Origin of the sequence: Parabacteroides sp. Marseille-P3160 (assembly GCF_900162725.1) — a bacterium.
Classification (GTDB): domain Bacteria; phylum Bacteroidota; class Bacteroidia; order Bacteroidales; family Tannerellaceae; genus Marseille-P3160.
This window is the reverse complement of sequence record NZ_LT799418.1, coordinates 814,608-872,278: the sequence shown is the minus strand read 5'-3', so window position 1 is coordinate 872,278 and position 57,671 is coordinate 814,608. Positions and strand designations below refer to the sequence as shown.

General features: G+C 42.5%; 42 protein-coding genes (1 of these 42 only partly in view). 29 read left to right on the top strand and 13 right to left on the bottom strand.

The genetic code is table 11. The features are described from left to right. Positions 1 to 984, top strand: partial view of a tetratricopeptide repeat protein gene (locus BQ8014_RS03555; protein ID WP_080903160.1) — the 3' end only. The gene continues 2,016 nt to the left of window position 1, outside the view; 984 of the gene's 3,000 nt are visible here — the last part of the coding sequence; its start codon lies beyond the left edge, outside the window; its stop codon occupies positions 982 to 984. Positions 985 to 988: 4 nt separating this feature from the next. After that, on the top strand, positions 989 to 2,821 hold the full coding sequence (locus BQ8014_RS03550) for a TonB-dependent receptor (RefSeq protein ID WP_080903159.1): 1,833 nt from the start codon (positions 989 to 991) through the stop codon (positions 2,819 to 2,821). 208 nt (positions 2,822 to 3,029) lie between these two features. Here the strand turns inward: BQ8014_RS03550 and BQ8014_RS03545 are convergent, their stop codons facing one another. Beyond that, positions 3,030 to 3,293: a tetratricopeptide repeat protein gene (locus BQ8014_RS03545; protein ID WP_080903158.1), complete on the bottom strand. Its 264-nt coding sequence runs from the start codon at positions 3,291 to 3,293 to the stop codon at positions 3,030 to 3,032. Positions 3,294 to 3,464: 171 nt separating this feature from the next. Between BQ8014_RS03545 and topA the strand changes: the two genes are divergently transcribed. Then, positions 3,465 to 5,813 (top strand): type I DNA topoisomerase, encoded by a 2,349-nt coding sequence (topA, locus tag BQ8014_RS03540; protein ID WP_080903157.1) that lies wholly within the window; start codon positions 3,465 to 3,467, stop codon positions 5,811 to 5,813. 12 nt (positions 5,814 to 5,825) lie between these two features. Here topA and argS read toward each other — a convergent pair whose 3' ends face one another. Beyond that, complete coding sequence (argS, locus tag BQ8014_RS03535) at positions 5,826 to 7,619, bottom strand: arginine--tRNA ligase (RefSeq protein ID WP_080903156.1); 1,794 nt, start codon at positions 7,617 to 7,619, stop codon at positions 5,826 to 5,828. 174 nt (positions 7,620 to 7,793) lie between these two features. Here argS and BQ8014_RS03530 point away from each other — a divergent pair, with 174 nt between their 5' ends. Both BQ8014_RS03530 and BQ8014_RS03525 read left to right on the top strand, forming a co-directional pair. After that, on the top strand, positions 7,794 to 8,348 hold the full coding sequence (locus tag BQ8014_RS03530; protein WP_080905791.1) for an RNA polymerase sigma factor: 555 nt from the start codon (positions 7,794 to 7,796) through the stop codon (positions 8,346 to 8,348). Between the two features lie 3 nt (positions 8,349 to 8,351). Then, on the top strand, positions 8,352 to 8,699 hold the full coding sequence (locus tag BQ8014_RS03525; RefSeq protein ID WP_080903155.1) for a hypothetical protein: 348 nt from the start codon (positions 8,352 to 8,354) through the stop codon (positions 8,697 to 8,699). A 58-nt stretch (positions 8,700 to 8,757) separates the two neighbouring features. Here the strand turns inward: BQ8014_RS03525 and rpsA are convergent, their stop codons facing one another. After that, positions 8,758 to 10,554, bottom strand: a complete 1,797-nt coding sequence (gene rpsA, locus BQ8014_RS03520) for a 30S ribosomal protein S1 (protein WP_080903154.1) — start codon at positions 10,552 to 10,554, stop codon at positions 8,758 to 8,760. A gap of 444 nt (positions 10,555 to 10,998) precedes the next feature. On the opposite strand from rpsA, the gene fldA reads away from it, so the two are divergent. Next, entirely contained in the window at positions 10,999 to 11,502 is a 504-nt protein-coding gene (gene fldA / locus BQ8014_RS03515) for a flavodoxin FldA (protein ID WP_080903153.1), read from the top strand. A gap of 155 nt (positions 11,503 to 11,657) precedes the next feature. On the opposite strand, the gene BQ8014_RS03510 is transcribed toward fldA, so the two are convergent. Genes BQ8014_RS03510 through BQ8014_RS03490 form a run of 5 tightly spaced genes read right to left on the bottom strand, consistent with a single transcriptional unit; the run spans position 11,658 to position 20,001 of the window. Next, the gene (locus BQ8014_RS03510; protein WP_080903152.1) at positions 11,658 to 13,037 is read right to left on the bottom strand and encodes an FAD-dependent oxidoreductase; all 1,380 of its coding nucleotides are present in this window, start codon (positions 13,035 to 13,037) and stop codon (positions 11,658 to 11,660) included. 11 nt (positions 13,038 to 13,048) lie between these two features. Next, positions 13,049 to 13,747: a DUF4998 domain-containing protein gene (locus BQ8014_RS03505; protein ID WP_080903151.1), complete on the bottom strand. Its 699-nt coding sequence runs from the start codon at positions 13,745 to 13,747 to the stop codon at positions 13,049 to 13,051. 18 nt (positions 13,748 to 13,765) lie between these two features. Continuing rightward, positions 13,766 to 14,947 (bottom strand): DUF5000 domain-containing lipoprotein, encoded by a 1,182-nt coding sequence (locus tag BQ8014_RS03500; protein ID WP_080903150.1) that lies wholly within the window; start codon positions 14,945 to 14,947, stop codon positions 13,766 to 13,768. Positions 14,948 to 14,960: 13 nt separating this feature from the next. Beyond that, complete coding sequence (locus tag BQ8014_RS03495; RefSeq protein WP_080903149.1) at positions 14,961 to 16,892, bottom strand: RagB/SusD family nutrient uptake outer membrane protein; 1,932 nt, start codon at positions 16,890 to 16,892, stop codon at positions 14,961 to 14,963. Positions 16,893 to 16,905: 13 nt separating this feature from the next. Next, positions 16,906 to 20,001 carry a SusC/RagA family TonB-linked outer membrane protein gene (locus tag BQ8014_RS03490; protein ID WP_369808822.1) on the bottom strand — a complete coding sequence of 1,032 codons (3,096 nt, stop codon included), beginning with the start codon at positions 19,999 to 20,001 and terminating at the stop codon, positions 16,906 to 16,908. A 1,321-nt stretch (positions 20,002 to 21,322) separates the two neighbouring features. Between BQ8014_RS03490 and BQ8014_RS03485 the strand changes: the two genes are divergently transcribed. From BQ8014_RS03485 to pdxT, 7 genes are all read left to right on the top strand, one after another. After that, on the top strand, positions 21,323 to 22,105 hold the full coding sequence (locus tag BQ8014_RS03485; protein ID WP_160150024.1) for a 4Fe-4S binding protein: 783 nt from the start codon (positions 21,323 to 21,325) through the stop codon (positions 22,103 to 22,105). Then, positions 22,095 to 22,424, top strand: a complete 330-nt coding sequence (locus tag BQ8014_RS03480) for an alpha/beta hydrolase-fold protein (RefSeq protein ID WP_160150023.1) — start codon at positions 22,095 to 22,097, stop codon at positions 22,422 to 22,424. Before BQ8014_RS03485 ends, BQ8014_RS03480 begins: the two co-directional genes overlap by 11 nt. Before the next feature lie 199 nt (positions 22,425 to 22,623). Then, positions 22,624 to 23,208 carry a hypothetical protein gene (locus tag BQ8014_RS03470; protein ID WP_080903145.1) on the top strand — a complete coding sequence of 195 codons (585 nt, stop codon included), beginning with the start codon at positions 22,624 to 22,626 and terminating at the stop codon, positions 23,206 to 23,208. Then, the gene (locus tag BQ8014_RS03465) at positions 23,201 to 23,485 is read left to right on the top strand and encodes a winged helix-turn-helix domain-containing protein (RefSeq protein ID WP_080903144.1); all 285 of its coding nucleotides are present in this window, start codon (positions 23,201 to 23,203) and stop codon (positions 23,483 to 23,485) included. Before BQ8014_RS03470 ends, BQ8014_RS03465 begins: the two co-directional genes overlap by 8 nt. A gap of 375 nt (positions 23,486 to 23,860) precedes the next feature. Then, a complete protein-coding gene (locus BQ8014_RS03455) occupies positions 23,861 to 24,778 on the top strand; it encodes a TolB family protein (RefSeq protein WP_080903142.1) in 918 nt (305 codons plus the stop codon). 161 nt (positions 24,779 to 24,939) lie between these two features. Then, positions 24,940 to 25,836 carry a pyridoxal 5'-phosphate synthase lyase subunit PdxS gene (pdxS, locus tag BQ8014_RS03450; RefSeq protein WP_080903141.1) on the top strand — a complete coding sequence of 299 codons (897 nt, stop codon included), beginning with the start codon at positions 24,940 to 24,942 and terminating at the stop codon, positions 25,834 to 25,836. A 7-nt stretch (positions 25,837 to 25,843) separates the two neighbouring features. Then, complete coding sequence (pdxT, locus tag BQ8014_RS03445) at positions 25,844 to 26,416, top strand: pyridoxal 5'-phosphate synthase glutaminase subunit PdxT (RefSeq protein WP_080903140.1); 573 nt, start codon at positions 25,844 to 25,846, stop codon at positions 26,414 to 26,416. 34 nt (positions 26,417 to 26,450) lie between these two features. Here pdxT and BQ8014_RS03440 read toward each other — a convergent pair whose 3' ends face one another. Next, positions 26,451 to 27,734, bottom strand: a complete 1,284-nt coding sequence (locus tag BQ8014_RS03440) for an ATP-binding protein (protein ID WP_080903139.1) — start codon at positions 27,732 to 27,734, stop codon at positions 26,451 to 26,453. 175 nt (positions 27,735 to 27,909) lie between these two features. Between BQ8014_RS03440 and BQ8014_RS19320 the strand changes: the two genes are divergently transcribed. From BQ8014_RS19320 to BQ8014_RS03365, 16 genes are all read left to right on the top strand, one after another. Then, positions 27,910 to 28,086 carry a hypothetical protein gene (locus BQ8014_RS19320; RefSeq protein WP_160150022.1) on the top strand — a complete coding sequence of 59 codons (177 nt, stop codon included), beginning with the start codon at positions 27,910 to 27,912 and terminating at the stop codon, positions 28,084 to 28,086. Between the two features lie 189 nt (positions 28,087 to 28,275). Then, on the top strand, positions 28,276 to 28,809 hold the full coding sequence (locus BQ8014_RS03435) for an RNA polymerase sigma factor (protein ID WP_080903138.1): 534 nt from the start codon (positions 28,276 to 28,278) through the stop codon (positions 28,807 to 28,809). Between the two features lie 81 nt (positions 28,810 to 28,890). Then, entirely contained in the window at positions 28,891 to 30,015 is a 1,125-nt protein-coding gene (locus BQ8014_RS03430; protein WP_080903137.1) for a FecR family protein, read from the top strand. 181 nt (positions 30,016 to 30,196) lie between these two features. After that, a complete protein-coding gene (locus BQ8014_RS03425) occupies positions 30,197 to 33,748 on the top strand; it encodes a TonB-dependent receptor (protein ID WP_080905789.1) in 3,552 nt (1,183 codons plus the stop codon). A gap of 19 nt (positions 33,749 to 33,767) precedes the next feature. Beyond that, entirely contained in the window at positions 33,768 to 35,558 is a 1,791-nt protein-coding gene (locus BQ8014_RS03420) for a RagB/SusD family nutrient uptake outer membrane protein (RefSeq protein ID WP_080903136.1), read from the top strand. Positions 35,559 to 35,691: 133 nt separating this feature from the next. Further along, positions 35,692 to 36,732: a family 43 glycosylhydrolase gene (locus BQ8014_RS03415; RefSeq protein ID WP_080903135.1), complete on the top strand. Its 1,041-nt coding sequence runs from the start codon at positions 35,692 to 35,694 to the stop codon at positions 36,730 to 36,732. Positions 36,733 to 36,891: 159 nt separating this feature from the next. After that, entirely contained in the window at positions 36,892 to 37,968 is a 1,077-nt protein-coding gene (locus BQ8014_RS03410) for a metallophosphoesterase (protein ID WP_080903134.1), read from the top strand. 757 nt (positions 37,969 to 38,725) lie between these two features. After that, a complete protein-coding gene (locus BQ8014_RS03405) occupies positions 38,726 to 41,845 on the top strand; it encodes a glycosyl hydrolase (RefSeq protein ID WP_080903133.1) in 3,120 nt (1,039 codons plus the stop codon). A gap of 165 nt (positions 41,846 to 42,010) precedes the next feature. Continuing rightward, complete coding sequence (locus BQ8014_RS03400; protein WP_080903132.1) at positions 42,011 to 42,229, top strand: hypothetical protein; 219 nt, start codon at positions 42,011 to 42,013, stop codon at positions 42,227 to 42,229. 38 nt (positions 42,230 to 42,267) lie between these two features. Continuing rightward, the gene (locus BQ8014_RS03395; RefSeq protein WP_080903131.1) at positions 42,268 to 43,305 is read left to right on the top strand and encodes a glycoside hydrolase family 43 protein; all 1,038 of its coding nucleotides are present in this window, start codon (positions 42,268 to 42,270) and stop codon (positions 43,303 to 43,305) included. A gap of 42 nt (positions 43,306 to 43,347) precedes the next feature. After that, on the top strand, positions 43,348 to 45,438 hold the full coding sequence (locus BQ8014_RS03390; protein ID WP_080905788.1) for a beta-galactosidase: 2,091 nt from the start codon (positions 43,348 to 43,350) through the stop codon (positions 45,436 to 45,438). A gap of 228 nt (positions 45,439 to 45,666) precedes the next feature. Next, positions 45,667 to 46,884 carry an ATP-binding protein gene (locus BQ8014_RS03385; RefSeq protein ID WP_080903130.1) on the top strand — a complete coding sequence of 406 codons (1,218 nt, stop codon included), beginning with the start codon at positions 45,667 to 45,669 and terminating at the stop codon, positions 46,882 to 46,884. Positions 46,885 to 47,052: 168 nt separating this feature from the next. Further along, on the top strand, positions 47,053 to 47,481 hold the full coding sequence (locus BQ8014_RS03380) for a type II RES/Xre toxin-antitoxin system antitoxin (protein ID WP_080903129.1): 429 nt from the start codon (positions 47,053 to 47,055) through the stop codon (positions 47,479 to 47,481). Further along, the gene (locus tag BQ8014_RS03375; protein WP_080903128.1) at positions 47,478 to 47,936 is read left to right on the top strand and encodes an RES family NAD+ phosphorylase; all 459 of its coding nucleotides are present in this window, start codon (positions 47,478 to 47,480) and stop codon (positions 47,934 to 47,936) included. Before BQ8014_RS03380 ends, BQ8014_RS03375 begins: the two co-directional genes overlap by 4 nt. A gap of 19 nt (positions 47,937 to 47,955) precedes the next feature. Then, positions 47,956 to 49,164, top strand: a complete 1,209-nt coding sequence (locus tag BQ8014_RS03370; RefSeq protein WP_080903127.1) for an exonuclease SbcCD subunit D — start codon at positions 47,956 to 47,958, stop codon at positions 49,162 to 49,164. After that, positions 49,161 to 52,250, top strand: a complete 3,090-nt coding sequence (locus BQ8014_RS03365) for an AAA family ATPase (RefSeq protein ID WP_080903126.1) — start codon at positions 49,161 to 49,163, stop codon at positions 52,248 to 52,250. The genes BQ8014_RS03370 and BQ8014_RS03365 overlap by 4 nt, the downstream gene beginning before the upstream one ends. A 20-nt stretch (positions 52,251 to 52,270) precedes the next feature. Here the strand turns inward: BQ8014_RS03365 and BQ8014_RS03360 are convergent, their stop codons facing one another. The 4 genes from BQ8014_RS03360 to BQ8014_RS03345 all read right to left on the bottom strand — a co-directional run. Next, a complete protein-coding gene (locus tag BQ8014_RS03360) occupies positions 52,271 to 55,213 on the bottom strand; it encodes a DEAD/DEAH box helicase (protein ID WP_080903125.1) in 2,943 nt (980 codons plus the stop codon). Between the two features lie 76 nt (positions 55,214 to 55,289). After that, entirely contained in the window at positions 55,290 to 56,102 is an 813-nt protein-coding gene (locus tag BQ8014_RS03355; protein ID WP_080903124.1) for a MetQ/NlpA family lipoprotein, read from the bottom strand. A gap of 22 nt (positions 56,103 to 56,124) precedes the next feature. Beyond that, positions 56,125 to 56,778: a methionine ABC transporter permease MetI gene (gene metI, locus BQ8014_RS03350; RefSeq protein WP_080903123.1), complete on the bottom strand. Its 654-nt coding sequence runs from the start codon at positions 56,776 to 56,778 to the stop codon at positions 56,125 to 56,127. Then, positions 56,771 to 57,671, bottom strand: a 901-nt coding sequence (locus BQ8014_RS03345; RefSeq protein WP_080905787.1) for an ATP-binding cassette domain-containing protein, incomplete at its 5' end; no start/stop codon positions are given. The genes BQ8014_RS03345 and metI, both read right to left, overlap by 8 nt.

The window sequence follows — 57,671 nt, the reverse complement described above, 5'->3', positions numbered from 1 at the left end:
ATCGCAGCCTATAAGGAGGTCATTAAAAATTATCCGAACAGCGAAGAAGCCAAGACGGCAATACAGGATATGAAATCGGTTTATGTCGACCTGAACGATGTAGGCTCCTATGCCTCCTATGTCAATTCGTTGGGAGGAAGCGAGCAATTCGAAGTGAACGAGCAGGATTCACTTACGTATCTGGCTGCGGAAAGATTATTCACGCGCGGGGAAACCGAAGCGGCCCGCAAGAGCCTCGTCAACTACCTTCAATCCTTCCCAAAAGGCGCTTTTGTTTCGGATGCCAATTTCTACCTGGGAAGCGTTGCTTTTGCCCATAAGGAATACGCGGAAGCGAAAAAATACTTTACCAGCGTACTGGAAAGTGGGAATACCAAATATCGTGAGAACGCCCTGGCGCGCAAGGCGGAGATCGAATACCTAACCAAAGAATACGAGGCGGCGCTCGAAAGTTTCAAACGTTTGCAATCCATTGCCGAAGGCAAGGAAAACCGGGAAGCGGCCAAACTGGGAGCCATGCGGTGCGCCCAGTTCTTAGGGCGGCAGAATGATGCCCTTACCGCCGCCAATGAGTTGCTCAAGGAAACGAAACTCTCTCCCGAAGTACAAACAGAGGCGCGCTACATCCGGGCAAAGGCATATATAGGCCTAAAAGAAGAAAGCAAAGCGCTGGCCGACCTGAAGGAACTGGCGAAAGATACCCGTACCGTCCAAGGGGCGGAGTCGAAATACTTGCTGGCAAAGGTGTATTTCGACGGTAAGGAACTGGATAAGGCCGAAAAGGAACTGATGAACTTCATCGAAAACGGAACGCCTCACGCCTACTGGCTGGCCAGAGGGTTTATTCTCTTGGCGGATGTATACATCACCAAAGGGGACGATTTCCAGGCCCGCCAATACCTGACCAGCTTGCAAAAGAACTACAAGGGAAGCGATGATATTGCCGGAATGATTGAAGAGAGATTGGCTAAACTTAAGAAATAAGGAAATGAAAACGAATCATAAAATACAACTGTTGTGCCTGATTGCATTGTTTGGAGGTTATTCTTCCCTGCAGGCACAGGATAACCGGGGAAAAGAAAAGGGTAAAGACGAATCTGTCAGCCGGGAGATGACGCTGGAACGGGAGTACAACCCGACTGTCCAGGATGCGAACAAAGTGAATACCTTACCGGTCATCCACGAGCCGGTCGTCACCAAACGGACAATCGATTATTCCACTTATACCCTTCCGGCCGAGCCTCCTAAGGAATTCCAACTGCTCCCATCCGGAAGCATCATGACCCGGATCGAATCGAACAAACGCCGGGGATACCTCAATTTAGGAGCGGGGAATTATCTGAATATTAACGGCGATTTCGGCTATCATATCCTGAGCAGCGACATTGACAAACTTAATATCTTTTTCTCACACCGTTCCACTAATGGAAAGGTAGAGTATATCCAGAGCGATGAAAAGATCAAACAAAAGATCAATGATAATTTGGGAGGAATTAATTTCAATCATAAATTTGAGCAAGCGACTTTAAGTTTGGGAGTGAACTATGGTTATTCCGCCTTTAATTATTTCGGATACCCCTATACATTCCTTTTCACCCAAGATGTTCTTCCTCAATACGACCGTGAAACAAATCAGGTGAATCAGACCATCGGGGTGAATCTGGGCGTTCAATCGAACGAAGGAGCTGCATTAGGGTATTTAATCGGCGTGGATTATGCCAATTTCTCGCAGAAATACGGCTATTCAACCGAATACGATGGTGTGGGAGAAAATAAAATCACGACGAACCTGGGACTGAATGCCCTTTTCGGTGGCAATCAGCAAGTCGGGATTCTGGCTAAATTCGACTACTTCAATTTTAGTGATCCGAAGGATCCCTTATTAAATAACAGTTATAAATTAGGTGAGAATCATTTGGAAGGAACGCTATCGCCTTATTACCGCCTGGAAGGCGATATCTGGAATCTAAAACTGGGTGCCAACGCCATGTTCATCACCGGAGATAATGATAAGATATTCTTCTCCCCCAACATTGCTCTGGATGTGAAAGCGACGGATCAAACGGTGTTCTACCTGAAAGCAGACGGAAAAATTAACTCAAATACTCCTTATGAATTGTCGCGGATCAACCGATATGCCGACCCGTTTACGGTAGCAACCCCTTCCCGTACGTGGATTGACGGCTTGGTCGGATTCTGCAGTAATGTTGGTTCCGGCTTCTGGTTTGATGTGTTCGCTGGATATAAAGCAACGGACAACGATGCCTTTTTTATCCCAGTGCTGATTAACTTCGGTAATGTTGCTTCCGTGCAGCAATGGGATGCCAACGCACTGAAAGTCGGCGCTTCTTTTAAATATAACTATTCTCAAATGATCGAGTTTTCTCTGAAAGGGACTTATACCAAATGGAATGTAGAAGGGACCTATAGCTACAATCCGAACCCATTGTCTTCTGCTTTTCTTGAGCTGACGGAGTTTACCGATTTAAAAGCCTACGGACGTCCTGATTTCGAACTATCGACAGGAATTCAACTAACTCCTATCGAACCGTTGACATTCAATTTAGATTACTACCTCGGTACCGGACGTTATGCGTTGCTTGCTCCCAATCAGTTATTTGGTAGCATTCCCTATACGACTCCACAAAATGAGAAACTGGACAATATTCACGATGTGAACGTCACGGGAACATGGAAGTTCAACGACACCTTCGGCGTCTATGCCAAGATAAACAACCTTCTTTTCCAGAAATACGACCTAAATTACGGTTACCCCTCCCAGGGCCTGAACGCCATGGTCGGTTTCAATGTGAATTTCTGAAAACGATCTCTATAATAGGAGTATCCAAAAGGTACTCAGAAAGAAACACTCCCTCATGCGGATATCCATATGAGGGAGCGTTTCTTTAACAATAAAGCCATATCCGCCCACCTGTTCAACGGTTATCGCCTACGGTGCGATGCAGAAGGAAATAATCCGGGCCTTGCATACCGATTTGCGAAAAACCTCACTCTTATTACCGACGCCTTTAGTGGTTGAAACGGTTGGGATCGGAAAAATTCAGGATTTGAAGAAGCATGTCATGGGCATGCTGGGCCGGGCTGTCCGGATTCAGATCCATGGCGATCAGATAGTTGTTTAGGGCCCGCGGGAAATCTCCTTCTTTCCGGTAGGCATTCCCCCGCAGGTAATAGGCTTCATCAGCTTTCGGATCAACGGCGATCAGGCTGTCCAGGCGCTTGATCGCTTCGCCGGTCCGCCCGTCGTAAATCAATTGTTTTATCTCTTCCATCTTCTCGTTTTATTACATTCAAAGATAGGCAGAAATTGGGAAAAAAGCGCTTGGACAGGCTAAAAAACCGGAATAGAAAGCGAAAGAATTTGACGAAAAAAGTTTGAAATAAGTTATACCTTAGATTATTTATGTAAGTTTGCACTCGATTCAAAAAAAGAGTGAGTACGTATGCAAAAGAACCTGGTAATAGTAGAATCACCCGCCAAAGCAAAAACCATTGAGAAGTTTTTAGGCAAAGACTATCATGTGATGTCAAGTTACGGACATATCCGCGACTTGAAAACAAAAGACTTCAGTATAGATCTAAAAAACAACTATGCCCCCCAATATGAGGTGCCGGCGGATAAGAAAAAAGTCGTTTCTGAATTAAAGACGGCTGCCAAGGATTCATCACAAGTCTTGCTCGCTTCCGATGAGGACCGTGAGGGGGAAGCGATCGCCTGGCATTTGGCGGAGGTTTTGAAACTGAAGCCTGACTCTACCAAACGGATCGTTTTTCACGAAATTACCAAAACGGCTATATTGGATGCACTGGAGAATCCACGCGACATCGATATCAACTTGGTGAATGCTCAACAGGCGCGCCGCGTATTGGACCGGATCGTAGGCTTCGAGCTCTCTCCCATACTATGGCGCAAGGTTAAGCCGGCGCTCTCGGCCGGCCGCGTACAGTCGGTTGCAGTCCGGTTGATTGTCGAACGCGAACGCGAAATCAACGCCTTCGTCTCCGAACCTTCTTTCCGGGTAATAGCACAGTTCCTCCTGCCGGATGGTTCCACCTTACTGAAAGCAGAACTCAACCGCCGGCTGAAAGACAAGAAAGAGGCGTTGGCTTTTTTGGAATCATGCCAAAATGCCTCTTTTGTGATCGATGACATCACAAAGAAACCGATCCGAAAATCACCGGCTCCCCCATTTACAACGTCCACCTTGCAACAGGAGGCTGCTCGTAAACTGGGATTTTCTGTTTCCCAAACGATGATTGTCGCCCAGCATCTATACGAGTCTGGATATATCACTTACATGCGTACCGACTCATTCAACCTGAGTAATCTGGCGCTGGGAACAACCAAAGAGGAGATTCTGAAAAGTTACGGGGATAATTATTATAAATTCCGCCAGTATCATACGAAAAGCAAAGGAGCGCAAGAGGCGCACGAAGCGATTCGGCCGACTTATATGAGCCAGCCCAAAATAGAAGGGAATGCACAGGAGGTCAAACTGTACGACCTCATCTATAAACGTACGATCGCCTGCCAGATGGCGGATGCCGAACTGGAACGTACCACCATCTCCATCGGTTTCGGCGATGCAAAAGAGAGATTTGTCGCCGTCGGCGAGGTCGTTACCTTTGACGGGTTCCTGCATGTCTATATGGAAAGCCAGGATGACGAAAATGAGAATGAACAGGAAAACGGCCTGCTTCCACCGGTTAAGCTGAATGAAAAGCTGAGCCTTAAGGAAGTGGTGGCAACGGAACGCTTTACCCAGCGTCCACCTCGTTATACGGAAGCCAGCCTGGTACGCCAGCTCGAAGAATTAGGCATCGGACGTCCTTCCACTTATGCACCGACAATCCAGACAATCCAAAACAGGGAATATGTCGTACGGGAAGACCGGGAAGGAGTGGAACGCAGCTATGAAATCTTGACCCTTCAGAGTGGAAAGATCAAGGAAGCGATAAAAAAGGAGAAGGTCGGCGCAGAAAGGAATAAATTATTCCCTACGGACATAGGAATGGTGGTCAATGACTTCCTAATGGAATATTTCCCGGATGTCATGGATTACAACTTCACCGCCAGCGTAGAAAAAGACTTCGATGCCATCGCCGAAGGGAAGAAGGACTGGACAAAGGCGATCGATCAGTTTTATAAGGTATTCCATCCGATTGTGGAAGAGACAACGGCCTTAAAATCCGACCGGCGGGTAGGCGAACGCCTACTGGGAACGGATCCCATAAGCGGAGAACCGGTTTTTGTCAAAATCGGCCGGTATGGCCCGATTGCCCAGCTCGGAGAGGCGAATCCGGAGGATAAGGAAGCTAAAAAGCCGCAATTTGCCTCCCTGATGAAAGGCCAATCCATCGAAACGATTACATTGGAAGAAACGTTAAAATTATTCAAACTACCCCGCGTAGTGGGTGAATTCGAAGACACTGAGATGGTCGCCGGCGTAGGGCGCTTCGGTCCGTTTATCCGTCACGCCGGAAAGTTCATTTCCATACCGAAAACGCTTAGCCCGTTGGAAATTACACCAGAAGAAGCGATCGATCTGATCAAGGAAAAGCGGAAGAAAGAGGAACAACGCTTCATCAAAAAATTTGAGGGGGATACTGTCATCGAGATCCTGAACGGCCGCTATGGCCCCTACATCGCTTCCGAAGGGAAGAACTACCGGATTCCCAAGGGAACCCAACCGGAATCGTTGACCTTGGAAGACTGCAAAAAAATCATTTCGGAAGCAGCCTCCCAACCGGCCAAGAAAAGAACCTCGGCCCGCTCGAAAAAGAAATCGTAAAAGGCATTTCCATTACATCCTCTCGGGTACTGCGATGCCCAACAATGCCATGCCGGACTTGATGACCTTGGCCACGTTGGCGGACAAGGACAAGCGCAATTCTTTGACGGCGGCATTTTCTTCCTTAAGGATAGAATAGTCATGATAGAATTGGTTGAATTCCTTCACCAAATCATAGATATAGTTGGCAATATAGGCCGGGCTGTATTCGTCGCCCGCCTCCTTGACTGTCGTTGCATAGTCGGCAATAAGCTGTATTAATCCTTCTTCCTTTTCCGAGACGGGAGTATTCGCCGGCAAAGCGTCGGGAACCCGGATACCTTGCTCTTCTGCCTTACGGAGGACGGATCGGATCCGCGCATAGGTATATTGGATAAAGGAGGCGGTATTTCCGTTGAAATCTATGGATTCTTTCGGATTGAATGTCATATTCTTGCGGGCGTCTACCTTCAATATAAAGTACTTCAACGCTCCCAATCCGATCATTTCCACCGTACGGTCGGCTTCTTCCGGCGTCATCTCATCCAACTTGCCCAGTTCACTTGAAATTTCCCGTGCAGTAGCCACCATCTCATCCATCAGATCGTCCGCATCGACCACTGTACCTTCACGACTTTTCATCTTTCCTTCCGGTAATTCCACCATCCCGTAAGAGAAATGGACGAGCCCCTTGCCGAATGAAAAGCCCAATTTATCCAGAAGAATGGAGAGCACCTGGAAATGGTAATTCTGTTCGTTTCCGACGACATAAATCATCTTATCGATCGGATAATCATCGAAACGAAGTTTTGCCGTCCCGATATCCTGCGTCATATAGACGGAAGTCCCGTCACTGCGGAGTAATAATTTTTCGTCCAGCCCCTCTTTTGTCAAGTCAGCCCAGACGGAACCGTCTTCCCGACGGTAGAATACGCCTTTCTTCAGGCCTTCCAAGACGGCCTTCTTTCCCTCCAGATAAGTCTGGGATTCATAATAAATGCGATCGAAATTCACACCCAGACGCTTATAGGTTTCATCGAACCCAGCGTAAACCCAGCTGTTCATCTCCTTCCATAAAGAAACAACCTCCTCGTCTCCGGCTTCCCAACGGCGAAGCATCTCCCGCGCTTCCTGCATCAGGACGGATTGCGCTTCGGCAGCTTCCTTGGTCAGACCCTTTTCTTCCAATTCTTTCAGTTCCTTTTTGTAATACCGGTCGAAGAGGACATAGAAATCACCGACTAGATGATCACCCTTTTTACCCGTAGAGGCAGGCGTCGCACCATTGCCCCACTTCTTCCACGCCAGCATGGATTTGCAGATATGAATGCCCCGGTCATTGACTATATTCGTTTTGACTACCTTTTTCCCGCTCGCTTTCAGGATTTCCGACAAACTGTATCCCAACAGATTATTCCGGATATGGCCTAAATGAAGCGGCTTATTGGTGTTGGGAGATGAATATTCGACCATCACCAAGGGAGATTGTTCCGTCACCTCTACCCTTCCATAATCCGGTTGGGCATTGATCCCATTCAGTAATTCGATCCAGCAACTACCGGCAATCGTAAAATTAAGAAAGCCTTTAATCACATTGAAGGCCTCTACCGCAGGCTCTTCCCGTTGCAGGTATTCGCCGATTTCCTGTGCCGTCTGTTCCGGGGATTTCCTGGAGATGCGCAGCAAGGGAAAGACCACCAAGGTAAGGTGCCCTTTAAAATCTTTCTTTGTTTTCTGTAATGATATTTGTTCGTCTGCCACTTCGGTCCCGTACAGAGTCCCGATAGCCTTCTTTATTGCCTGTGCAAGTTGTTGCTCGATTGCCATATCTGATTCGCTCTAAATCCTTTCAATAAAATTCCCGGCAAAGGTAGGGGTTTTCATAGAAATAATCTAATTCCTCGAAAAGAAGATAGCGCCGCAAAAGATTATTCCTCTTCAAATTCGTATGTTTGTTTAGAAACTGTAACTTATCACATGGACTTGCGTCCATATATTGCGATGAATTTGTATACCGACAGTTACTACATACAAAGGATACAAGCGGGAGAGACAGACTGTTTTGCCTGTCTGCTCGATAAATACAGCCGCCAAGTGTATTCACTGGTCTATAGGATAGTGGAAAACCGGGAGGATGCAGAAGAATTGTCGCAAGATGTATTCATGAAAGCGTTCCGCTCGCTTTCTTCGTTCAAAGGAGAAAGCAGTTTCTCTACCTGGCTTTATAAGATTACATACAACACAGCCGTCTCGGCAACGAGAAAAAAGAAAACGGAGTGGCTGGCAATCGATGATTCCGCAATGGAAAATGTGCCGGAAGAATCAACCGACTCTTTTTTCGGGCAGGTAGATGAAAAAGAACAGTTAGACTATTTAAACAAGGCATTGGAGCAACTTCCGCCGGATGAGCGGGGCTTGATTACCCTGTTTTATATGAAAGAGAAATCAGTCGAAGAGATTGTTTCTATCACCGGATTATCAGCATCGAATGTGAAAACGAAGATGTACCGGATCCGTAAAAAATTATATGCATTGATGAAAGCGATGGAGGAATAAGGGATGAAAAGAAAAGAACAAGATCCACTGGAACGGTTATTCAAACAAATACCCGCAGCTCCCCTTCCGCCGGACTTCCGGGAGGTGATGATGGAGAAAATCCGGCGGGAAGCCCTGCGTATGCAAAAACGGAAGGAACGTTGGGGATTAATTGCAGTCATCCTGGCCTCTGTTTTCATGCTGACGCTGGCAACCCTCGGCTTTATCTACCTAAAAATTCCCCGAGTCGAAATCTCCCTGCCCCGCCCGGACTTACTCCCGTTTTATATCTACATCGGAGGACTGACCCTGGTTTTATTGGGTATGGATTATCTTCTTCGAAGGCATTATCAGCGAAAACAGCAGAAATAAAACAAAAAAGGCTGCTCCGGTGAAGGGGCAGCCTTTCTGATTCAGTATAAAAGACTAATTAATTGTTGTTACCGTCTAATTTTTCTTTCAATGCGGCAAGCTCTTCGATATCACCCAAGGTCGTCTTTTCGGCAGAGCCGGTGGTCAGAGCCGAGGTGGAAGTTTCTTCTTTCTTGACTGTCCGTTTAGAAGTTCTCTTTTCAGCCTCTTTGGCCTCCTTTTGCTCATCTTCGTGGATACGGCTATGGGAAAGAATGATCCGTTTTGCTTCCTTGTTGAATTCAATCACTTTGAATTGCAACTTTTCGTCCACTTGGGCTTGTGATCCGTCTTCTTTCACCAAATGTTTCGGAGTAGCAAAGCCTTCTACGCCATAGGGCAAAGAGATGACAGCACCCTTATCCATCATTTCGATGATCGTTCCTTCGTGAATCGATCCGACGGTAAAGATAGTTTCGAATACATCCCAGGGATTTTCTTCCAGTTGTTTGTGTCCTAAGCTCAAACGACGGTTTTCCTTGTCGATTTCCAGAACCTGTACATCGATATCGGCACCGATCTGGGTAAATTCGCTCGGATGTTTGATTTTCTTTGTCCAGGAAAGGTCGGAGATATGGATCAAACCGTCTACGCCTTCTTCGATTTCAACAAAGACTCCGAAGTTGGTGAAGTTGCGGACTTTTGCCGTATGCTTGGAACCGACAGGGAATCTCTCTTCGATATTTTCCCATGGATCCGGTTTCAATTGTTTGATACCTAATGACATTTTGCGTTCGTCACGGTCCAGGGTAAGGATAACGGCTTCCACCTCATCGCCTACCTTCATAAAGTCCTGTGCACTGCGCAAATGTTGTGTCCAACTCATTTCCGATACGTGGATCAGACCTTCTACACCCGGGGCAATTTCGATAAATGCACCGTAGTCAGCCATCACAACGACCTTGCCTTTCACCTTGTCACCTACTTTCAGGTTCGGATCCAAAGCATCCCAAGGATGGGGAGTCAATTGTTTCAAGCCAAGGGCGATCCGTTTCTTCTCATCGTCAAAATCAAGGATAACGACATTCACCTTTTCATCCAAATGAACGATTTCGTCCGGATGTGAAACACGTCCCCATGAAAGATCCGTGATATGGATCAAACCGTCTACACCTCCCAAATCGATGAAGACACCGTAAGAGGTAATGTTCTTGACTGTTCCTTCCAAAACCTGTCCTTTTTCCAGTTTGGAGATGATTTCTTTCTTCTGTTGTTCCAATTCGGCTTCAATCAATGCCTTATGCGAAACGACGACATTCTTGAACTCCTGGTTGATCTTCACGATCTTGAATTCCATCGTCTTGCCGACAAACACATCGTAATCGCGGATCGGTTTGACGTCGATCTGGGAACCCGGCAGGAATGCTTCGATTCCAAACACGTCGACGATCATACCGCCCTTCGTACGGCATTTGATATAACCTTTTACAATTTCGTCCTTTTCAAGCGCTTCGTTTACGCGATCCCAAGAACGGGTTGCACGCGCTTTCTTATGGGAGAGGATTAATTGTCCTTTTTTATCTTCCTGGCTTTCAATATAGACCTCGACCTGATCGCCAACTTTCAGGTCCGGATTGTAACGGAATTCAGACATCGGCACGACACCGTCTGATTTAAAACCGATATTTACTACTACCTCCCGTTTGTTCATAGCAGTAACGGTCCCTATAACGACTTCCTTATCCTTTACGGTATTCAGGGTTTCGTCATAAGTCTTTACCAAGTCTTCTGTGCTTACATCGCTGTAAGACTCACCTTTTTCAAAGGCGTCCCAATCGAAATTATCGACGGGAGCAATGTTTTTTAAATTTTCCATCCTTAAATTGTTAATACTCTGTTTTCTTTAACTAATAAATTAGACTTTATGTTGTTATCTCCCAAAAAGTGCGGCAAAGTTAATATTTTTTTCTTAAGTATCAACTAAATACCGGAGGATTTACAGCGATAGTCCGCTAAATATATTTTGGAGTTATCAGGGCGTATCAAAAGCCATCCGCTTTCAACTAAAAAAATGACAACTATGAATGAACACAGTCATAACTATGAATGACCACATTCATAACTATGATTGAATATATTCATAGTTATGAATTTATATAGGATGATTAACGCATAAAACTCTTTCTCTTTTGCGATCCATCTCATTTCATCAAGATAATCTATATCCCCATAAATAGGTATTTTACAGTTCCGTTTAAACAATTCCAACAAAATGACTATTTTTGAACAATAGAATAATGAATCTTTATAATAATAAATTATGGGAAAAATTGGTATTTTCTACGGCTCCTCCACTGGAAATACGGAGGAGGCGGCAAAACTTATTGGAGAAAAATTAGGTGTTCCTTCAGAGGATATACATGACATCTATAAATTGAAGGCCAGTCCGGCTGACTACGACGTATTATTACTCGGAAGCTCCTCCACCGGCTCGGGCGACTTGCAGGATGATTGGGAAACATTCCTGGAAACCCTGAAGGAAACCGACCTGAAAGGAAAAAAGATTGCCCTTTTCGGATTAGGCGACTCCTCGACTTTCAGCGACACTTTCCTTGGCGCCACAGGTAAAATCTATGATGCTTTGAAAGATTCGGGAGCAACCTTCATTGGGACAGGCGTTTCCACAGACGGTTATACGTTCGATGAATCCGAAGCGGTAGTAGACGGCGCCTTTGTAGGCCTCCCATTGGATGCAGATAATGAAAGCGATCTGACCGAAGGCCGGATCGATGCTTGGGTCGAAAAGTTGAAATCCGAACTATAAAATAAAATTTAAAGAGGAAAGGGCGCTTTTTAAGGCGCCCCTTTCTTTTTTCCGTATAGCAAATCTTGAATACTTCGCGATCTTCATCTCAATAGCAAGGATTGCTAAATTTGAAGTCCAAAACAATGCCACAAGCATATTTGCACAAAGGATGATTATAAAAAATATTGATTTTCTTCTTTTAGTCGCTTCCTCAAATATTGAATATCTATCTTATGTACATCATTCTTTGATTGAACAATTGCATGTTGAGCAGCCATACCTGCAGCTTCGCCTGTCACTAAACAAGGAGGCATAACCCTCAAGCTTCCAAAAGCTTCTTCATCCGTAGAGATACATCTTCCTGCAGTTAACACATTTTTCAATCCCTTTGGCGTTAAGCATCTATATGGAATTCCATGGGATTCTCCTTTTTTATAATGCGTAGATTTATGACCGGCTTTGTGTACATCAATATAATAACAATTACGCCCGATTTCATCATCAAAACTTTTCCTTTGTAACCAATCATCAACAGTAAAAATATAATCGCCTTCAATTCGACGACTGTCTCTAACGCCTAACAAGCTTCCGGTTTTGACAATAAAAGCTCCTCCAAAAGTTTTAGGTTGCAGATCTTTCATCGCATCAAGATATTGACCGGCAATTTGTCGACCTTTAATCATTGCCTCTGATACAGCCCAAGGATCCGTACTATCAACATTGACAAGATGTCCCGCATTGAATTGGACAACATCCGAACCAATCAAGTTATTACAAAAATGAGCATCAATCAAAGGATATTTACCGGATTTTACAGCCGAATGTATCGGACTATTTGCATTGCCTCCATGGAGTGTAGGCCCATTTATATAGTTATAGGTATCTACATTAGCAAAAGAAAAACACAAGGTAGAACTTTGAACCACTCCGTTCTCATCTCCTCTTTTAAAAGTCGCGCCCGCCCACGCAGCCAAATCTCCGTCTCCGGTCGCATCGATGTAAACTTTTGCCCTAAAGGCTGTCAATCCCGATTTATTAGCAATAATCAAAGCGTCTATTGTATCCTTAGTTTTCATTTCAACAGAAGCTAAACGTGAGAAAAAAAGGACTTTCGCTCCTGCCTGGGTAACCATGCAGTCATAAACGGTCATTAGATGTTCCGGATTTATACTCACCCAATCTAATCGATCTTTTCTTTCATGAGGTACACCTTTTTTCGACTCTACAAAAATTTTTTCGGCCAAACCTCTATAGATAATTTTTTCTCCATCTGAAAAAGGGCACCAAGCAGGTATCATACCTGCCGTTCCCATACCTCCTAATTGCCCCATTGCTTCAACAAGTAAGGTCTTTGCTCCTTCTCTTGCGGCAGATATTGCAGCAGTACAGCCGCTCGGGCCTCCACCTACAATAATTACATCCCATCCGTCTTCAACCTTAATTGTAGATTTTGGAAGAGCATATCCATGGCTCATGTTATTCGCAGAAAGGCCTGGCACTGTAGATGCCAATCCTAAGGCTCCCATATTTTTTATAAAATTTCTTCTTTTCATTAATAAGTTATTTATTCTATTTTTATTACAGTCCTAGGAGCTTTGAAAACATCCAAAGCCTCAGAATTGGGTTTGTATAAAGATTGATATGAAATCTCTTTACTTAAATCAGCTGCTATGATTGTCGTTTCTAATAAATCGGCAACGTTCCAAACTGTTGATACTTGTTTTCCGTCTATAGTAGTATAGAAAATTTCAACGCCTACTTCAGATGTACTGTTACTTCCACTCCATGTAATGGAAAGGGTCTTTGTTTCTTTATTTGCTACCACTTTATTTATCGAACGGTTCACTAAGGTTTGCTCATACTTTTCTCCATAAATATTTACCAATGTCTCATAGACTATGGAACGATGTCCTCTATTATCATATGAGTAAATTAGGAAGGTATAGTCACCTTCGGGGAAAGGACTATTTTCACCTAATGAAACATCTAAGGCACCTAACGGTTTATCAGCAGGGACAGAAACGATTAACGAATCTCCTTTATAATTCCAATACAAATGCAATGTTTTTACACGCGGATCGGATATCCAACATCTGATGATTGCACGCTCCTTCCCACTGAAGATATTCGTAGAATCTAATCTACCTATATAAGTTATTTCTCCGCCTTTCATAAAATCTTCATGAAGATCATTCATGCCGGTACATGCATATAAGAGAGAAATTAAAACAATCGATACTAAATATGCAATTCTTTTTATCATAATATATTATGTTTTAAGTTATTGAGGATTTCCCCATATAGTTATTTCATTAATGAATGCTGCACGGGTATTACCCCAAGTCGTATGAACAAGGAATTTAAGATAACGGTATTTGGACGCTTCGATCGGAACTTCGTATTCTTCTCCTGCTAACGCATAGGCTTCGTCTTCAGAAGTCAGGTTTCCTCCGGTTTCAATTCCGGACGGTCTTTTTGATTCACAGTCCATAATCTTTGTCCATCCTCCCCAATTATCCGGATCTGTCGTTTTGGAAGCGTCATTAGTTCCCCAAACCTCAAATGTCCTTAAATGGTGAAGTGAAAATAAGAAATCACGTCTTCCCCATAAACGGAAGCGGGATAATTTAGCGCTAACTCCCATATCAAACGCAAAGTATATTTCTTCTTCAGCAACATTCACATAAAATAAATTAGACGCAACATTATATATGTTATCCCACATCGCAGACATCTTGCCTCCCCCATAACTATGTAATTGGAACTTAGAGGAAAGCTTCAGCTCTTTAAAGTTCTTTTTATCTATTTCCGTTTCAAAAATAGGAGTTAACTCGGCATAAATCGTATCAGTGTAATTATCGTATGTATCTCTGAAATACATTGCGAATTTCGTAGGTTGGGAGTCCAGGCCTCTAATCGAACGATTAGCTGTAGCTTCCGATGAATAAACCGTTTCGACATGTTTATATTCTTTATTTTCATCCAATATCATTGCTTCAAAGACCAGATTTTCTTTAGATGGATTTTCCCAGTACAGCTTTACTCCTCCAAAAGCCTCTACGCATTTTAAAGTTTTAATTACATCATAAATAGGAGAATCTAAAGGTTCAATTTCAACATACAATGGGTCCGAATAATTTAGGCTTTTATCAACGGCATACAATGCAACCTTTGTTTTCCGCCCCATTCCAAATCCCTTTAATGTTATTGTATTGTTATATGCCGAACTGGATAGTCTTCTTGTACTTCCGTTAGGAGAAGTGTATACCGCAGTAATGCATAATAGATCATCTTCTTCCGGAAGATTATAGGTTAAAATTGATCCTCCCGGGATGTTTTCAACATGTACATTTGTTACATTCTGAGGTGCAGTATTATCTACGGGAAATTGTCCGGTGAATTCTTCCTTACATCCAGTAGTGATACATAATAATGCAATTAAAAATAAAATATAGTATTTCATAATTCTTTATTTATTAGTTCCAATATGGATTTTGTACAAGATTGATGTTTTTACGTAATTCACTTTCTCTGATCGGCCACAAATATAATTTTGTCGTATATACCGGTTGTTCAATTACGACTACTTTATAGTACTCTTCTGCAGTACTCTTGTCCACATTCCACCCTTGTTCCGGTTGATTATGATATACATATGCTTTTTTCCACCTGCGTAAATCCCAAAATCTCTTCCCTTCAAATGAAAGTTCGATCATTCTTTCCCGGTGAATTATTTCCCTCATACCTTCTTTTGTACTCGGTTTCTGAGGTAGAGTAGAATAATTCAACCAACTGTTAACAACCCCGTCTAAGCCAGCCCTTCTTCTTACCTTATCTACATATTCATAGACCTCAGCATTCGGGGCGTTCAAACTTTCATTTAATGTTTCGGCATATAGCAAGTATAAATCGGCCAACCTCATTATCGGAAATGTATTTCTTGTTGTGACTAAGGCACCTGTGGTAGTCGCAGCAGATTCGAAATTCGAAGTTTTTTTTGTGAAATATCCTGACCTGAAATAACGTATATCGCTTGTTTTCCCACTCATTTCTCCCTGTTTCATCTTTAAAATCCAAGAAGTTTCGCTTGTTGATCCCATTCCCACATCTTTGGTTCGCCCATTTCCATATAAGTAGTTGCAATCAAAACCTAAGGAGGCATAAAACCTCGGTTCTCTATAAGTATTCAGAAGAGGGACCGTCTGACCTTCCTGAATATAATATTTATGATCTGCGCCAATTTTAACTGTTTCATATCGATTACGATAGTCATATGTTACATCTTCTTCAATAGGAACTCCTTTATTTGAGTAATATAATTCGGACATCTTAAAAGATGCACAAATTGACGGATTTGGCCCACTCCCCAATTTATCCTCTGTCTTAAGATATGGAATTGTTCGCCCTTGCAATGAACCACTTGTATTTGTAGGATTACCCCAGATCAATTCCTTATTCCATTTTTCGGTTGCACAGCCTCGGATAGACATCGTTAACCTAGTTGTATCAGACATGGGATAACGGGTATCTGTAAATGTATATAGCTCAATTCCTGCACTTTCGCATAATTCAATCGCCTCTTTGCAAGCCTTAGCCGCCAGTTCCCATTTAGATGGGTCCTCAGTTGTGCTACACAAATTTATTCCTCTGTTATCAATCAAGGTTTTAAAATCGGGATTACCGTTAAACATCGGACTTGCCGCTAATGTCAGAGCCTCGGCTTTTAGCATGGCTGCTATCGGGCGTGTTATGCGTCCCATCTCAGATGCTATATTTGTTATATTTAGAGGCAAATCGGGCATCGCTTCTTCACATAACTGTACAACATACTTAATTCCATCTTCAAACGGTTCCCTGTAAACTTTCACTTCGTCAATACTGCTGCCAATTGGTAAGTTATCCTTTATCAAAGGAATGGGACCGTACATTCTTAATAGATAGAAATGATAAAAAGCTTTAAAGAATTTAACCTCAGCAATCCAAGACGCACGTTCTTCTTCAGAAAGATCCGGACCTACGTTATGTATATTTTCAAGAAATATATTACAATCCCGTAAGGCAATGAATAACCCACGACCATCATTTACCCCTTCCCAATAATTCATTAATGGGTTATTGGTATTTTGTTCTCCCTTCTTTATTCTATTACCATTGTAGTGAAAAGTACCGATATCCCAAGGGTCTTCAACGACGCCAAATTCATCACTAGCCAAAATTGAAGGATCTGCCTGCGGGTCGCCGATGCGTGGCATATATGAATAGATTGTTGCAAGAAAGCGTTCTGCGCTGACTTTGTCTGCAAATGCATGATCCATTGTCGCTACATTATCCGGGACAATGTCTAAATAATCCTGACAAGAGGAAAATAAGCAGACGGATAATGCTGATATTAATATATATTTTCTCATATTTTATTCTTCTTTAAAATGATAACTGAAGTCCTACATTAATTACTTTTTGAATCGGATACCCCATTCCATTTCCAGCCATTTCAGGATCCCATAGCTTAAATTTGCTAAATGTTAATAGATTGGTACCGCTACCGTAAATTCGTAAATTCGTAATGCCCAATTTTCGGATAACTTTACTGGGTATAGTATATCCAAATTCAAGAGACTTTAAGCGTAGAAAAGTTCCATCTCTCATAAACCATGTACTCGTCTGTGTATTATTAGCAATCTGTGTATCCGCTAATCGAGGCCATAGTGCATGTATATTCCTGTTATCCTCAGACCAATGGTTCTCTGCATACACCTTTAGTAAGGCATTTTTCGAATAGATGGCAGGATTATCATCTGTATCGATGAAAGGGTATGTCTTAACAGCGTCAATCCAAAATGATTCTCGGGCCAGCCCTTGGAAGAAAAATGAGAAATCAACTCCTTTATATCCGGTACTTAACCCAAATCCATAGATTATCTCCGGTGTTTGAGGGTACCCGATAGGTACTTTATCTAATTCTGTGATTTTATCATCTCCATTAATATCCCGGTATTTTATATCACCTCCCATAACAGTGCCTCCAAAATTTTGAACAGGAGAATTACTCACATCTTTTTCATCTACAAATAATCGTTCCGCAATATAACCATACTGCTGAGAGATACGCCTGCCTATTCTGGAAAGCCATGGCGTCGCAAAGTTATCAGGCTCTTCATAAACCGTATATTTTGCTGTTGCATAAGTGAAATTACCCCTTCCTGTAATCCAGAAGTCCTTGGTAAACGAATGATTTAAATCAGCCTGAATATCGATCCCGCTACCTTTTGCTTTTCCAATGTTAGCCTGTGGAGTTACTTGTAATCCCATTGTCGCCGGAATATCCGCACGAGTCATAAGTATGCTTGAACGGTGCTCTGTATAATAATCAATTAACAAATCCAGTTTCTCAAATAGAGACACTTCCAATCCCAAATTCATTTTCTTTGAAACTTCCCAACTGATTAAATCATTAGCATACCGGTTAATCGAGACGCCATTTACTGTATAATTAAAATTTTCTCCCCATGTGTATGCTCTTCCACTATTATTCACATTTACATCGGAGATATAGAAAAAGCGGTCGTTTTCATCACCAATGGCATCATTACCAACCAATCCATAGGTTGCCTTAAGCTTAAGCTTGGATAATATCTGACTAAGCCCTGTAGCTTTCCAATAAGGTTCATTAGAAACGATCCATCCTCCTCCGATTGATGGGAAAAAGCCAAATCGTTCCCTCTCCGAGAAACGTTCGGAACCGTTATAGCCGAAATTGAATTCACAAAAGTAGCGGTTATCATAGCTATATGTAAAACGTCCTGAAACACCAAGGTTCCTTTTAGGTAAGGATAGAATCAAAGAACCGGCATTACCGCTTTGGTAGTTACGCATATTATATACTAATAGTCCACTTATTGCATGAACGTCATTGAATGTATTATCGTAATTAACCGCGGCCTCAAAATAAGTCGTAGAATTGACTTCTTTACTATTTTCTTCATATTTCAGCCATTCCGATCCTGTGTCAGGGTTTAATGCATTTAATAGATAAGTATCATTAATTTTATCATAGATCGAGATCGAATAAAAATACGGATTGTAATATCTCCTTACATCATAAAATGAATACCTATTAGTACTGAATAACCCCCTTATATTCAAACCGGGTGTGATAAAATCCAATTTTTGTTTCAATTCGACTTGAGCAAGCATTAAGGACTTTGAATAGTCCTTGTAACCTTTAACCATATCTGCATATGGATTAATATATTGTCCTTGATCTATATTTCCAAATAAAGTATGCTTTCTATACGCATTGGCTGCGTCGGGAATATAATAAGCGGGAAAAGCGACTGGATCACTTCTCATTACTTTACTATAAAGATCACTACCACTATCTAAAGGGCCTCCATAATCATCGAATGTACCATGCAAACGAACAATAGCTTCTGTCGATTTTGTAACATTAATATTTACATTGGTTCGCAATAAATATTTTTTCAAATCGATATTGTTTTTACTGGCTCTTTCTGTTTTTAAAACGCCATTGTCTTGATTAAATGTTGCTGCTATATAATAACGCGCAACACTTCCACCGCCACTAAGATTAAAATTAAAACGATGATTAATAGCTTGATCTTTAAAAAGAATATCATACCAATCATTGGCAGGATATACCATCGGATTCATTCCTCTCATTGTGTTTTCTATTTTCTCTATAGAATAGGGAACATTCTGCATCGGATTTCTTGTCAATACTGCCTCATTATTTAATTTCATATAGGTAATCGGATCTGCCAATTCTATTTCCCGGGTAGGAGAAGATATTGACGTCTCATATCTGAATGAAATAGTGGCTTTCCCTTCTTTTCCTTCCTTTGTTGTTACCATAATTACTCCATTTGCACCTCTTGCACCGTATAGTGCTGTCGCTGCAGCATCTTTCATTATTGAGAAACTCGCAATATCATCAGGTTGTAATCGGGCTAAATCAGTAGAAGTCATTTCGACCCCATCAATCAGAATCAGAGGACCTCTGGCATAAGTAAAAGACGTGACCCCACGAACAAAAAAACTTGCATCATCCTCACCCGGTTCGCCACTACGTTGATAAGCAACCAAACCTGCAATTCTTCCCGCTAAAGAATTTGTCAGGTTTGAAGAAGGAATTTTTAATTCAGAGGGTTTTACCGTTGATATGGAAGCTATGACGCTTTCTTTTTTTTGCGTCGCAAACGCAACGACAGCAACCTCGTCCAGCTCATTAGGCTTTTCTCTTAGATGTACTTCAAGCTTTGTTTTTCCTTTAGTGTCTATTGTTTGGCTCTCCATTCCAATATAAGAAAACACTAATCTGTCCCCCGGATCGATCTCTATAGAGAAACTGCCATCGATGTCGGTCATGACTCCTCTTGGGCTACCCTCCACCAAAACAGTAACTCCAGCCAAGGGAACTCCAATATTGTCAACAACCTTACCGGAAATTGTGGTTCCTTTTTGCACCACTGAAGGGAATGCAGGAGAGCAAAAGAGCATTCCGACGAAGAGAAAGAGAATTTTTAGAAAAATAGATAAAGTTACCTGGTTTGTTTCCATAAACCATTTGTTTTTCATCATAGCTTTAAAGATTTAAATTTAACAAATTCAGTTTAAAATCATAGAAATGAGAGATCACTCATCCAAATCTCCAAAATCGGATAAGTTCAATCATAGTTTTTTCAAGGAAGGGTTATTTCCCCATAAAATAAATCCGCGGGTTTTCATGAATTTTTCTCTTCGATCTACGGTAGGATATTCATTGTTGCCAAGAAGAAATAACTTTGTACAAAAAAATAAATCATTTAATTCACACATAATAATAGTATTTAGTTAAACAATAAGATAATCAATCAATTAGATCAATGGTTTCCCGCACATACTCCTCTATAATCAAAACTTGTCATAGTCGACTAATTATGACGTCATAAACAACTTCGGTTAACAATAATGCAAAATAATTCATGCTTTATAAATCTTCTTCTCAACAAGAAGGGGGTGCAGATATTTAAATATTCATAGCTACTATCGAATGCCATTATTTTCACCCGGCAAATAATAAGACGAACCGCCGGGTGAAAGATTCGGCATTCAAATGATTTCTAAACAAAAAAAGTCTCTTTTCTAAATTTTTTTCTCAATTACTGTATTACAGTAGAATAGAGATTGTAGGATATAGAAATGGCAGAACATTTTATAGAACCTGTTCTATACCATGGAATAAAAAAGGAATAGAAAACTTTCTTTTAAAAAAAAGATGTAAATATTTGTTCGCAATTAAATTCTTTTCTATTTTTACGCCTGTTTTGCAAGCAATATTGACATGCACCCCCTTCTTGTTGAGAAGAGGGATTTTTTATCATAATCCTATCTTGCTATGTTAATTCCCCTTATCTAAGTTACACAAATAGATTGAGGACATCTGTTTTATTGTTAGCCTGTTGGAATTGATAAATTGTTTGATCGATTCACTTCCGTCAACCGATAGTCGGAAGAAGTATTACAACACACTTATTTTCAATAAAGAGCACGCCAGGGCAAACATTTATCCGTTTGATCGGCGGAGTATTCTCATTCCGTCGTGTTGGAAGCTCCAGCTTTGCCTATCCTTAACAAAGGATAATCATTGCGAGGCGGGAGCCTCGCTTTTATCACCGAGTAAAATTTATGATGCTTTGAAAGATTCGGGAACAACCTTCATTGGAACAGTCATTTACACAAAAAGCAGCTAACAGAAAGGATATAGTATTCAATGGATAATTTTCATAAAAACTTTGTCTATATTATAGAATATTCTATATTTGCAAACAAATTGTTTGTTATGGTAAAGAAGAGGCGAATATATGCGTTCAACTATCTATCAAGATTTATATTCTTGTTGATAACTCCTGTGTTTTTTCAATACTTCGCTCTTGGATTTATTTGGCATTCAATATACTGGGGTGTAATCACTTTAGTGCTATTAATATGGGTATTCTTTATCCTCTCCTCGTTATTGATTGGTCGTGTTGGTTGTGGCTGGTTTTGTTTTATGGGTACTACTTATGATTGCGTGAGTACATTTCATTCAAGAAAAACAAAATGGCGTGAACCTATTTTATGGTTACGTCTATTACTTTCTTTTAGTTTTATTACATCTGCTTTTACATTTTATTTTTTCAACTTAAAACAAGGAATAACACACGATTTTGAGGTAAAGCCGTTTTTCTTAAAGGTTAATTTTGATGACCATTATAAACTGGTTTGGGTAATAGATGTTCTTACAGCCAGCATTCTTGCATTGATAACAAACAAACGATGGGGATGCAAAAATATGTGTGTCGTAGGATTTTTATGTTCATTAACTGCTCGGTATTCACGTTTACTCCCAGTCGTTGATACAAATAAATGTATTCATTGTGGACACTGTGAAAATGAATGCTTGACGGGAATACCAATCACAGAGTATATCAAAAATAATAGCGGTCTTGTAACCAATCCAGAATGTGTGATGTGTGGCAAATGTTCCAGTGTATGTAAATCTTATGCTATTGAATATAAATTTGTTTGGAATAGGAAAAGATATGTTACAAATCATCAAAAATTACAGACATATGAAAACTAAAATTTTAATCTTATTTGTAATTTTTCTATCCATTGCAAATGCTACTGTGCAGGATATAAAATCATACAGCTTTAACGCAGATATTTATAGTGAGATATTAAAAAGCAATGTCAGTTATACGATTTATTTAGCGCAAGGTTATTCTTCTTCAGATAAGAATTTCCCGGTTTTATACTTACTGCATGGATGTGAAAATAATATGGGATGGATAGATAAAGGTAGAATAAACAGAATTGCCGATGAAATGATTAGCCATGGCAGTATTTCTCCTATGATACTTATCATTCCAGAAGATGCAAAAAGAAGTTGGTATATTTAATGGATTGGAAGATAATTATGAAGATTTCTTTATTAACGAATTCATTCCCTATCGCAATGAGTGATAAAAAAATTAATCATTATATGATTATGAGACATGGAGAGCACAACTGGTATTATTGGATTCCTGCCCTTCCTAAATTACTGAAATTCGTATCATCAAATATCATAAACATAAAATAAAATCTAAACTAACATATATGGAAGAGAGAAAAATAAACGAAATAGAGAGTTGGGAATTAATCTCAATGATGGTGAAAAATGCCCGAACTAATTTGAGGGCTAAAATAAATAGTAACATTCTTCTTGTATGGGGATATACAGTAGTCATAGTTTCTTTGCCTGTATGGATATTAAAAAAATGGACTATGCTCCCGTACACCTCTTTACTTTGGCTACTTATTCCTGTCATATGTATTCCTGTCACAAAATACCTATCCTCTCAAGACAAGGTGAACGTTAAATCTTATTTAGATAAAACGATAGACTACATTACTATTTTGAATGTGTTGGTGTGTAGTACAATTGCCCTGTCTGCAATTTGGACTAAAATGCCCATATTATTTATTGAAGGCATTCTATTTAGTATGTGGATAATTATCATAGGGCTATTAACCAGATACAAACCTGTAATTTATGGAGGAACAGCAGGAATAATTCTTTCGTTTGGTTTATTATTTATTTATCCGGAAATAAATCAAATCTTAGTTTTTGCACTAATACCTATCTTCTCTATTATTATTCCAGGGCATTTATTCAAGAAAAATATACCATCAGATGTTTAAAGAGTTAGATCCCATACTACACTCTGAATTACGATTAGGAATAATGTCGATTCTAATATCGATTCAGGAATCTGATTTTGTGTATATTATGGAACAAACGAAATCCACAGGTGGTAATTTGGGCGCACAAATAATAAAGTTGCAAAAGGCAGGATATATAGAGGTAATAAAATCATTTAAGGCTAATAGACCTTGTACTACTTGCAAAATTACTTCTAAAGGGATAAAAGCTTTTGATAAATATGTAGAGGCTCTTAAAACATATATCGAGAAGTAATGGAAAGCAATATTACAACACACTTATTTTCAACAAAGAGCACGCAAAGTCTATTGTTTGTGTAAAAGAGTTTGCCCTGTTCACCGTACTCGTTTTTTTATTATACCATGGTGGGCCTGCAGACACACCTTGGTAGGCCTGGTGGCCCATCATGGTGAACCACCAGGCCTACCAAGTTTGAAAATAGAATTGCCACAGTTAAAAGCGGGAAAAGGTACTGCGGTGGCAACGTTTTGCCTATGCCCTCGTAGGAAAAAGGATCTGCTCCTTCATTTGTTTCCTTTTTTACTTGCGAAACATCAATTAAAAATACATAACTTTACAAACACCAATTGGAAAAGTAGAATTGTTGAAATCGATTAAAATCAATAGATTATGAAACAAATCCTTTGTTTGGGCGCTTGCCTCTTACTACCCATTTTCGCCTCTTTCGGACAACGGAACCACGTTGTCAGTGTCCTCGAGATTGTAGATGTTACCAATGGGCGGCGTACGGTAGTAAAAGAGTTTCCTTTCCTGATCGAGGCCCCCAACTGGACTCCCGACGGGAAATGGCTTATATATAACAGCGAAGGGAAGCTCTATAAAATAGCGTCCGAATCCCCGGCGGAACCGGTCGGGATTTATACCGGCTTTGCAACGAACTGCAACAACGACCATGTACTCACATTCGACGGGAAACAAATTGCAATCAGCCACGGAACAAAAGAAGATCGTAAATCACGCATTTACACTCTCCCCTTCGAAGGCGGCACGCCGAGATTAATCACCCCGATGGCGCCCAGTTATCTGCACGGGTGGAGCCCGGATAATAAATACTTAGCCTATTGTGCCGACCGTAAAGGGAATTATGACATATACATCATTCCGGCGGAGGGGGGAGAAGAAATCCGGCTGACTGAAGCCGAAGGTCTGGATGATGGTCCCGAATACTCCCCAGACGGTAAATACATCTGGTTCAATTCCGTGAGAACCGGCCTAATGCAAATCTGGCGCATGAAAGCCGATGGTTCGGAACAAACACAGATGACCTTTGACGAAACCCGTAATTCCTGGTTTCCCCATGTCTCGCCAGACGGAAAACTCGTAATTTTTATCACTTACTATAAAGGAGATCTTGAACCCGGCGAACACCTGGCTAACAAAAATGTGGAACTCCGTCTTATATCAACCCAAGGGGGAGAACCTAAAACAATGGCCAAACTCTTCGGCGGGCAAGGGACGATAAACGTTAACTCATGGGCACCCGATAGTAAACGACTGGCTTTCGTAAGCTATCGCCTTACTAATTAATTCCGGCAGATTTACATTCTATATGATATTCTCTCCTAAGTTGAATGCAAAAAATGGTAGCGTCATAGGATTAACCTACAAATACGATATATAACAAAGAGAATTATGAAAAAATACATAACTTTGCAAACGTCAATCAAACAAGTATAATTTAGGTAAAAATGACAGATATCAAAAAAGAAACCGGAACAGACAAAGTGAAGAAAGGCCTCGCCGAAATGCTTAAAGGGGGCGTTATTATGGATGTTGTAAATCCCGAGCAAGCAAAAATTGCCGAAGAAGCGGGTGCCGTTGCCGTAATGGCATTGGAACGGGTTCCTTCGGATATTCGGGCGCAAGGCGGAGTAGCACGCATGTCCGATCCGGAAATGATTATAGGCATTCAGAAAGCGGTATCCATTCCTGTAATGGCCAAAGCGCGTATCGGACATATCATAGAAGCTCGCGTCTTGGAAGCATTGGATATCGATTTCATTGATGAAAGCGAAGTATTAACACCTGCCGATGATGTTTACCATATCCTGAAATCGGATTTCAAGGTTCCCTTTGTTTGCGGAGCACGCAATTTAGGTGAAGCGCTGCGTCGTATTGGTGAAGGTGCCGCCATGATACGGACCAAAGGTGAAGCGGGGACAGGCGATGTTGTCGAAGCCGTCCGTCATATCCGCCAGGTAAACGAAGATATACAACGCGTTTTGGGAGCTACACCAATGGAATTAATGACAATCGCAAAGGAATTAGGCGCTCCTTACGAATTAGTTTTACAGGTGAAAGAATTAGGCCGGTTACCGGTGGTTAACTTTGCGGCCGGAGGGATTGCTACCCCGGCAGATGCCGCACTGATGATGGAATTGGGCTGCGATGGCGTATTCGTCGGCTCGGGTATCTTCAAATCGGATAATCCGGCGAAACGGGCCAAGGCGATCGTTGAAGCCGTCGCTCATTATAAAGATGCCAAACTGATTGCCGAAGTATCCAAAGGCTTAGGTGAAGCTATGCGGGGACAAAGTGTCGCCCAATTGGAAGATAAAGATAAAATGGCAGGCCGCGGTTGGTAAACAAACGATGAAAATAGGTATTTTAGCATTACAAGGGGCCGTCAGGGAGCACCGTAATGCCCTGCTCCAGTTAGGAGTAGAGACAGTCGACGTACTCTATCCGCGCGATCTGGAGGGGATTGACGGGCTCATTCTTCCCGGAGGAGAGAGTACCACCGTCGGCAAATTATTGATCCGTTATGAGTTACTGGATCCGATCACAGAATCAGGGCGGAAGGGATTGCCGATTTTCGGGACCTGTACGGGAATGATTCTGCTGGCCAAAGAGATCATCGGAAGCACCCAGCCCCGTTTCGGGCTGATGGATATCGCGGTGGAACGGAATGCCTTCGGCCGGCAGTTAGCCAGCTTCGAAGCAGACTTGGAGATTCCCGCCCTGGGAAGCGTCCCCTTTCACACCGTATTTATCCGTGCGCCTTATATAGAAAAAACAGGAGAAAGGGTAAAGGCCTTACTTACTTATGAGAGGAAAGTTATTTTTGCGGAAGAGGACAATCTCCTTGCCGCCGCCTTCCATCCTGAACTGACAGACGACACACGGGTGCATGAGTATTTTTTACGGAAAATCAAGAAAAGGTAAAAGCGATAACGCAATTAAAATAGAAGTCTGATTATCATCCTATTGCATACAACGGAATATTTGTCATCCATTCCTCCTCCCTATAATCGGATAAGGAGGTGCGAATGGCTTTTTCCGGTTTGTATTTTTCACAAAACAATTTAAAACTTCTCGCCTGTAAACTTTCTTCCGATTTGACTTCTATCGGAATGACCTCCCCCTCTTCCTGAACAACAAAGTCAACTTCCGATGTACTTCTGTCATTAGTCCAATAGCCGATATACCGGTCACCATTGATCCGCAATTGCTGCATGACATATTGTTCGGTCATAGCTCCTTTAAACTCAGTAAAGATAGCATCTCCTTCTATGATGGTTCGGACATTAAGTCCAGCCATCGCCCCGAGCAGACCGGTATCATGCAAATATAATTTGAAAGCGGAAAGATCCTGATAGGCGGGAAGCGGAAGATAAGGCTTTGATACCCGGAAACTTTTTAATAACAAGCCGCAATCGACCAACCATTGGATAGCCAATTCAAAATCTTTAGCGCGTCCTCCCTCTTTCAACACACCATATATGAACTTCTTGTTTTCCTTTGCCAACTGGGACGGGATGCTTTGCCATACCATCCTGATACGCGGGACGACTTCCAGCGGTGCATGCTTGGAGAAATCTCCCTCATAAGCATTCAATATCCGGTTTTGAATACGACGAATCAATTGCCAGTCACGGGTTTTTACAAAAGCATCCACCACTTCCGGCATCCCTCCTATATATAAATAATAACGAAGGTATTCTTTCAGTTTGTCCGCAAATACAGAGATTACTTTCCAATCTTTTTCCTTCAATGCTCCGACTAAGGCCGTTTCATCCAAAGCCAACAGGAACTCTGCAAAAGAAAGGGGGCGTAAATCCATAAAATCAACTTTTCCTACAGGAAACGAGACTGCGTTATGCAATCCCATCCCCAGCAAGGAGCCGGCAGCAATAATATGATATTGAGGTGCATTCTCACAAAAGTATTTCAATGAAGTAATGCCTCGTTCCGCAGATTGTATTTCATCGAAAATAATAAGGGTATCTTCTGCTGTTATTTTCGTCCCGGCATAGATCTGAAGTACGATTAATATTCTCTCTATATTAAAATCATTGGCAAAAACGGTTTGCAATGCCGGAGTTTCCTCAAAATTGATGTATACAAATTTAGTATACGAAGTCCGTCCGAATTCTTGCAGAAGCCAGGTTTTACCGACTTGGCGGGCTCCCCGTAAGATAAGAGGCTTCCGGAATTTGTCCTCTTTCCATTTTTTTAACGCATTTATTCCCTCTCTATACATATTACACCTGATTATTCTGATGTAAAAATACATTTTTATCAGGAATAAAATGTATAATAACTACACTTTTATCAAGATAATAACGTAATCGCTTCTAAAATCAGAAAGAATAAATGGAAAGCAAATGGAAATTCAGGCCGTAAAGGAGAGATTGTTTTTCATATTCACATTTTAAATGTTACAGGGCTTGCAGGAAGCCATGAATACCTACCATTTATCCGAAGGATATATTCTTACCCGCGGAAAACCTGAAACGATTCCACTCCATGAGCCAGAGCAAAACATCCGCATTGCCAATGTGATTGACTGGCTATCTCAAAAAGAAAGTATAGATCATAGTTACCGGCTTTAGGTACCTTATACGATAAATGAAGAATGTATCATTAGATTTCAAAAAATCGGAGAGATTATCAGCTTACTATAAAATATTCATTAATTTTGAAACCTTGTTAATCAACCATGAACAAAAAAACAGTTTCTTATGGAACAGCAGGATCAATGAAAAGAGACTCCACTTTACGAAGAAATAGTACAATCCAAAATGGCTATAGAGAAAGCGTATATAACTGAAATTAAGAAAGGCAATGAACTTGCTTTTAAAAATCTCATGAATTTCTATTCTTCCGATCTTTTTTATTATGCATTCAGCATTGTCCACTCCAAAGAAGCCTCCGAAGAAATTGTAAGTGATGCATTCTTTGAACTTTGGAAAAAAAGAAAATCCATAGATGAATTAAAAAACCTTAAAACCTGGCTACTCGTCGTTACACAAAACAAAGCAATATCCTATCTTAGAAAAGAGTCTAAAAACAATTTCTTATCGATTGACGACCTGGATGATTTCCTATTTGATCCCATTCAATCTCCGGACTATGAAATGATCAATAAAGAGGAACTGGACAATATAAATAAAGCGATTGAAAAATTACCTCCCCGATGTAAACAAGTCTTTTTTCTGGCCAAAATCGAATTACTTCCTTACAAAGAAATTGCGGACATGTTAGGGATCTCCGTAAAGACGATCAATAACCACATCGCTTATGCCTTAGAAATAATAGCGAAGGCGATGAAGTAATTTAACAATATTTCACGCACTCCGTATGGGAGATTATTTTTTTGTTTGCGTCTTGTTTTATAGAAACGACAAAAGAATAGAATGAATTTAAAATCCAGATATAGTTACTTCGCCTCCCTCTTCGACCGGAATAAAACGGAAGAAGAGAAACGGTTTGAATCGAAAGAGGAAGAAGAGGAATTTAAGAAACTGGAATTTCTGTGGAAAAATTGTTCTCCGGAGAAAATCGATTGCGAACAAATTCTTGCAAGAACGGCTTGGAAGATCAAAGAGGACTCCCGGCAGAAAAAACGCCAATTTCTTATTCGAACGGCATCTGTTGCGGCATCCTTCCTTTTTATTCTTTCTCTCGGTTATTATTTCTTCCATGCCTCCTCTGGGAAACAGCCGGATTTGAAAGAGATTGCGGCGACGTTCGCCACTGAGTCCGATGATATAAAGGAGATCACACTCATTACAGCCCAAAATAAATATCAGGTAAATGAAAATGCTTCCATTAAATATTCGGCAGAAGGAGATGTAATGGTAGACTCCGAACCAATAGAAAAAGAAAAGGTTGCAAAGGAGGAATACAATCAGATTATTGTACCGAAAGGCAGGCGCACTCAAGTCGTATTGTCCGACGGGAGTAAGATTTGGATCAATTCCGGAAGCAAGCTTATTTATCCAAGTCTTTTTAACGATAAAAAGCGCGAAATATTTATTGAAGGAGAAGCCTACTTTGAAGTAAGTCCTGATAAAAGCAGGCCGTTTGTTGTAAATACTTCGGGTTTCGCCGTAACTGTCTTGGGGACCTCTTTTAATGTTTCAGCCTATAAATATGAAGAGACCGCGACTGTGGTGCTTGTGAAGGGTTCGGTAGAGGTGAAAGACGGAAATAATATGAAAATGAAGATCGTTCCCAATGAATTACTTTCTATCCGAAAGACCGGAATAACAGGGAAAACGTATGTGAATGCGGAAGAATATATCAGTTGGGTAGATGGCATACTGATCTTGAAAGGAGAAACGCTATCCGTCTTGTCGGGTAAGTTGGAATTGTATTATGGAAGAACGATTCGTTGCGACGCTTCCGTTGCAAACCAAAAAATATATGGAAAACTGGATATGAGGGATGATCTATTAGATGTGCTTGATTATATAAAAACAATCATACCGATTCAAATTAAAGAAGAAAATAACGAGATTGCTTTATCAAAAGAGTGATATAGTATTAAATATTAACCTTCAAAATCTAATTAATAATGAGAACCTAAATTACAAAAGACGAAAAATCGGATAATACTACCCATATTATCCGACTCCGATTTTTAAAATCAAACCACGTTTATTTAATCTTAAAAAACATTATTCTATGACAAAGAAAGCCATTTTTTTTGTTGATAATATGAAACTGTACAGATGTTTCTATATTATTAGTATTTTTTTATTTTTTATCCTCATCCCTCTTTGGTCGAATCCGTTGATTTGGAATGCACAAAAAAATGAATTCACTATAAATGTCAGTAATAAAACGGTGAAAGACGTTTTTGAATACATAGAAAAAAATAGTGATTACATTTTTATCTACTCTGAGAATGTAAAAACAGTACTGAATAAAAATATTTCAATCAACGTATCCAACAAAAAAATTAATGCGATCCTTGATGAGTTATTTATAGGAACAGATGTTACCTATCGTATATCAGGAAGGCAAGTGATGCTTTCAACTAAGGGACACAGGCAGGAAGAGACTTCATTTGCCCCAATCGCCCAACAAAAGCAGAAGGTAGTCGGGACCGTAATAAATCAACAGGGTGAACCAGTTGTTGGAGCTAATATCATAGTAAAAGGCACAACAAACGGAATAATCTCCGACATTGACGGGAATTTCAGCATTGAAGTTACTCCAGGTAATATTTTGCAAGTATCTTTTATCGGATATATCCCGCAGGAGATTTCTACCACAGGAAAAACACGGATAGATGTAGTATTACTTGAAGATTTACAATCTCTGGAAGAAGTAGTAGTAGTTGGTTATGGCACACAAAAGAAGGTGAATCTGACGGGGGCTGTTGCCTCGATAGATTATTCGAAAGATGCGTTGTCTCGTCCATTAGTAGATGCTACGCAAGCCTTAGCTGGTGTGGCTCCCGGATTGCAGATCATGCAAGGGTCGGGAAATCCTTACGGAGAAAGTTACTCTATCAACATTCGTGGTACTGGTACACTGAATAGTTCAGGTCCTTTAATTTTGGTAGATGGGATGGAACAATCTATCAGCAATGTAAATCCGGTTGATATTGAATCTGTTTCAGTTTTGAAAGATGCTGCTTCTTGTGCTATTTATGGTAATCGCGGTGCGAACGGCGTGATTTTAATTACCACAAAATCAGGAACTAAGAAAGGTAAGGTCAATGTGGACGTCAGTTCAAAATTATCATTAAATGCTCCGATGAGAATTCCGAAGTTGGTAAATAATTATGCCGATTATATGGAGTTGATGAACGAGTCCTACACGAATATCGGCCGTTCGCAAGCTTTTACCGATGCTACAATTGATTTGTGGCGCGAAAAAGAGAAGGATCCTCAAGGTATTTCTGAATCAGGATATCCCAATTATGTGGCTTACCCCAATACGGATTGGTATGATGCTATTTATGACAGCCAATGGATGCAGGAGCATACGGTGCAGGTATCGGGCTCGAATGATAAGTCCGGGTATAATTTTTCTTTCGGATATATCGATAATCCGGGTATCTTGAAAAATTCGGGATTCAAACGTTTTTTTGTCCGCAGCAATATTTATTCGGATGTTACCAAATGGCTTCGCATAGGAAGCCGTATTTGGGGCTATAATACTGATCGTAACCGCGTTGGAACAGGTTCTTTAACGGATCTTGGCATGACAAAAATCATACCGGGCACCTATCCATATTATGATGGCAAATATGGTGCCCCGGAGTCGAATGAAGAAGACCCTCAATCACATAATCCACTATGGGATATGAATTTTGAGCATGGTGATATGAAATATACGCAGATATTCACAAACTTCTATTCTACAATAAAATTTCTGAAACATTTTAGTTACGATTTTGGCTTCTGGTATAAACATTATATTTATGATGGTAAATATGCTTCCAATGCCTTTCCTAAATGGAGTTTTAGTTTGAATGAAATTACTGCCAATGCGATTGATTTAAAAACAGCGACTACGGGTCAGACCTATAATCGTGATAATTACTGGAAATTAAATCATATCATCAATTATAGTCAAAGCTTCGGCAAACATGATGTAACAGCAATGGTCGGGTTTGAGGAAGGACGTACCTGGAGCCGTACATCAAACGTAACATTAAAGGGTTTGATAGATCCAAATATCGATGACCTTGATGTAGGTACAGAATACAGTTCTTCTTATGGAAATAATAGTGAATATACTGCACGCTCTTGGTTTAGCCGTGCCACTTATGCTTTTAATGAGCGTTATCTATTTGAGATGAATATGCGTAGTGATGGATCTTCAAGGTTTGCACCGGGCCATCGTTGGGGCTTTTTCCCTGCAGCTTCTGCCGGATGGAGAATTGCCGAAGAGTCATTTATGGCAGGTACTAGAAATTGGCTTGACAATTTAAAATTGCGTGCTTCATGGGGTAAACTTGGTAATAATAGTATCGGTGATTATGAATGGCAACAATCCTATGGTTTAGTGAATTATCCATTTAATAGCAAAACAAATTTGGGCCTTGCCCCTACAATACAAGCAAATGTCAATTTGCAGTGGGAAAAGACAACGACCACGGATATTGGTTTTGATTTCGGTATTTTAAAAAATAAGCTGTCAGGCACAATCGACTATTATTCAAAAAGGACGGAGGATATCCTTTACCGTCCGTCTATTATGATGATATATGGGAATGTAACGGCAGCACGTCAGAATATTGCTGAAGTAACGAATAAGGGGATGGAGGTGCAGTTGACTTGGCGTGATCATATCGATGATTTCCATTATAGTATAAGCGGTAATTTTTCTTACAACAGGAATGAGGTTAGTAAGTATAAAGGGAAGCTTGTCCGTGGTTGGGTAACTGATGAAAATGGCAAGACGTATGAGACTAATCTGGGCGATGTTTCAACAGGAAGTACGAATCGAGTATTGGAAGGCCATATAATTAATGAATATTATATGTTGCAACCCTATAAAGGGGATCAAACGTATTTTAACAAAGACGGTTCCGTCAATCCGGCTGGAGGTCCGAAAACCGGCATGATTCGTACTGAAAATGATATGGAATGGTTGAATGCGATGATAAATGCAGGATATAAATTCTATCCGAATCAAACTGTACGTAAGGATGGCATTTGGTATGGCGATTATATTTACGCCGATCTGAATGGCGATGGTCTCTATGGCAATACTTATGATAACGATTTTACAGGCAGTTCATCTATGCCCAAGTGGAATTTCGGAACTCAGTTGTCTGCAAATTGGAAAGGGTTCGATTTTTCAATGAATTGGTACGGCGTTGCAGGTAACAAGCTTTATTTCTATCGTACCGGACACAATGCGAGTACAACAATTAAGGGATATGCAATCGGTAAGGACATTGCTGATGATCACTATTTTTATAATCCGGACGATCCGACGGATTCTCGTACAAACTTGTCGTCACGTAATCCACGTCTAAGTAACAACTCAGGTAGCAGTCAAAGTGAATCCGTAAATACAAAGTGGTTATACAAGGGGGATTTCTTAAAACTCAAAAACTTAACATTCGGATATACCATCCCAAAGAATATTGTTCGCAAAATGTATGCAGAGAATATCCGAGTCTTTTTCTCCGGAGAAAATCTATTGACGATTACCGACTATCCAGGTATTGATCCAGAAATGCGCGCTTCTATTGGTTATTTGACTTACCGACAGTTTGCTTTTGGTGCAAATATTACTTTTTAATTTAAAAGGAAGAATTACAATGAAAAAGATAAATCGATATTTTTTATTAGGATTAATTTCCATGCTTATATTCATGGGCTGTGACTCTGATTTTTTAGATACGTCTCCCCGTAATGTAGTTAGCAGCTCAAATGTATGGACAAGTGCAACTTTGGCTGAACAGGCCGTTGCTGGAGTTTACAACACTTTTGTCGGTTGGTATTGCGCAGGGTATGCTAATAACGCTAACCGTATATGGGATGCTTATTCTTCTGTTATGGATATTGACTTGAACTGGATCTCACAAAATGCTCTTGTCAGAGGTACTGCTACTCCATCGAACAGCCAGTTTAGCAATATTTATACTCGTTGTTATACCATGGTAAACCGTGCAAACGATGTGATAGCCAATATTAATAAAGTGCCGGATATGAGTGCTTCTGATAAAGCGCGTTATATTGCCGAATGCAAATTTTTACGTGCATGGGCTTACAATCGTCTGAATATTCTTTTCAAAGGGGTCCCGTTGATAACAGAGCCAATCACTAATGAAGAAGAAGCCATGGCACCGCGCGCGAATGAAAGCGAAGTCTGGAATCAAATTGTAAAAGATCTGACAGATGCCGCGAATGAACCCAGCTTGCCTGATAAATATAAGTCTTCGGATGCAAATTATGGCCGTGTTACGAAGGGGGCTGTCTATGCATTCCGCGGACAAGTATATCTTTGGCTGGAAAAATGGCTGGAGGCTGCAAATGATTTTAAAGCGGTTGGTAATTGCGGATTTTCACTTTTTACAACAGGTGGTTCGGAAGCTTATAAAAATCTGTTGAAAACAACTAATGAGCAATGTGATGAAATGATTTTCTCTGTTCAGTGTGAGCAATACTCTGTCGCAAATCCCCTGAACGTGAATTATGGAAATCGTTGTACGGGAGGTTCAATGTGGAATAACTATATTCCTAATCCAAATTTTGTGGAATCTTTTGAGGTTAAAGATGGCAGTAAATTTAATTGGGATGACTATTGTCCCGGATATAGTTTGATGACGCCGTTACAACGTTCCGTATTCTTTTTACGCGATGGGATGAGCGATTCTGAAATCGCGAAAATGAAGACATATGGAGCAGATATGAGTAAATATTTACCTGAAGGAAATGAAGCGCGCATTCGCAAGGCTTATGAGAATCGCGATCCACGGCTTATGATGTCTGTTATTACGCCGTATTCTACTTATTTTGGAGCCACTGGCGGAACAGAATATGTATATACGCTTCGTTGGCCATATCGTGGATTCGATAGTCGCGAACCTTTCGATATTCGCACGGACACGAACAATTATTTCTATTATTTGTGGCGTAAATATGTTCCTGAAGGGAATGAATGGCCTTATCGTGATACTTACGATATGGATATTATTCTAATCCGTTATGCACAAGTCTTGCTTGGCTATGCAGAAGCATTGAATGAATTGGGAGAAACGGACAACGCCCTTCAGCAAATAAACAAAATACGCTCACGCTGTGGCGCGCAATTGTTGAATAGCAACGAGTCTACAACCGTTAAAGGTCAAGCTGATATGCGTGAAAGGATCCGCAACGAATATTATTGGGAGCTTGGCGGGGAGAATGTGATGTATTGGAATGAACTTCGTTGGAAAACCTGGAAAGACAAGAAGTTCCGTAATAATACAAATGGTCTAATGCAGATATGGGGGACAACTACTTATACCTGGCATTGGCTGGGAGATCAATGCTGGATCTGGCCTATCCCTTCTTCAGAACGTGAAAAGAATCCCAACTTGGTACAAAATGCGGGCTGGAATGATTAATTATTGGTAGAATAATAATGGCGAGGGTGCGTTGAATGTTAACAAAAACGGCCGGACACCCTCGCTACTCTATTACTATAGATGAAGAAGAATTATGGAATTTGGACATATTTCCTTTTTAAATTGTAAATATATGAAAAAGACATTTTTTTATTTTAGTTTTTCGTTGTTGATCCTATTAAGCAGTTGCGACAAGAAAGATAAAGAGGACAATACTTCTGAAAGTGATAATCCGTCAACGGTTGATACCTATAAAAACCCTGTCATTAATGAAAACTGCCCTGATCCGTCGATTATTAAGGCTGCCGATGGTTACTTTTATATTTACAGTACGCAAGACAATTCTCCGGGTGATATTCGCTATATCCCTATTCATAAGTCAAAGGATTTAATCCATTGGGATTATGTAGGTACTGCATTTAATAAAAGTAATCGTCCTGTGTGGGTGGAAAATGCAAGATTGTGGGCTCCGGATATAAATTTTATTGATGACAAATATGTGCTTTATTATGCGATGGGTTATTGGGGAAGCACTTATGATTCTGCGATTGGCGTTGCAATTGCTGATAAGCCCGAAGGTCCGTTCACAGACCTTGGTAAGGTGTTAGATTATGCTTCACAGGGTGTAAATAATTCGATTGATCAATTTTACATAGAAGATAAGGGGCATAAGTATTTGATTTGGGGTAGTTTCTATGGTATTTACGCGATAGAACTAGCAGCCAATGGCTTAAGCGTTAAAGAAGGAGCGGTCAAAGTCCAAATAGCCGGAAATCAGATGGAAGGTTCTTATATCGCACAGCATGGCGGTTATTTTTATCTGATAGGTTCATCGGGTACTTGTTGCGAAGGGAAGCTTAGTACTTATCATTTAATTTTCGGAAGGTCGATTAATGTTTTAGGACCTTATGTTACACAAGATGGAAAGCGTATGCTTGACGGAGCTGGCGATTTGTTGTTGCAGGGAAATAATACCTGGGCGGGTACAGGGCATAACGCGGAATTCGTCAAGGATGATGAAGGGAATGATTGGATTATCTACCATGCTTATCGTAAGTCAGACGACTCTGCCGGCAGGTTGTTGATGCTCGATAGGATCTATTGGAATGATTGGGGACCCTATACCAAAGGGAATACAGCCTCTATTGCCGCCCAAGCTCCTGTTTTCAAATAGTGGAACAAAATTGTAGGTGCTGTTTTTATAATGTGAGATAACAAGAGCCTGGCCCATCCGGAAAGTTTTGGCAGAGAAGATGATTGGGGAAAAGTACGTTTAAGGAATTTGAAGGTCACCCTTTCTGTAGGCCGGGTATTTTCAATAAAATATAGAGATATGAAGACAAAATTGATATTTTTAATTATTCTGATTGCAGGAAAGATACTTTCTGTAAATGCGCAGCAACGTGCCGATCAACAACACCTGTCGGATCCTAATTCGTTCTCAATGATATTAATGGGAGATCCTCAGGGTTATACTAAATATGATATTAATCAGCCTCTTTTTGAGTTATGTACTGCCTGGGCCGTTGATAATATTGAAAATTTGCATATTAAAGCGGTGCTATTAACAGGTGATTTAGTGGAACAAAATGAGAATATTGTTCTTAATCGTAAGATGCTGAATCAAACAAGTCGTGAGATGTGGGAATCCGCATCTCGTTCTTTAGCTCGTTTAGACAACAAAGTGCCATATATTATTTCCGCAGGTAATCATGAATATGGTTATCAGCATGCCGAAAATGGAATGACACATTTCCCTGAATATATCACATTCGAACGCAATAATACATGGCGAAATATAGTAGTCAGCTCGATTCCTAATCGAAATGGTGTTGCGTCATTAGAAAATGCAGCTTTTGAGTTCAACGATCAGTATTGGGGACATCTTTTAGTTATTACTACAGAATTCGCACCCCGTGATGAGGTCTTGGCGTGGGCAAAAAAATTGATAGATAAACCTCAGTATAAAGATTATAAAGTTATCTTTATGACACATTCATTTTTAAGGGAACGTACGGCTGAAAGAATAATGAATGAAAGTTATACAATCAATCCGCACAATTGGGGACAAGCCATTTGGGATAAATTAATAGCCCCGGCTACGAATATTCGTTTGCTCATCTGTGGACATACAGGAAAACCAGGCGATTTTGAAGATTCAGTAGCTTATCGTGTTGACAAGAATAATTCAGGGAAAAGCGTTCATCAAATGATGTTTAATGTGCAAATTCTTGGTGGTGGTTGGGAAGGAAACGGAGGTGACGGTTGGTTACGGATTTTAGAATTCATGCCTGACGGAAAAACGATAAAAGTCAAAACCTATTCTCCATTATTCGGAATATCTCCATCTACCAAGCATTTAGCTCATCGTACAGGTTCGTATGATCAATTTGAGATGGTTATTGAATAAGTAAATTCGTGAATGCAAAGTAGTTTTCTTATAAACAGTAGCAATAAAAATGTAAGTTCAAATATGAGAAGGTACCCCTTTTAACCAGAAGGAAATTGTCTTTATTAAATCAATGACAAAGGACTAAGGTATTTTTAATCTTAAGGTTTCTTGCCACAGAGTGTCAGTCTTTTCCCGTTTAAGTAGCTTCGTGTTTGCCTGGTTACTCGACGGGAATGACATTTTTAGCTATTCAGCGTTGAGATCTCGTAAATTTATTTGTACGGGTCTGAAGCCTTGTTTCTCATAGCCGCTAATGACAACCTTCAGTACATAGCCTAATGTATCCCGAATTTGTTGAGCGATCTCGCCTCTGTATCCTGAAAGGTTATTAATGATGAAAAGCCTCAAAGAATACCAAACTCCTGCTGGTATGTGAGACCAACAATATGAGGTGAAAGTCGGAACTTTGGGAAGAAAGCCATATCTGTGTGCTTTCAGTAATCTTTTTTGTATAGAGTTATCCTAAAGTTTACTAATGATAATTGGGTCGATCGCTTGGTCGTAGTTATCTTTGTACAAGAAAAGAATGCTATATGGAAAGTGAAATAGGAAATATACTTATTTCCTATTTTTCAATAGAACTACTTTTTAAAAGTAAAAGTTATATGTTAACAAAAGAAACCTAATAGTTTATTTATGAATGAATCTCAGCAGAATTAAACTCTAAAATTCTAAAATTTGTTCTAAATGATAAGATTAACCTAAAATATGGATTATGATAAAAAAACGATGTTCTCAATTTTCTATGTCGATCTGCTTCATCTGTACTTTCCTTTTCGGGTTCAGCAATTGTTCGGATATAAACAAAGTACAGACGAAAGATAAATTCTCAACTATTGAAACACAGTTTAAAGAACCTCCGAATGAATATCGTTCTGCTCCCTTGTTAGTCTGGAACGGGAAAATGACCGAATCGGAAATCGATCGGATGTTGAAAGATGCCAAAGAAGTTGGATTCGGCGGTGTTTTTATTCATCCGCGTCCGGGAATGATTACAGAGTACATGTCTGACGATTGGTATTCCCTATATAAATATGCAATTGCCAAAGGAAAAGAATTAGGGTTAAATGTTTGGATTTACGACGAGAACTCCTATCCGAGTGGATTTGCCGGAGGACATGTACCGGAAGAAATGCCGGAGTCTTATAATCAAGGGCAAGGATTAGCTTTGGAAAAAACAGATTTATTGCCTGACACAATGAACCAATATTATATATGTTTAGTAAAAGAAAAAAAAGATGCATGGAAAGATATTACTTCTTCACTGGCAGAATATAAAGGGAAAAAAGGGGAATATTACCTCTACAGGAAGACATATTATAGGAAAAGCGATTGGTACGGAGGTTATTCCTATGTTGACTTATTATTACCCGGCGTTACTGAGAAGTTTATAGAAATAACAATGAAAGGCTATGAAAAAATAGCGAAAGAAGAGTTTGGAAAAACGGTTCCGGGTATTTTTACAGATGAGCCTAATATTGTGACTTCCGGTGGTCTGCGATGGACTCCTGACTTATTCGATGTTTTCCAAAAAAGATGGGGCTACGATCTAAAACCTTTATTACCCCTACTTAGCCAAGAAACCGGTGATTGGAAAAGAGTACGCCATAACTATATGGAGACTCTATTGCAACTTTTTATCGACCGTTGGTCCAAACCCTGGCATGCTTATACGGAATCTAAAAACCTTAAATGGACAGGACATTATTGGGAACACGGATGGCCTCAGATGAATGACGGACCGGATAATATGGCGATGTATGCGTGGCACCAGATACCTGCTATTGACATGTTGTTTAATCAATTTGATGAAGAATCTCCACAAGCTCAATTTGGGAATATCCGTTCCGTAAAAGAACTTCGTAGCGTAGCAAATCAGATGGGATATATCCGAACGCTGAGTGAAACGTACGGAGGAGGAGGATGGGATGAAACCTTCAAAGATTTTAAACGCTTAGGTGATTGGGAGTTTGTGTTGGGTGTTAATTTCATGAATCAACATTTGTCGCACCAAACCCTTACCGGTGCCAGAAAATATGATTATCCTCCCGTATTTTCCTATCATTCTCCCTGGTGGAATAACTACAAAGTGATGAATGATTATTATGCTCGCCTCTCCCTTATGTTAAGCAAAGGCGTGCAACAAAATGAGATTCTCATTTTAGAACCAAACTCTACCTTATGGGGATACTATTCACATACGGGAAGCGGTCCTAAACTAATGGAGATAGGAAAAACCTTTCAATCGTTTATTACTAAATTGGAAAAGAGCCAAGTTGAGTATGATCTTGGTTCGGAGAATATTATTAAAGACCAAGGACGAATAGAAAACGGCCGTTTTGTAGTTGGGCAAGCCTCCTATTCGAAAGTAGTAATCCCTCCCATGGTTGAAATTCTGAATAAACCAACCGCTGATTTATTAACACAGTTTGTGAAGCAGGGAGGCCATCTTATCTGCTTTTCATCGCCAACAATGGTAGATGGTGTTGAGAATGAAGAATTAAAGAGACTGACTACCGGACAAAGTGTAAAAATAATTTCTGAATTAACCCCGCAAGTGATCAAAGAATCATTTACTTGCACAAACTTTAATTTGGATTCTAAGGGTGGAAAACTTTATCATCAGCGGAGGAATTATGCAGATGGTGAACTCATCTTTCTTGTCAATTCGTCAATGGATGAGACCGTAACAGGGGAATTGACCAGTAAAGGAAAAGCGATGTTAGAGATGGATGCAATCAGCGGAGACATCTATTCCTACCCGTCTGTATTAAAAGAGAAAAACTTAATTACAAAGTTTAAGTTAGAACCGGCGCAAAGTTTATTATTATTCTGTTCGCAAAAAGCTAAAAACAATCGTAAACAGAAGCCATCCATTTCTACACAATCAGAAGTTCCTTCAACCGGAGAGATTACAGTGAAAAGGAGGCAGGATAATGCGCTAAATATTGATTTTTGCGATTTAACGGTAAATGAGAAAACCTACCCGGATCTTTATTTTGCTAATGCCGCAGACTCAGCTTATAAAGCTTACGGCTTTATAAACGGTAATCCGTGGAATACATCGGTACAGTATAAACGTACTATTTTAGACAGGGATACTTTTAAATCCGAAGGATTTGACGTTCAATATCATTTTACAGTGAACCAGTCGTTTGATTACTCAAAAATGAAATTAGTTGCTGAACGTAGTGAGCTCTTCACTGTGAAAATCAATGGAGAAACGGTAAATCCTAATATCGGAGAATGGTGGTTGGATCAATCTTTTCATACTTATCCGATCGGTGAACAGGTAAGAAAGGGAATAAATACCGTCGAGTTAAGCGTAAAGCCGATGAGTATTTATGCGGAGATTGAACCTGTATATATCTTGGGCGACTTTTCAGTTGTTCCGGCAAAGAAGGGATGGAACATTAGTGCGCCTGTACCTTCTTTTCACTTAGGAAGTTGGAAAGAACAAGGGCAACCGTTTTATTCCTGGGATTTTAGCTATAGCAAGACTTATAATTTAAATGATTTATCTAAACAATATAGCATTAAGTTGGGAAAATGGAATGGAACTGTGGCAGAAGTCTATGTAAATGGGAAAAAAGCGGGTATAATCGGTTTTGAACCTTATGTCCTGCCTGTTTCTCCTTATCTTAAAGAAGGTGAGAATCAAATAGAAGTACGTATAATTGGCAGTTTGAAGAACCTATTAGGTCCACATTATCGTCATCCGGCACCAGGCTTAGCTTCACCGTGGCATTGGAAAAATATAACAGAACAAATGCCGGGAAGTGATTATCAAATGATGGATTATGGTCTAATAGATGACTTCAGTCTTGTCTATTGAAGAATGAGATCATACAAATTATACTAACAAGTAATATGATGTATTAGGGACGCTGCTTGCATCATGGTATTCACATAGTTTGTTAAGGATTGGTCTATCAGAAGGCTGTGCCGTCGAGTTGGATCTGTCGTATGAAAAAGTAAAGTTTCTCTTATCAGTAGCAAGATGGTTGGTAAGTCAAATTCGATTTCTTTTCAGACAGGGTATATTGTTAAAGGTGAATATGCCGTGTTGACAGTCAAACAGAATCGAGGAACTATTTATCCGGTCGTTAATGATCTTTTAGGCAATGGCTCTTTTATGTCTACGCCGTCTAAAAAGAAATATTATTCGTTGGAAAATTATGGAATAACGGAAAATCCGGTATTGATCTTTAACAAATAAGTAAATTATTCGTTTCTTTGTTAAAAAATTATTATCTTATGCTTATGAAATATTGGAGTGTTTTCTCTCTTTTCTCTTTGTGTTTGTTATTCACTTGTTGTAAACCGTCGGCAATAAAGTCTGACAGAACTTATGTTAATCCCTTGAAGACAACGGACAGTACGGATTTGTTCATTGCGGATCCATTTGTTTACAAGTACGATAGTTTATACTATCTGACCGGAACGACCGTTTTGCCAGAGGGCGAAGGTTTTGCATATTATACCTCATCCGATCTTGTTACTTGGAAATACAAGGGTATCCTTTATCAAAAGCCAGCCGATCATATCGGAAAATCAGCTTTCTGGGCTCCCGAGGTGAGATATTACAACGGCAAATTTTATATGACATATAGTTGTTCTGTCCCAGAGCGTAGATTGCTCCTGCCTTGTCTGGCTGTGAGCGATAAACCGGACGGACCTTTTAAGGATTTGCATACGCCTTGGTTTGACTTAGGGTACTCGGCGATCGATGCCGATATCTTTGTGGATGATGACGGTACCCCTTATGTTTATTATAGTAAGAATGAAACGCGCGATACGCTTGCATCCGGAGAACTCTATGCTGCTAAATTGAAAAAAGACCTTTCCGGACTTGACGGAGATCCTGTTTTTGTTTCTGGGGCTTCGCAACCATGGGAAAAGGTGAACTGGAATAAAAACCGCTGTAATGAAGGTGCTTTTGTTTTTAAGCGAAAAGGCGTTTATTACATGACTTATTCGGCTAACGATACTGGATATGGCTTCTACGGAGTAGGGGTCTCCTACGCAGAAAGTCCGCTGGGACCTTGGGTAAAAGATGAAGAAAATCCGCTGATGACCACAGATCTTTCTAAAAACATTTCTTCCCCCGGGCATAATTCGATCGTGGAGGCTCCGGATGGTAATCTTTATATTATTTACCATCGCCATGCTGATGCGCACCATAAGAAACCTGATTGGAACCGAGTTGTTTGTATGGACCGGCTTTATTTCGATAAAAAAGGGAAATTAAAGGTTGATGGCCCTTCCAGTACGCCTCAAAAGATATCATGGTGAAATCGGCACATTATTCCCCATTGAATGAAAAAAGAAACCCTTATGAGAAATTTAATAGTTGTTTTTCTGCTGCTCTTTTCTACAACTGTATATTCACAATCCCGTGTAGACGTATCTTTTCCTAAAAAAGATCTCTTTGCGCTGGGTTCTTATTATTATCCGGAACAATGGGATTCTTGCCAATGGGAGCGTGATTTAAAAAAGATGGCTGAAATGGGTATCACTTTTACTCATTTTGCCGAATTCGCTTGGGGTATGATGGAACCGGAAGAGGGTAAATACGATTTTGAATGGCTGGATCGTGCGGTTTCACTGGCCGGTAAATATGGCTTGAAAGTCATCATGTGTACCCCTTCCCCTACGCCTCCGGTATGGCTGTCGAAGAACTATCCGGATATTTTGATTCAGCGCGATAATGGAATGAAGATTCAGCACGGGCGGCGTCAACATGCTTCGTGGAGCAGCGATCGTTATAGGAGCTATGTCGGGAATATCGTATCCCGCCTGGCTGAACGTTATGGTGATAATCCTACCATTATCGGCTGGCAGATAGATAATGAACCCGGTCATTACGGGATGACGGACTATAGCGAGAATGCACAGCATAAATTCCGCAGTTGGCTGAAGAAGAAATACGGTACGATAGACGAATTAAATAAAACCTGGGGAAATACCTTCTGGAGTGAAACCTATCAGACATTCGATCAGATACGCCTTCCCAATGCACAGGAATTACCTGAAAAACCTAATCCGCATGCCATGCTCGACCTCAACCGGTTTATGGCGGATGAACTGGCCGGATTTGTCAATATGCAGGCTGATCTGTTGCGGAAACATATTGATAAAAAACAATGGATTACGACTAATTTGATTCCGATATTCAATCCGGTAGATCCTGTCCGGATGGATCATTTGGATTTCACTACTTATACCCGATATCTGGTAACCGGGCATAAACAGGGAATAGGAGAACAAGGCTTCCGCCTGGGCATACCTGAAGACATCGGTTTTGCGAATGACCAGTTCCGTAATTTCGTTGGAAAAGCTTATGGAGTAATGGAGCTGCAGCCCGGACAGGTCAACTGGGGGCTTTATAATCCTCAACCTATGCCAGGAGCCGTCCGCATGTGGGTATATCATGTGTTTGCCGGCGGAGGGAAATTCGTGTGTAATTACCGTTTCCGCCAACCTTTGAGAGGGAGTGAACAGTACCATTATGGTATGCTTCTGCCGGACGGCGTTACGATGTCGCCGGGAGGGGAAGAATATGTGCGGATAGCCGAGGAACTGAAAAAGCTGCGTGCGGCCTACAATCCCAAGAGCCGTATGCCGGAGCAACTTGCCTCGCGCCGCATCGGAATACTTTTTGACATGAGTAATTATTGGGAGATGGAGTTTCAGAAACAGACGGATCAATGGTCGACGATGACGCACGTAAATAAGTATTACAACTTATTGAAAGGTTTTGCTGCTCCGGTAGATGTTATTTCCGAAAAAGAGGATTTTACCAAATATCCTTTTTTAATAGCTCCTGCATACCAACTGTTGGATAGCGCATTGGTAGAACGTTGGACAAAATATGTGGAGAATGGAGGACATTTGATTTTGACTTGCCGGACCGGTCAAAAGGACCGTAACGCAAAACTATGGGAGGCTCCTTTAGCTGCCCCTATTTATCATCTAGCCGGGATAGACAAACTGTTTTACGATCATATGCCTTCTAACTTATATGGAAAGATCGGTTCCGATGGCAAGGAATATACTTGGAATAACTGGGCGGATGTGATGACCTCTTTGCCTGGTACGGAAATTTGGGCGACCTATAGTGATCAGTTCTACAAGGGAGCCGCCTCGGTTATACACCGTAAGTCAGGAAAAGGTACCGTCACCTATATAGGGGCGGACACCGACGATGGTCTTTTGGAGAAAGAGGTGATGCGGCGTGTATATAGTGAAGCGGGAGTAAAAACGGAAAATCTTCCCTATGGAGTTGTTAAAGAATGGCGTGATGGATTTTATATTGTGCTGAACTATACTTCGGATGTACAGCAGATCGCTATTCCTGAAAAAGCCGAGATACTGATTGGCAACGCGCGTCTCGAACCTGCAGGAGTGGTAGTTTGGAAAGAATAATGTATTTGTTTGCCGAAGATTCAAATTGGCAAATAAAATAGAGATTGTAATGGGAAAACTTGGTTGATCACAAATACGGAAGTATTTGGGAAAAGGGAAACCTGTCCTGCCTTAGAAAAAATTCACGGATAAATAATAGAGGAATATAAACTCCCTTTAAATTATAATCATGTTTACAATAATCGCTATATTTGTGATTAATTATAAACATGATTATAGTTTAGTTCAATGAAGATCCCCAAAGTTTTAAAGAACAGAGATACATATATCGACCGAATTGCCCCTTTTATGAGAAAGTCTCTCGTCAAGGTGGTGGTTGGACATCGACGTGTCGGCAAAAGCTATATTCTTTATCAACTCATGCAAGTAATAAAGAAAGAAGAATCGAATGCGAATATTATTTATATCAACAAGGAAGATCTTCAGTTTGCCGAAATAATTACTTATAAGGAACTGAACCACTATATCCTTTCAAGATCGGAAACCGGAAGGATGAACTACATTTTTGTAGACGAGATTCAGGAAATAGAAGATTTTCGGTTAGCCATCCGTTCACTTGCCTTAGCTGAAAACAATGATATTTATATCACCGGAAGCAACTCGCAAGTATTTTCCAGTGATCTGGCTAATGAATTGGGGGGGCGCTATATTGAGTTTAGAATTTACAGCCTTTCCTATCCGGAGTTCCTTTATTTTCACTCTTTACCGAATAATGATGAATCGCTGGAGCAATATATTCATTTTGGAGGATTACCTTATCTGATTCATCTACCAAAAGAAGAAGCTGTCATAACAGAATATTTGAGAAGCATTTATTCTACCATCATATTGAGAGATGTGGTCCAACAAAAGAAAATACGTAATATCGCTTTTTTAGAAGAACTTATCGCTTTTTTAGCGAATAATATTGGCAATCTCTTTTCTTCGAAGAGCATTAGCGATTTTCTTAAAAGCCAGAAAGTGGATATAGCTCCCAATCAAGTGAATGAATATGCAATAGCCTTGGCCGATGCCTTTCTTGTTCATCGGGTAAGGCGATACGATATCGCGAGTAAGAAACTTTTTGAAAGAGGTGAAAAATACTACTTTGAAAACATGGGGATACGTAACGTCATAGCAGGCTATAAAATAAAAGATAGAGGGATGCGGTTGGAAAATATTGTATATAATCATCTTCTTTATTGTGGATATGAGGTGAAAGTCGGAACATTGGGAAGTGAAGAAATTGACTTTATCTGTTCCCGTAACGGAGAAAGACTTTATGTACAAGTTGCAATTGAATTATCTAAGACAGAAACAATTGAACGTGAATTTGGTAATTTGTTAAAGATAAATGATAATTATCCTAAAATAGTAGTTTCAGGAGAACGTTTTTACGAGAATAGCTATGAAGGAGTTAAGCATATTTATATCAGGGATTTTCTGACTTCTTTGTTGTATCTATGACGTTATAATTATATTGTTTTATATTTTATTACAAATCTATATTAAACAGTGTCAGACTTTACCAAAAAATTGCCCAAAAAACAATCTTCATTCTTTTTGTTCTTTTATTGAAACCTGTCGTTTTATTTCCGCCAAGTTTCGTATATTTGTATATAAAATTTACGCTATATGGGAACAAAAGTAAAAGACCGGAATAAATCATTTGATTTTTCTATTAAAGATAAAGATATTGTTTCTTTGATAAGGAGCACGCGGGAAGGGATTGGATTCGATAGTTTTTTAAGTATTGCAAAAAATAGCAGTATTAATATGCAGGAATGGTCTGCTATCCTACACTTTTCAGAACGCAGCATGCTACGTTATAAGAAAGAAGGTAAAACTTTCGACCCTCTGCAATCAGAGAAAATAATACAAGTCGCCCTGATTCTTCAAAAAGGACAAGAAGTATTTGGCGATACGGCAAAATTCAATAATTGGTTGGATACGGATAATACGGCGTTAGGTAAAACAAAGCCGAAAGATTTATTGGATAACAGCTTCGGCATACAATTAATCGAAAACGAACTGACAAAAATCGAACATGGAATTTTGTCATGATAGTTTATAGACTTTCAAAAAAAGAATTTGCCGATGATTTATCCGGCAAGGGGGCGGAAATTTGCGGTGGAAGATGGAACAGTAAAGGCGTCGCCATGATTTACACCAGCGAATCAAGAGCGCTGTGTACCGCTGAAATTGCCGTACATACATCATTGACAAACATCCCGACCGACTACCGTATCATTACGATCGAAATTCCTGATAATTCGATAATCGCATTGGATATAAATGATTTTCCTGAAGATTGGGACGCTATACCGAACAGCTATTCTACCCAAAAATTAGGGAATACGTTTGTAGTGAAAAATGCCTTCCTCACGTTTAAAGTACCATCAGCAGTTGTTCACGGCGATTTCAATTATGTTATAAATCCCAGGCACAAGTATATTAACAAAGTTAAGATAATTGACATTTCTCCTTTTTCTTTCGACAAACGTCTTTTTGAAAAATAATTAACCATCACTACGCATCATGAGACTTATCCATACGGCAGATTGGCATATCGGACAGCAGTTCTTCGGCTACGACCGGAGGACGGAACACCAGGCATTCTTCGAATGGCTGAAAAGGCAACTTCAGGAACAAGAGGCGGATGTGCTTCTCGTGGCAGGAGATGTTTTCGACAGCCCCAACCCATCGGCCGAGTCCCAAAAGATGTATTACCGCTTTTTGCGGGAAGTGACAGCCGTAAACCCGGCCTTACAGATCGTCATAATTGCCGGTAATCATGACTCGGCCGCACGGTTGGAAGCACCGAATCCTTTGCTGGAGGAGATGCGCATCTCGGTCAAGGGAGTGGTGAAGCGTACCCCCGAAGGAACGATCGATTTCCGCGATCTGCTCATCCCTTTGAAACAGGGAGAAGAGACGAAAGCTTGGTGCATGGCCGTTCCCTACCTGCGGCAGGGAGATTATCCGGAAGCGGAAAGCTACGGTGCAGGTATCGCAGCCATGTACGCCGCCCTGAAAGAAGAGGCGGACAAGTTGCGGACGCCGGAACAGGCCGTCATCGCCATGGGACATCTACAGGCCTCCGGCTCGGACCTGTCGGCGGACGACCGTTCGGAACGGATCATCATCGGTGGGCTGGAAGCTGTTCCTCCCGAAATCTTCGATGCCGGCATTGCCTATACGGCGCTCGGCCATCTGCACAAAGCGCAACGGGTATCCGGACAGGACTGGGTGCGCTATTCCGGCAGTCCGCTTCCCATGTCGTTTGCGGAAAAGAATTACAAGCAGGGGGTCAATCTTATTGAGCTGGAGGGAAACCGCCTGGTGGCTATTGAACGGCTTGCCTTCGAACCGCCGGTGAGGCTCTTATCGCTCCCCGACGAACCGTTACCGCTCGCGGAAGTCCTGGCTGTACTGGAAGAACTGCCGGACGGAACGCCGGCAGAAGACTCTCCCTATCTGGAAGTAAAGGTCCGCGTGACGGAGCCGGAACCCTCCCTACGGTATCAGGTGGAGCAACTCCTCTCGGGAAAGGCGGTACGCCTCGGCCCGATGCGGGAATTCCGCCCCGGGGTCCAACGAGAGGAAAGGGTTGTCACCCTGGAAGACCTACAAACCATCAGTCCGCTGGAACTGGCGGAGGACGTATTCCGCCAACGCTACCAAACCGGATTACCGGAGCATCTGAAGAAACTTTTAACCCGCGTAATACAAAAAACTGAGCTATGAAAATCATTGCCATACGAGGGAAAAACCTCGCTTCCCTCGAAGGAGAATTCGAAATTGATTTTACGCGGGAACCGCTTCTTTCCGCCGGCATCTTCGCCATCACCGGCAGCACCGGCGCCGGAAAATCAACCCTCCTGGATGCACTTTGCCTGGCGCTGTTCGATAATACGCCGCGAACGAACAGTGCAAGTGAAAATCTATTAATTGCAGACGTGAAAGATAAAAGCATCAGCCAGGGCGATTCACGTAATTTATTACGCAGAGGAACGTCGGACGGCTACGCAGAAGTCGACTTCATAGCCCTGAACGGAATGCGCTACCGGGCGCGCTGGATGGTACGCCGGGCGCGCGATAAGGCCACCGGCTCGCTACAAGCAGCCGAAATACGGTTAACCAACCTGACAACGGCAACGGAGGAGCAGGGAAGGAAAACGGAGTTACTTCAGAAAATATCCGAACTGATCGGGCTGAGTTTCTCTCAGTTTACCCGCTCGGTTCTCCTGGCACAAGGCGACTTTGCCACCTTCCTGAAAGCCCGCCAAAACGAAAAGGCCGAGTTGCTGGAAAAACTGACCGGGACGGAAGTCTATTCCCGCATCTCCATCGCCATCTATGAAAAGACGCGGGAGGCGGAACAACAACTGCAAGGGCTAAAAGAACGTATGCAGGACATTCGCCTTCTGGAGCCGGAAGAGCTGGCAGCCTGCCAGGCGGAAAAAGAAAACTTGGAGAAAGAGCGGCAGGCAACCAGGGAGCAAGCCCGCATAGGGCAGGGGAAAATCGACTGGTATAAGCAGGAAGCACTGCTGAAAAAGGCGCTGGAAGAGGTGGAAGCTTTGCTTGCCGGAAGCCGGCAGGCGCTTCAGGAGGCGGCTCCGCGCAAAGCGTATCTCCAACAAATAGAGAAGGCGCAGGAAATCCGGGATGTTTATACCCAATGGGGGCACAAAGAGAAACGGCTGAAGGAACTGGGCGAACGTATTCCTCAGAACGAGCAGAGGGAGAGCGCCCATCTCCTCTCCCTATCCTGCATCGCCGCCGACTTAAACGGGGCGCAATCGGCACTGGAACAAGGCGAACGACGTTATACCGCTCTAAAACCCGAGATCGAACGGGCCAAAGTACTCGATACGCAATTGCAGGCCGCCGAACGGAATGTCAGGGAAGCTGCTCGGGAATTTGAGTTCCAAAAGAAAATAAAGGAAGAAACGGAACAACGGATCAAAACATTGGAAAAGGAACTGGCGGTCTCCCTAAAGAAGAAGGAACAGGGAATATGCTGGTTTTCGGATCATGCCGCCTACCGGGATATCGTGCCGAGGCAGGAGATGCTGGCACATATGCTTAAGGAAAGAAGCGACGCCGCCGTATTAATCAGCGGGGCAACAAACAACTTGGCCTCCAACCGGTCGGTTTGTGAAGGCTACCGGAAAGAGGAGGAACTACTGAAAGCCAAGTTGGAACAACTCAACCGCCTGCTTCCCGCCGAGGTCTTGCCTCTCCGGAAACGATTGGTCGAGGGGACTCCCTGCCCGGTCTGCGGCAGCGTACATCATCCGATATTCACGATGGAGACTCCGCCCATCGGCCTACTGAAGGAAAAAGAGATCGAAACGGCCAAAAAACAAGCAACCGACCGACTGGAATTACTCCGCACACAGAGGGAGGAAAGCGAACGGCAAACCGAACGCTTCCAAACACAGATCCAGACCTACGGGAAGGCTGCCGCCGAAACGGAAAAACGACTGGCGGAATACCTGGCCCCCCTGACAGACTGGAAAGAAAAGGCAGATAAAGGCCTTCTTGTTCGGGAACTGACTTCCGTCGCCGCTTTGTGGGTACAAAACCAGGAAGCATTGGACCACTGCATCGCTTCTATCGGACAAGCTCAGGCTCGCCTCGAAGGAGAAACACGGAACCTGGAAACCGCTTCGGAAAACTACCATAAACGCGAAGAACTGCTCCGACAAGCCCAAACGGCCTGGCAGGCACTAAAGAGCGAACGGGAGCAACTCTTGCAAGGACGGAAGGTCGAGGATGCCGAAACTTATTTCGAACGTTTGCGGGAGGCAAATACCCTCAAACTGGAGGAATTAAAAAAGCAAAAGGAGATATTAGAGAAGCAGCTGGCTGAAACGAGAGGTATCCTTTCCCAACTAAAAAGCGAACAGCAAAAGGAGACAAACGAAAAGGCGCAACTTTGGAATGAAATAGCGGACTGGATAGTTATTCAAAACAACAAAATAACGTTCGCCCAACTCCAGGAACTGTTAAGCCGGGAGCGGGCCTGGATCAACCGGGAGCAGGAACAGCTTAAACAATTGGAAGACCGGATGATCTCCCTCACAGCGACCGTTCGGGAGCGTCAGGAAAAACGTTCCGAATGGGAGCAAGCCCCCACCCGCCCGCAAACGGAGGAAACCCAAGAAGTCTTGCAACAATTCCTTACGGAGGTAGCGGAAAAAGAGGAATCTATTCATAATCGGATTACAACCATACAGGTAGCGCTGGCTACTCACGAGAGCGGAAAAAAGCAACTGGCTGCTTTCGAACGGGAGCTGGAGGAAAAGACGGCGGCTTATGAGGACTGGAACAAGCTAAACGAGCTTTTCGGCTCGGCCAACGGCTCTAAATTCAAACGAATAGCCCAAAGCTATACGCTGGATGCGCTTTTGGTCTACGCCAACAAACAATTGGAACAGTTAAGCAAGCGCTATCTCATACGCCGCATCCCCGACACTTTGGGCCTGGAGGTTGTCGACCAGGATCTGTTCAACGATGTGCGGACAGTACATTCGCTGTCGGGCGGTGAATCGTTTCTGGTATCGCTCTCTTTAGCATTGGGACTGTCCTCCCTCTCTTCCAACCGGATGAAGATCGAGTCGCTTTTTATCGATGAAGGCTTCGGTTCGCTGGATATGGAGACCTTGAACACAGTCATGGAAGCTTTGGAGGCCTTGCATACCCAAGGGCGCAAGATCGGGGTCATTTCCCACGTTGCGGAAATGACCGAGCGTATTCCCGTCCAAATCGCCGTCCTCAAGACCGCTAACGGCCGCAGCCGCGTAGAGATAAAAAAGGCTTAGAGAGTCATCTGATTTTTATTTTACAACTGCCGGAGGAGGGCATTCCATTCGGCATCAGTAAGGGCTTTGAGCGGGTTGTTGGTCGTGATGAAACTTTCGGCTAACTTGCTTTTCATTTCCTGTAAGCGGATGATCTTTTCTTCAATGGTGTCACTCGTGATAAAACGGTATACCATAACCTGCTTGTCCTGCCCGATACGGTGCGCACGGCTGACCGCTTGCATCTCCGCCGCAGGGTTCCACCAAGGGTCGATGATAAATACATAATCGGCTTTCGTCAGATTCAGCCCCACTCCCCCTGCTTTAAGGGAAATCAGAAAGGCAAAGAGATCCGGGGAGTCGCTGAAGCGGTTGATCTCCTCCTCCCGGTTTGTCGTGCTGCCGGTCAGCATGGCATACTTCCATCCCTTCTCCTGAAACACTCCGGCAAGCAGTTGGAGATATTTGACAAAAGAAGAGAAGATCAACACTTTATGTCCTTCCTCCATCAAGATCTGGTACATTTCAAGAATCCGCTCCATCTTTCCGGAAGAGAAAGCATAGTCGGACTGCAACATCTGCGGATGATTGGCCAGCAACCGCAGGCGGGTGATCCCCTGCAAAGCCACAAAACGATTTTTCAGCAGATTAATCCCCTCCCCGTCAGTATCCAGCAGCCTGTTCCGAAGCGCATTCTTCTCTTTCTTGTAAACCTGCTCCTGCTCGGGAAGCATCTCGCAAAATACCACCTCTTCCGTCAAGGTAGGAAGCTCCGGAGCGACCTGCTCCTTGGTGCGGCGCAAGAAGAAAGGACGGATCAGCTTCTGCAACCTGGCTTCCGAATGCACATTCTTCTCTTTGCTGATAGGCGTTACAAAAAGATCCTGGAATTTCAGGTACGAGCCCAGCATACCGGGATTGATAAAGTTAAACTGCGCCCATAAATCGTTCAGCGAGTTTTCGATCGGCGTACCGGTCAGGACGATCCGCTGTTTCCCTTTCAATCGGGTGGCCGACTGGTAAGTCACGGAAGTCCGGTTCTTAATGATCTGGCTTTCATCCAATATAATACATTCAAAGGTATAGTCGGACAGCAATTCGATATCGTTCCTTAGCAAGCCATAGGTAGTCAGGACGACATTATAATGAGCGAAGATGCGTTGGATACCTTTATTCCGCAGACGCCCCGTGCCGGTATATTCATAAACCGACAAGGAGCTGAATTTCCGGATCTCCTTCGTCCAGTTCGGAAGCAAAGACGTAGGTACCACAATTAACGAAGCCGGCCGGAGCGGTTCCAAGGCCTTTTCTTCCGGCGCCTCTTTCTCCTCTCCGAAGAGCAGATACTGCCCTGTCGGATCGACCGAAGGGGGAGACTGCCTGGAAGAGCGGCTTTTCTTCTCCGGCGGATAGAGCGCCTGAAGCAGAGTGATCGCCTGTAATGTTTTTCCGAGCCCCATATCGTCCGCCAGGCAGCCGCCAAAGCCGTTTTCCCGCAGATGCAACATCCAGCGGAAACCTTCCTCCTGATAAGAACGGAGCGTCGCCTTGATCGCGGCCGGGATGGGATACCTCTTTTTCTCGCGATAATACGAAACAGGCCCCTTGCCGCCCTGCTCCTGTTCCAGTTCCTCCACCAGGCCGAAATGTGCTTTCTGCAAGCGGATATGCCCGCCTTCCTCTACACCCAAGGCTAACAATTCGTTGTATTTCTCGAACCATTCTTCGGGCAGGAGGACGATCCGTCCGGTCGGGAGAAGGAACTCCCGGATCCCATGCATGATATACCGTCTGAACTGGGTGAAAGGGTAATGGAAAGTCCCGATATCCACCGTTATCTGCAGGTCGAACCAGTCCGGCTGCTCGCTCACGACTTGTGTAACCTTAAGATCCCCTAAAAAATACTTCTTGCCGGTGTCGGCTTGCACCAACTCAAAGCGTTCCGCCAGACGGGCGTGATTCGTCCGGATCCAGGCAAAGATACTTTTATCCTCCCCTTTTCCTTGAAACCGGAACTGGGCGTTTCCAAACTGTTGCAGCCCCAACGACTTCAAAGAACCGATGCATTCCCTTTCCCAAGCAATGTCCCGCGAAAAGAAGAAAAAGCGGAACTGCCCCCCCTCCTCCTCCATCGTAACGAATTTCTTGCGAAGTCGCACCTCCGGCTCGAAGGAATGGTCGTCATACCGGAAACTCAGCATCAGGACCGGCTCTTCCAATACCGAATTTCCCAGACTGAGCACCGCCTTCCGTTCAGGATGCCGCTCGATGATTTCGAATCCGGACGCCTCCTCAACGGTCGAATACTGCAACGCCGGCAAGATGATCCAGTCAATATATTTCCGGATCAGGGCGCGGGGTACTTCCACCGTCTTCTTATTAAAAAACGGCATCAGCCGCGAGGCTTCCAATTCCTCACAAACCAGCAATTCGTCTTTGGCAATAATGCAGGCAGGGAAACCGGTCAGGACAAGCGCCGGCTTCCGGTCGATCAATGCGTAAGGTTCTCCGCCCAGACGGCAGGAAATAGTATAACGGAAGGCTGTTTCGCTCAATTCGAAACGATAACCGATTTCCAGGGATTCCCGGTGTATTTTCACCCGGTGGTGGGGATAGAGCTTCTTACGTCCCATCTCCTTCAGGTAAAGGGGGATGTCATGCTCCGTGATCAGGCGGATCATCAACTGGGTTTTCTGCTCGATAAAAGGTCGGATATGCTCGGAAAATAACGAATCCGTCATTTTCCGGAAAAAGTCGGCGGTATGCTTTTCCTTGGAAAAGACTTTCATCAGATTGCGATCCGAGTAGCTAAGCGCCGTCTGCATGATCTCCCGGTCCACATCGGTCCGTTCATCACCCGGAGGAGAAGCCAACGCCTGCTCTTCGATTTCGAGCACACCGTCCTCCTTCTCTTTCACCAGATAAGGGAGCAATAAAGTTCCCAAATTAAGATGTTGCGTAACAGCGACGATCAGTTTCGACATGAATATCTTTATAAAACCGTAAACTACAAAGATACTCGTTTCAGGCAAGATGGCAATGAACAGGCCGTTAAATCCTTTACCAGCCTCTGGCAGCGCCTCCCTTGAATTCCTGTTCCGCCATACGGGCGACCTCGTCGGACTGGTAGGCCTTGACAAAGCGCTTGACTTTATCGGCGTCCTTGTTGTCCTCACGGGCCACAATCAGATTAACGTAAGGCGAGTCCTTGTCCTCTATCAACAAAGCGTTATCCAAAAAGAGCCCTGCTTGTATGGCAAAGGTACTGTTAATGACCGCAATCGTAACGGAGGCGTCATCCAGGACGCGGGGAAGTTGGGGAGCTTCCAGTTCTACGATCTTCAATCTCTTGGGATTCTCCGTAATATCCACCACCCGGGGTGTGGCCGTCGTGGAATCCCTAAGGGTGAGCAGCCCCGCTTTCTGCAACAGGAGCAAGGCGCGCCCTCCGTTGGTGATATCATTCGGGATCGCAATGGTATTCCCCTCTTTCAGTTCGTCGATCGAACTGATTTTCCTTGAATAAGCCCCTATGGGATAGAGGAACGTTTTCCCTACCGGAACAAACCGGTAACCCCTCTGCCGGGATTGCTCCTCCAGGTAAGGCCCGTGCTGGAAAGCATTGGCATCGAGATCCCCCTGGTCGAGCGCCGTATTCGGCATCACGTAATCATTGAAGGCCACCAGCTCGACTTCCAGCCCGTACCTCTCCTTCGCCACCTCTTTCGCCTTCAGGGCGACCGAATACTCGGGACCCGTCTCCACTCCCACTTTGATATGGTTCGGATCGTCACTTTTCCCGCCTCCGCAAGAAGCCGCCAGCACCAGTCCCGCCAACGCCAATCCTATTATATAGCCTGTATTTTTCTTCATATTCCTATCTGTAATTATATTTTCAACGGTGGTCCATCTTCTTCGAAAGGATATCGCCGGTATATTGAATACAGAATACCAGGATGACCAACAGCAGCAATACGATGTTCATTACCAGCATATCATAGCCCACATACCCGTACTGATAGCCGATTTGCCCCAATCCGCCGGCACCGACGGCTCCTCCCATAGCCGAATAACCGACCAACATGATCAGGGTAATTGTCGCGCCATTGACCAACGAAGGCAACGCTTCCGGCAAGAGTACCTTCCGGATGATCTGGAAAAGAGAAGCTCCCATCGCCCGGGACGCTTCGATCAATCCGCCGGGTACTTCCAGCAGGCTGTTTTCCACCATCCGCGCAATGAACGGGGCCACCCCCACACTGAGCGGCACCAGGGCCGCAAAGACGCCGATAGAAGTGCCGACCACCGCCCGCGTAAAGGGAATCATCCACACAATCAGGATAATGAACGGGATAGCGCGGAAGAAGTTGACCAAAAGGGACAAGACCTCGTTCACCCCCCGGTTTTCCTTGATCTGCCCTTTGCGCGTAATAAAAAGCGTCACTCCCAACGGCAGTCCCATGAGGAAACCGAAAAAGCCGGAGACAAAAGTCATAAAGAGCGTTTCCAGCGTGCCTGCCCATAAGAGCCCGATCATCGATTCAGACATAACCCAACACCTCCACTTTTATATTTTTACTTTTGAAATAGTCTACCGCTTTATGTTCATTCTCCACCTCGCCAATCAGTTCGATCAGCATGACTCCGAATTTCACTCCTCCCACATAAGCCATCTGCGCACAGACGATATTGCTCTTGACGGCATACAGCCTCATGACTTCCGAAAGAGCGGAGTTGGCCATGGATTGCCCTGAAATCTCAAGCGTAATCAACAGATGCCGTCCCCCGGAAGGTTCCGCCGTCAGCCGTTCCCGGTAATCGAACGGTACCTGTATATGGATGGAAGAAGCGATGAAACGATGCGTCAGCTCATGTTTGGGATGAGAGAAGATCCCCGCAATCGTGCCCTGCTCGATCAACCGTCCGCCGCTGAGGATAGCTACTTCGTCGCAAATCTCTTTCACGACTTCCATTTCATGCGTGATCAGCAGGATCGTAATCCCGAACTTCCGGTTGATTTCCTTGAGCAACGTCAGGATGGAGCGGGTCGTCCCCGGATCCAATGCACTGGTGGCTTCGTCACAAAGCAAGACCTTCGGATTATTGGCCAACGTACGCGCAATAGCCACCCGCTGCTTCTGTCCGCCGGAAAGTTTCGAAGGATAATCGTCTGCTTTCCCATCCAGCCCGACCAGTTCCAACAGTTCCTCCACCCGGCACCTGATTTCCACCGGAGGCGTGGCGTTCAATTCCAGAGGGAAAGCCACATTCCCGGCGACCGTACGGGAAGACAGGAGATTGAAATGCTGGAAGATCATCCCGATATTTTGCCTCGCCTTGGCCAGTTGCGACGGCGAAAGCTCCAGCAGGTTTTGCCCGTCTACCCGGACTTCCCCCCTCGTAGGCCGCTCGAGCAGGTTCACACAGCGGATCAACGTGCTT

What these genes read in the sequence shown, in the direction of transcription:
- BQ8014_RS03550 (WP_080903159.1), top strand. Translation starts at nt 989, where the DNA reads ATGAAAACGAATCATAAAATACAACTGTTGTGCCTGATTGCATTGTTT.
- BQ8014_RS03545 (WP_080903158.1), bottom strand. Translation starts at nt 3,293, where the DNA reads ATGGAAGAGATAAAACAATTGATTTACGACGGGCGGACCGGCGAAGCG.
- topA (WP_080903157.1), top strand. Translation starts at nt 3,465, where the DNA reads ATGCAAAAGAACCTGGTAATAGTAGAATCACCCGCCAAAGCAAAAACC.
- argS (WP_080903156.1), bottom strand. Translation starts at nt 7,619, where the DNA reads ATGGCAATCGAGCAACAACTTGCACAGGCAATAAAGAAGGCTATCGGG.
- BQ8014_RS03530 (WP_080905791.1), top strand. Translation starts at nt 7,794, where the DNA reads ATGAATTTGTATACCGACAGTTACTACATACAAAGGATACAAGCGGGA.
- BQ8014_RS03525 (WP_080903155.1), top strand. Translation starts at nt 8,352, where the DNA reads ATGAAAAGAAAAGAACAAGATCCACTGGAACGGTTATTCAAACAAATA.
- rpsA (WP_080903154.1), bottom strand. Translation starts at nt 10,554, where the DNA reads ATGGAAAATTTAAAAAACATTGCTCCCGTCGATAATTTCGATTGGGAC.
- fldA (WP_080903153.1), top strand. Translation starts at nt 10,999, where the DNA reads ATGGGAAAAATTGGTATTTTCTACGGCTCCTCCACTGGAAATACGGAG.
- BQ8014_RS03510 (WP_080903152.1), bottom strand. Translation starts at nt 13,037, where the DNA reads ATGAAAAGAAGAAATTTTATAAAAAATATGGGAGCCTTAGGATTGGCA.
- BQ8014_RS03505 (WP_080903151.1), bottom strand. Translation starts at nt 13,747, where the DNA reads ATGATAAAAAGAATTGCATATTTAGTATCGATTGTTTTAATTTCTCTC.
- BQ8014_RS03500 (WP_080903150.1), bottom strand. Translation starts at nt 14,947, where the DNA reads ATGAAATACTATATTTTATTTTTAATTGCATTATTATGTATCACTACT.
- BQ8014_RS03495 (WP_080903149.1), bottom strand. Translation starts at nt 16,892, where the DNA reads ATGAGAAAATATATATTAATATCAGCATTATCCGTCTGCTTATTTTCC.
- BQ8014_RS03490 (WP_369808822.1), bottom strand. Translation starts at nt 20,001, where the DNA reads ATGCTCTTTTGCTCTCCTGCATTCCCTTCAGTGGTGCAAAAAGGAACC.
- BQ8014_RS03485 (WP_160150024.1), top strand. Translation starts at nt 21,323, where the DNA reads ATGGTAAAGAAGAGGCGAATATATGCGTTCAACTATCTATCAAGATTT.
- BQ8014_RS03480 (WP_160150023.1), top strand. Translation starts at nt 22,095, where the DNA reads ATGAAAACTAAAATTTTAATCTTATTTGTAATTTTTCTATCCATTGCA.
- BQ8014_RS03470 (WP_080903145.1), top strand. Translation starts at nt 22,624, where the DNA reads ATGGAAGAGAGAAAAATAAACGAAATAGAGAGTTGGGAATTAATCTCA.
- BQ8014_RS03465 (WP_080903144.1), top strand. Translation starts at nt 23,201, where the DNA reads ATGTTTAAAGAGTTAGATCCCATACTACACTCTGAATTACGATTAGGA.
- BQ8014_RS03455 (WP_080903142.1), top strand. Translation starts at nt 23,861, where the DNA reads ATGAAACAAATCCTTTGTTTGGGCGCTTGCCTCTTACTACCCATTTTC.
- pdxS (WP_080903141.1), top strand. Translation starts at nt 24,940, where the DNA reads ATGACAGATATCAAAAAAGAAACCGGAACAGACAAAGTGAAGAAAGGC.
- pdxT (WP_080903140.1), top strand. Translation starts at nt 25,844, where the DNA reads ATGAAAATAGGTATTTTAGCATTACAAGGGGCCGTCAGGGAGCACCGT.
- BQ8014_RS03440 (WP_080903139.1), bottom strand. Translation starts at nt 27,734, where the DNA reads ATGTATAGAGAGGGAATAAATGCGTTAAAAAAATGGAAAGAGGACAAA.
- BQ8014_RS19320 (WP_160150022.1), top strand. Translation starts at nt 27,910, where the DNA reads ATGTTACAGGGCTTGCAGGAAGCCATGAATACCTACCATTTATCCGAA.
- BQ8014_RS03435 (WP_080903138.1), top strand. Translation starts at nt 28,276, where the DNA reads ATGGCTATAGAGAAAGCGTATATAACTGAAATTAAGAAAGGCAATGAA.
- BQ8014_RS03430 (WP_080903137.1), top strand. Translation starts at nt 28,891, where the DNA reads ATGAATTTAAAATCCAGATATAGTTACTTCGCCTCCCTCTTCGACCGG.
- BQ8014_RS03425 (WP_080905789.1), top strand. Translation starts at nt 30,197, where the DNA reads ATGAAACTGTACAGATGTTTCTATATTATTAGTATTTTTTTATTTTTT.
- BQ8014_RS03420 (WP_080903136.1), top strand. Translation starts at nt 33,768, where the DNA reads ATGAAAAAGATAAATCGATATTTTTTATTAGGATTAATTTCCATGCTT.
- BQ8014_RS03415 (WP_080903135.1), top strand. Translation starts at nt 35,692, where the DNA reads ATGAAAAAGACATTTTTTTATTTTAGTTTTTCGTTGTTGATCCTATTA.
- BQ8014_RS03410 (WP_080903134.1), top strand. Translation starts at nt 36,892, where the DNA reads ATGAAGACAAAATTGATATTTTTAATTATTCTGATTGCAGGAAAGATA.
- BQ8014_RS03405 (WP_080903133.1), top strand. Translation starts at nt 38,726, where the DNA reads ATGATAAAAAAACGATGTTCTCAATTTTCTATGTCGATCTGCTTCATC.
- BQ8014_RS03400 (WP_080903132.1), top strand. Translation starts at nt 42,011, where the DNA reads ATGGTTGGTAAGTCAAATTCGATTTCTTTTCAGACAGGGTATATTGTT.
- BQ8014_RS03395 (WP_080903131.1), top strand. Translation starts at nt 42,268, where the DNA reads ATGCTTATGAAATATTGGAGTGTTTTCTCTCTTTTCTCTTTGTGTTTG.
- BQ8014_RS03390 (WP_080905788.1), top strand. Translation starts at nt 43,348, where the DNA reads ATGAGAAATTTAATAGTTGTTTTTCTGCTGCTCTTTTCTACAACTGTA.
- BQ8014_RS03385 (WP_080903130.1), top strand. Translation starts at nt 45,667, where the DNA reads ATGAAGATCCCCAAAGTTTTAAAGAACAGAGATACATATATCGACCGA.
- BQ8014_RS03380 (WP_080903129.1), top strand. Translation starts at nt 47,053, where the DNA reads ATGGGAACAAAAGTAAAAGACCGGAATAAATCATTTGATTTTTCTATT.
- BQ8014_RS03375 (WP_080903128.1), top strand. Translation starts at nt 47,478, where the DNA reads ATGATAGTTTATAGACTTTCAAAAAAAGAATTTGCCGATGATTTATCC.
- BQ8014_RS03370 (WP_080903127.1), top strand. Translation starts at nt 47,956, where the DNA reads ATGAGACTTATCCATACGGCAGATTGGCATATCGGACAGCAGTTCTTC.
- BQ8014_RS03365 (WP_080903126.1), top strand. Translation starts at nt 49,161, where the DNA reads ATGAAAATCATTGCCATACGAGGGAAAAACCTCGCTTCCCTCGAAGGA.
- BQ8014_RS03360 (WP_080903125.1), bottom strand. Translation starts at nt 55,213, where the DNA reads ATGTCGAAACTGATCGTCGCTGTTACGCAACATCTTAATTTGGGAACT.
- BQ8014_RS03355 (WP_080903124.1), bottom strand. Translation starts at nt 56,102, where the DNA reads ATGAAGAAAAATACAGGCTATATAATAGGATTGGCGTTGGCGGGACTG.
- metI (WP_080903123.1), bottom strand. Translation starts at nt 56,778, where the DNA reads ATGTCTGAATCGATGATCGGGCTCTTATGGGCAGGCACGCTGGAAACG.